Genomic DNA, 55,680 nt, shown 5'->3' with positions numbered 1-55,680 from the left:
AATCCAGAAATATTGGAAGATCATGGTTTGTCTCCTTTGCGGGACACATGAAGAGTGAGGCCGTCCCGGCGGCGGATGGTCACCGTTTCGCCCTCAAGGACCGCCTCGTCAGTGGTGGCGCGCCACAGTTCGCCGGCGGCGCGCACCTGGCCGTTGCCGTCCGGCCCGAAATCGTTTGCCGCCACGGCATCCTGGCCGATCAGCGTGTCGCCGCCGGTGACCACCGGGCGGCCGTGGGCCTTGAACGCCAGCCGCACCGTCAGGCCGGTGAGCGCCAGGCTGCCCACGCCCACCGCCGCGATCACCGGCACCGCGACCCGGAAGGCGGGCAGGTCCGTGTCCATCAGCATGATCGAGCCGATCACCAGGGCCACGGCGCCGCCCACGCCGAGGACGCCGAAGCTGGGCGACAACCCCTCCGCCACCATCAAGCCGATGCCGAGCAGGATCAATCCCAGGCCCACATAGCTCACCGGCAGCATCTGCAGCGCGTACAGCGCCAGCAACAGGCAGATGGCGCCGAGCACGCCGGGGATGCCGAAACCGGGGTTGGAGAATTCCAGAATCAGCCCGTAGATGCCCACCAGCATCAGAATGTAGGCGATGCTGGGGTTGGTGATCACCGCCAGGAAGCGGGTGCGCCAGTCCGGCTCCAGCTCCACCAGCCGGTAGTCGGTGAGCGCCAGGGTGCGCTCGGCGTCCCCGTCACGGACGGTAAAGCCGTCGAGACGGGCGAGCAGGGCGTCCAGATCCGGCGCCACCAGGTCGATCACCTGTTGCGCCTGGGCCTCGGTGGCGGTCAGGCTGACCGCCTCGCGCACCGCGCGCTCGGCCCAGTCCGCGTTGCGCCCGCGCAATTCCGCCAGGCCGCGAATATAGGCCACGGCGTCGTTGACCTGCTTGCGGCGCAGCGCGGAGGCATTGTCTTCGACTTTGTCATCGGCTTGCGGCTCGGCGCCGTCGCCGGCCGGGGAGGGCGCGCCGCCACCGCCCAGCTGCACCGGCGTGGCGGCCCCCAGGTTGGTGGCCGGGGCCATGGCGGCCACGTGGGAGGCGTAGAGCAGGTAGGTGCCGGCGCTGGCCGCGCGGCTGCCCGACGGTGACACATAGGTGGCCACCGGCACCCGGGAATCAAGAATCGCCTGGATCATAACGCGCATCGACTTATCCAGACCGCCCGGCGTGTCCAGGCGCACCACGAACAGCGCCGCCCCGGCGCGGTTGGCGTCCTCCAGGGCACGCACGAAACCGTCGCTGACCGCCGGGCCGATGGCGCCCCGGAGGTCCATGACCCGCACCTCAGGCCGGTCTTCGCTGGACGGCTGGGAAGGGGGTTGCGCCTGGCCGGTGGCGGCGAGCAGCCAGAGGGCGGCGAGGGCGATAAGGCCTCCGCCCAGGCGGTGCCCAAGGGGCCGCTTCCCGGGTGAAAGGTGTCGATCGCTGCCGGCTACAGAGGTCATGCGCGTCTCTTCGCTGCTTTCGCTGCTTGGTGGCTGCTGTTTCCATGAAAACGCAGTTCGCCGGTCCCGGCAATGGAAACCGGCGGTGCCCCCCTTTTCGCCCTGCGCGCCATGCTGCATAGTACGGCGGAGTTCCGCCCCGCCATGCATCGGCCCTGAAGTACCGCGATGACCGCCTCCAATATCCGCCAATATCTGATCCGGACCCTGATGCTGGCCGTGCTGGTCCAGCCGGCCGCCGCCGCGGGCCTGTTCCAGGGGCTCACCAGCGTGGAAGCCGGCCCCCGGCTGGACGACGACGGCGTGATCCGCCAGCAGGTGGAGCAGGACGAAATGTTTCTGGAGGCGGGCTCCGGCGCGCGTATCCAGCTGCCCACGCAGTGCGTGTCCTCGGCGCTGGTGGCGCGCAGCCACAGCCGCTTCAACGCCCTGTTTCCGGACACCGAGGGCATGGTGGGCAGCGGCACCATCACCAACGAAGCCGGCCTTACCGTGGAGCGTCTGTTCGGGGCGCCCGGCGGCGCCTACCGTCTGGAGACCGCGTTCAAGGCCCACCGCATCGACCTTTACAGCTACGAGCTCAGCCACCAGGAGACGTTCGGCTCGGCCTTCGACAGCCCGGTGACGGTGAGCGAGCAGCAGGGCTTTAACGTGGATACCCGGCTGAGCCGGTCGTTCGGCGAGCTGGACCTGGCCCTTCGGGTGGAGAACCTGTTCCCGGACCGGCGGCCGGGCATGGTGGCCAGCCCCTATACCATGAAGGCCCACGCGGAACTGGCCACCGGCTTTCAGTACGCCGGCCTGCCGACCCGCCTGAACCTCAACCTGGACCGCTTCGAGGCCCTGGAGCGCGACCTGGACGCCCGTTACGCCGGCGCCCGCCTGCAGTGGGGCGCCGCCGACCGCACCCGGTTACGGCTGGGCTACCGCCACGACCTGGTCGCCAATCTGGATTCGGTGGCCACCCTGGGGCTGGTGTTCCCGCTGTTCCATGTCTTCGATCTGGATATCTCGGGCACCAAGAACCCCGGCGACGCCTACGGCGTGCTGGCGCGGCTGGCCGCGCCGTTCCCGTTCTAGGCCTCGGGAATACGGAATGAAGTCACCAGCGACTTCAGATGGCTGGCCTGATCCTCCAGTGAGCCGGCCGCGCTGCTGGATTGCTGCACCAGCGCCGCGCTCTGCTGGGTGACCGCGTCCATCTGCGTCACGGCGGTGCTGATCTGCTGAATGCCGCCGATCTGCTCGGTGGTGGCGGACGCCACGCCGCGCATCAGTTCGGCCAGCTTTTTGATCGACTCCACGGTGCCGTTGAGCGTTTCACCACTGCGCTGGGTCTGATCCGCGCAGGTGGCGATCTGCGCGCCGGTGCTTTCCAGCAGGGCACGGATCTCGCCGGCGGAATCCCCGGCGCGGCTGGCCAGCAGCCGCACCTCGCTGGCCACCACCGCGAAACCGCGGCCTTTTTCGCCGGCCCGGGCCGCTTCCACGGAGGCGTTCAGCGCCAGGATATTGGTCTGGAAGGCGATATCGTCGATGGTGGCGATAATGCCGTTCATCTTCTTGGAACTGGCCACCACCTTTTCCATAAGGTCGATGTTGGCGCGCATCTCCTCACCGCCGTGCTGGGCACTGCGCGACGCCGCGTCGGCGAGCCGGTCGGCCTCGCGGGTGTTCTTTTCGTTGTGCTCCGAGGTGGCGCTGATCTCCTCCATGCTGGCGGCGGTCTCCTGCAGCGCGGCGGCCTGCTCCTCGGTGCGGGAGGAGAGGTCCTGGGCGCCCAGGGCGATCTCGTTGGCGCCGATATAGACGGTCTCACTGGCGCCGCGCAACGCGGACACCAGCTTGACCAGGGAATCGCTCATTTCCGCCATGGCGGCCAGCAATTGCGCCGGCTCGTCGCGCCCGCGGGCGACGATGCGCTCGCGCAGGTCCCCTTGAGCAATGCGGCGGGCCACGCCCAGAGCGTCGGCGAGGGGCAGGGTGATGCTGCGGGTGATCACCACCGCCAGTGCCTCGCCTTCATCAAGCACGCTTTTCAGCTGGGTGACGGTGTCGCTCCATTTGCCGAAATAGCCGTTCAGGGCCTGGAAATCCGCCAGATTGATAAAGACGTCCTTTTCATAACGGCGCAGCTCCAGTGCCAGACGCCGCACCACGCCGGCATTGGACGCCAGGGCGCCGTCGGTCTCCAGCGCCTCGCGGGTGGTGTCCGCGATCCGGGTGACCGAGAACAGGCCGGTGCCCGAGGCGGCCAGCAGAAGCAGCAAAATAACAGCGAAGGCGCCGCCGAGACGGGCGCCGATCTTGAATTGACTAAGCATGAGGGGATACCAGGAATGGCTGTGACAAGGTTTGGGGGTTGTCGGCCCGGCGGGGAAAATCTTTAGCCTTAAAAGAGCGACGTGACCCGGGCTTGAGTCCCGGCCCGGGAATTGGCATGGTTCGTCCACCTAACCGGCCCCGAGCACACTATGTCCATTGATCTCGATTTCGACCGTGACCACCTCTGGCACCCCTATACCTCCACCTCCAAGCCGCTGCCCACCTACCCGGTGGCGCGCGCCGACGGAGTCCGCCTGGAGCTGGAAGACGGCCGCACGCTGATCGACGGCATGTCGTCCTGGTGGGCGGCGATCCACGGCTACAACCATCCGCGTCTGAACCAGGCGGCCAAGGACCAGATCGACAAAATGGCCCACGTGATGTTCGGTGGCATCACCCACGAGCCGGCGGTGGAGCTGGGCAAGCGCCTGGTGCGGATGACGCCGGAACCGCTCAACAAGGTGTTCCTGGCCGACAGCGGCTCGGTGTCCGTGGAGGTGGCGATCAAGATGGCGCTGCAGTACTGGCTCAGCCAGGGGCAGCCCGAGAAGCACCGTCTGATCGCGCTGCGCAACGGCTACCACGGTGACACCTTCGGGGCCATGGCCACCTGCGACCCGGTCAACGGCATGCACCATCTGTTCAGCAAGGTGCTGCCCAAGCACCTGTTCGCCGACGCGCCGGCGGTGGGCTACCACGACGACTGGGACGAGCGGGATCTGGATTCCCTGCGCGGCCTGCTGGAACAGCACGGCCACGAAGTGGCGGCGGTGATTCTGGAACCGATCGTGCAGGGCGCCGGTGGCATGCGCTTTTACCACCCGGAATACCTGCGCGGCGCACGCCGTCTGTGCGACGAGCACGGCGTACTGCTGATTTTCGACGAAATCGCCACCGGCTTCGGCCGCTCCGGCGAACTGTTCGCCATGGACCACGCCGGTGTCTGCCCGGACATTCTCTGCCTGGGCAAGGCGCTCACCGGCGGCTACATGACCCTGGCGGCGACCCTGTGCAACGACCGCGTGGCCGCCGGCATCTGCGACGGCGAGGCCGGCGTGCTGATGCACGGGCCCACCTTCATGGGCAATCCGCTGGCCTGCGCGGTGGCCAACGCCAGCATCGATGAACTGCTGGAGAACGACTGGCGCGGCCGCGTGACGGCGATCCAGTCGCAGCTGCGCCGCGAGCTGGAACCGCTGCGCGGCGCCTCCGGCGTCGCCGACGTGCGTGCCCTGGGCGCCATCGGCGTGCTGGAGCTGGAAGAACCCTGCGACGTGGCCGCCACCCAGAAACTGCTGGTGGAGCAGGGCGTGTGGATCCGGCCGTTCGGCAAGCTGGTCTACATCATGCCGCCGTACGGCATGGAGCCGGACGACCTGAGCCAGCTGACCCGTGCCATGGCGGCGGTGGCCGAACTTTAGGCGTTGAGACTTTAAGGGGGGCAGGGCGATGACGTCCGTAACAGCGATCCAATTCCGATCCGCGGGTGTAACCTGTCGAGGCGACCTCTACCTGCCCGATACTGCCGGCCGCGCACCGATCATGGTCATGGCCCACGGCCTGGGCGGCACCCGCAACATGCGGCTGCCGGCCTTCGCCGAGCGGTTCGTGGCCGAGGGCTACGCCTGCCTGCTGTTCGACTATCGTCATTTCGGCGACAGCGACGGCGAACCCCGCCAATTGCTGGACATCAAAAAGCAGCTTCAGGACTGGAAGGCGGCCATCGAGCACGCCCGTGGCCTCGCGCAGGTGGACCCGGATCGGGTGATCCTGTGGGGCACGTCCTTTTCCGGTGGCCATGTGCTGGCCACCGCCGCCGACGATCCGCGCATCGCGGCGGTGATCTCCCAATGTCCGTTCACCGACGGGCTGGCGTCGACCCTGGCCACGGAACCGCTGGTCTCCGCGAAACTGACGGCCAAGGCACTGCGCGATCGCCTTAGCGCCTTGGTGGGCGCCGCCCCGGTGATGGTCGCCGTGGCCGGGCGCCCCGGCGACACCGCGCTGATGACGGCACCGGACGTCTGGGACGGGTACATGAACCTGGTTCCCGAGGGCGCCCGGATTCGCAATGAAGCCGCCGCGCGCTTCGCCCTGGACATTATCCGCTATTATCCGGGCCGCAAGGCCGCCGGCATAAGGGCGCCGGTGTTCTTCTGCGTGTGTGACAACGACACCGTGGCGCCGGCCAAACAGACGCTCCGCCACGCGAGCCGCGTGCCGCGCCATGAGATCAGGCGGTATCAGGCGGGGCATTTCGAGATCTATGTGGGCGAGGCGTTCGAGCAAGTGGTGGCGGACCAGATCGAGTTTCTGAAAGCGCATTGCCCGCCAAGGGGAACACCGGGAGCCTGAGCGAGCCCGACGAATGGAAGCCCCGGATGCAAAGGGAAGGCCCTGGGGCTTGGATTCATACCTGTTCGATTCGTTATCTTCTATTTAACATAATATACATTACACGTAGTCATGAATCTGGGCCGGTGGGACGAAGCGCTCTCAGAATCCCCGTCCTTTCGGCGGTTCCGGCTTGTCCCCGGGGCCGCCCCCAGGCCGGTGCCGGGTCTGCACTGCGAGCGTTCCGCTCGACAGGTTCGGACTTCATATGACGAAACTTAAGGTCGCACCATTAGGCGGCGACTCCATATAAATCATTGGCTTGGAAAGCATACCTGAGGTCGTTTCTATTTTATTAGCGGGTGACATTCGCCGGCCTTCGCGGGTCTTTCATGGGAAACCATTAGGCTTGGGCTGTCCGCTTGACCCGTTTCGGGCGAGCTGCGTTAATCCCGGCGCCGCCGATAAAGGGAATCATTGTCGTTTATGCAGGAACGGCAACGATTCTGACGAAATCCTCCAAAAAGCCCGTTAACCATCTGTTTTACAAACCCTAAACTATCGCAGCCTGCCAAAGATCACGGTAGACATCTAACTTCTCCTTGCGCGAGTGGCATTGCTTGCAACTCTCAGGGCTGATCGGGCCGTCAATCACCGGCTATTTAGCCAGGCTTGTTTGAAGTTGTTTCAATTGACCCTGGAGGACAGCTTTCTCCTGGAGTAATTCGCGGTTCTGATCGTTGAGGAACTGGTTTCGGTCGTCAGCCGCTGCCACGCGCTCTCTGAGGTCGGAGATCCGCTGCTGGCAGGCCGCGAGATGTTTTTCAGAATCCGTTAGGGCCGCACCAAGCTTCTCCCGGTGTTCGGCGTCGCTATCTCGCTCCAGCTGGAGGCGGTCGACTGTCGCTTCCAGCGTTTCTGTTCGCGTTGCCCATTGTGTTATGACGGCCTGGCTCGCGTGCAACTTTTCTTTCAAGTTTTCAGCGTGATCCTGACTGGCCTTATAGCGCTGGTTTATTTGGTCGCGATGTTGTCTCAGCGTGTCGCGATCCTGTTCGCTGGAACGGAGCTGCTGCGTCAGCTGATCCACCTGACCCTCCAGTCCTGACTGGGTCCTGTGAAACTGATCCCGTTCATGACGGCGATCCTCGGCAATCTCCTGCTGGTAGTGCTCGAAATGGCTGCGGATATCGCGGTTTTCCTGCTTCATCTCTTGGACGGTTGCAGTGGTCTCACTGAGTTTCTCCTGACTTGCCTCCAGTTTGGACGTGAGTGAGGCCGCCCGGTGCTGTTCCTGTTGCAGAGCGTGGGCCTGGGCATCGCTTTCGTTGCGAAGCGCTTCATTGGCCTTCTCCAGTCCGCAGCGTTGCTCTTCCAGTGACTCGCACCGCTGCCGCACCTCTTCCAGCTCGGTGCGCCATTGCTGTTCCAGCGTCTGGTGCGCTTCGCGCTCCTGCGTAATACGTTCATCGGCCGCGTATTGAGCTCGCTCATGCAGGGCTTTCACGGCGGCCACCAAGTCAGCCGGGAGTCCGTTCAGATGCGCTGCGGCTTCGCTGCCTGTTTTCCAACGTTTCAGCATTGGCCCAAGCGTGCTGCGACTGCCGGTACCGAGTTCCGATCGCACCCGGTCGACAGTAGGCTCGTCACCGCGTTGGCGGACGCGTTGCGCAGCGTTGGCGACATCCTGGTAGGTAATTCCGGCGCGGGCCATGACATGCCTCATTTTTTTCATATAACGTGATATGTAATATTACGTTATTTATGAGATAATTAACAAAGTTAATTTAAGAAACATAACGCACGTTAAAGAGCATTAACGTGCGTTAGTGTGTGGTCTGTTCTATCCTGCCCCTGTAACGCCGGTACATCAGCGGCTCTTGAAAGCACGCCTCGAATTGGAGCGGTCATGGATCCAAAACCCACCGCCAGGTCCCCATTACGTAATGCGGACAAGACCGTGTTGGCCGATTCGGCTAATCGGTACATCCACATGGCCACCACCGACAACACGCGCCGGACCTACCGTGCGGCCATTCGCAGCTTTGAGCGCTGGGGCGGACGCCTCCCGACACAGCCGGCGACCCTGGCGGCCTACCTGTCCGATCAGGCCGCCGCGCTTAATCCTCGCACGCTGGATGTCTACCTGACAGCCCTGGGGCGCTGGCACCAGACTCAGGGATTGCGTGATCCCGCTAGGGACCCTGGCGTGCGCAAAACATTGGAAGGGATTCGTCGCGCCCATGGCCGGCCGAAACGGCAAGCCCGGGCGCTGCGCCTCGAACACATTGCGGCCTTCCTGCAAACGCTCCAGCAGCAGCCTGACTCGCTCAAGAAGCATCGCGACTGGGCCCTGCTGCAGGTCGGTTTTTTTGGGGCGTTTCGCCGCAGTGAATTGGTGACGATTGAGGTGAAGCACTTGTCGTGGGAGCCGGAAGGACTGGTGGTGACTCTGCCACGCTCCAAAACAGACCCTCACGGTGAAGGCCTGAAGCGGGCCCTGCCTCGGGGCAACGGACCGGTCTGCCCGGTCAGTGCCCTCGAAAACTGGCTACAGCATGCCGATATTCATGAAGGCCCCGTCTTTCGAGCCGTCAACCGCTGGGATCGGTTGCAACCCCACGCCCTCTCAGGCGGGTCGGTGAACCGTATCCTGAAGGCGCTCGGGGGAACCTGCGGCCTGGACTTCGTGCCGACCCTGAGCAGTCACAGCTTCCGGCGCGGTCTATCCACCGCCGCCGCGCGGGAGAAGGTCGACTTTGCGCAGATCAAGCGCCAGGGCGGCTGGAAGCATGACGGAACGGTGCGGGGCTACATCGAGGAAGGGCAGCAATTTACGGACAACGCCGCAAGCACTCTACTGACCAAAGTCGCCAGGTTGATCCGGGACACCGACTAATGGTTAGCGTGGTCGCGGCTGGCTACGCTGCCCGGAAGCACTCAGAGCACGATGGACAGGTATCTGTAGTGGCTCACAAAGCTAATCTGTCGGGCCCGCAATTACCCCGAGCAGTGGGACCACATTGGGTGAGAACGGGCACCCGGTTGGGCCCAGATTAGCTGCGAACCGGCTCACCTCTGATGCCAATGAGCTCGCAAACATCGACTTCGGCCCACGCTTTGTGAGAATTAGGGTTGGATGGCATGTGGCGGATTTTCCACGTTTGTCTGCCAACCCTCGAAATCAACCAGATACTCCAGACACTCAACAACCGGATACCCAAAAATACTAATAGTCAGGTTCTCAGCAGGGTTTTTTGCAGGTTGGTGGTGATCATAGGCGCGAGGCGTCTGGCCCGATCGGCGATGGTTCCGCTGAAGCGCTCGTCCACGGTGTCGAGAAACAGCGCCAACCATCTTTGAAAGTGCTGATGCTGCAAGGAGTGCCGGCTATGGAGCGCCTGGTGCCGGGCGATCATATTACGTCGGTACGCGTCATGCTCGCCGAGCAACATCTTCCGCCAGTAGGCGTAAATCTTTGGTTTGTGGCGGGGCAGATCGATGCCCTGGAACACCGGCGCCAGTACGTCGTCAGCCAAGACTTTTCCATAGAAGGCATCGACGAGTTCGGTTATGGCATCGGGCGAGTTCAGTTCACGCATGCGGTGGGCACTCCAGCAATCAAGAGATGATCGCCACGGTTGTTGTGCACTTTACCCGTGATGACCATTGAAATAGCCCTGGGTGCCCTGTTGCGCCATGGCATCCACAATCCGCCCGACACCCTGGATATAGGCGGCTGTGCGCAAGGGTATGGCTTTCTCCTCCGCCAGGTTGAAACAGGCATTCGCTTCACGCTCAAGACGCCGCCTGAGTTGCTTTTCCACGGCTTCGCCTGACCAGTAATCGCCCATCCGGTTCTGAACCCACTCCAGATGGCTGACTATCACGCCGCCGGCATTAGCGATGATGTCAGGGATCACTGGGATATTACGATCCTGCAGAACGCGGTCACCGCCGGTGCTGACGGGGCCATTCGCGATCTCCACGATCGCCCCGGCCCGGACCCGGTCCGCGTTGGCGTCCGTTATCTGGTTTTCCAGCGCGGCCAACACCAGAACATCGACGTCCAGCTCCAGCAAGTCATCGCCACTAAGAGGCTGCGTCTGCGCGGCGTCACACACGGAATCGTCGCAATAGACCATGCCCTTGAGTTCGCGGGTACGGTTTTTGTGACGCAGGATGGGCGCAGGATCCAACCCCTCTTCACTGTAGATGGCACCCTGGGAGTCGGACAGCGCGACAATGTTGTAACCGGCATCGTGCGCCAGGCGCGCAAAATGCTGGCCAGCGTTACCGAACCCCTGGATAGCCACTCTCAGATCTCCCGGTTCCTGGTGCTGCCGTTTTACCCACATGTCCAACACCTGCAACGCACCGGCACCAGTGGCTTGCTCACGGCCGATGGAGCCCCCAAGTCCCAGGGGCTTACCAGTAATGACGCCGGGCACGTGCCGACGTTCGATCTGGGCGTATTCGTCCACCATCCAGCCCATGATAATGGCGTTAGTGTTGACGTCGGGGGCCGGAATATCGCGTTCGGGACCGATTACATCGTGAAAAGCACGGATATAGCTACGGGACAATCGCTCCAGCTCCATACGGGAGAGGGTCTTCGGATCGACACAGATACCCCCTTTGGCACCACCAAACGGCAGATCGACCGCAGCACACTTCAACGTCATCCAGAAACTCAGTGTCGCGACCTCATCCTCGGTGACATCGGGGTGGAAGCGAATGCCACCCTTGGTCGGTCCACGGGTATCGTCGTACTGCACGCGCCAGGCGGGAAAGACACGCAGCGAGCCATCATCCATGCGCACCGATAAACTGGCCTGATGGATGCGTTTAGGTTGCCCCAGGCGGTGGCGACTATCGTCAGCCACCTCCAGCCACTCGTAAATGTCAGCCATTCGGGATTGGGCATCTTCGAGTAAGTGATGGGTATTGCTGCTCATGGTTACCTCAATATCTCTATAGGGAAAGTAAGGTGTAGACAGCCGTGTCTTTTCTCACCGCCCGGTGTCGGCGTTGACTTATGGCCGGTCTGAATCACTTACCCCGGCTCCAGGTTCGGCCTTCGTCAGCACTAGAGTACACCGGAACAGCGCTTCCTTAGTAAGGTACATCGCATTGACGCTTTACCGGGCGCATCATGTTCCAGACAGAAGAGACAACCATCAACACAAGGCCGGAGTAAAAAACAAATTGCGCATAGGACGCGTATTGGCCTAACTTAAGCTGGAAAGGGAGGACACCGGCAAACACCAGAAGCGGCCCCAGCACCCCCAGAATCCCGCGGCCACGCTGCCGGTGGATGCGCCACGTCATGACATTGGCAACCAGAGCGATGAACGCAAAAATCGGGATCAGAGTCGTTATGAAAACCCGCTCCCATGACGCCAGGAAACCGAGGCCCAACGTCGCTCCGATGCCAGCCAATGCGGGAAAACAGACGGCGCAACCCATTCCGGACACAACGCTCCCGATGGAACCTGCTTTATCGGCAATTCGCGAGATCAAATCCATGTTTCTACTCCTCTGCTTTCAATTCTGACTTTATAAATGGTGCTCGTTTCGAAAACCGGAAAAACGGCTGTAGCATTCAGTTATCCGTTCAGATTCAGCCGCTTCATGCTGTCACGCAAGTCATTCCCGGCTGCCTTGCCTATCCCGCGCAGCAGGATAGTTTTTTGACATCCTTGGTAAAGGTTTGAGCACACAGCTTCAGATCCTCAACCACCGTCAGGTACGGAAACAGCTTATATTGCAACAGCACCTTTTATGAACTTGTTCGATAAGCCAACCTCAAAGCCGTAGTCAACTACGGAGTCAAGGCAAATGTCGGAGGAAGCGAATTCATTTACCATCGGGAGCCTGGCCAAGGCGGCTAACGTCCCAGTCGAAACCATCCGCATCTCTTGTCCTCTAATTCAGTCATTGCATGAAGGTGTTGGGCAAAAAGAGTCAAGAGGTAATCGAAGACTGACACGAACAGATACAGTGCGTGACGTTTAACTTATGCGCTGTGTCTTCAGTTCATCAAATGTGCTGAGCTACGCACCAATTAAAAACAATGCGTTAACTGGCGAGACTGCTTCTTCTGTTCTCTGCCTTTGTCAGCACTTGGGTACAGCGATTCAGCGCCGCCCTCTTAACGGCAATCGTATCCTGTATTTGCCGCTTGGCTGTGCGGCACTGCTGCTCATCCCCGTTGTCGAGCGCATGAACGAACTCGGTGATTTCCGGAAGCCCCAGGCCTGCCTCACGACAAGCCCCGATGACCTTCAGCCGTTCCAGACACCGGTCATCGAACAAGCGAAAGCCTCCCGAGGTTTTTCCGCAGGCCCGCACCAGTCGCATATCCAGGTACGTGCGAATCTGAGGCACCGACAGACCACAGCGACGGGCCGCCTCGGAAATGACATAGCCCTGGCTTTGTGTTTCCGGTCCGCGTTCAACGTCAGGTTCTGCTATTAGGGTATTCACTGTCATGTCAGTCACTCCCCGCTTTGTCGAGCAATTGCCGGGCAATGGCCTGGCCCAGTTCGAAACCTTCCTGAACAGTCACAATGCTCGCGTGCGGTTTGTCCCGGGACCACGCCTCCCCGGCAGATCGAGAAGCAAAAAAGTGGACATCGCAACAGAAGGCACTGCGAATGTCGCCCTCCGTGGCCACGGACACCAGCGAGAGGACCGTGTCCTCTGGCTGAAGCGAAAGCACCTCCCGTGGCGTGACCGTCAAGGTGACCGGCTTGTGGGTGCGGGGACAGTGCGACCGGACCTGTGCGGGTTCGCCAATGACAGCCGGAAACATCAAAGCGTCGAGTGCACACCAGGTGTAGAGCGGCTGATCGTTTACCACAAACGCATGCGGCGTTTCACGCAGGGTAATGCCGAAGCCGACCAGCCGTCCCTGACCGTCATACTCGACGGTTCCGCAAGGCAGCTGTTCCAGCATCTGCACCACCTGGTCCGTCGTCCAGTTGAGCGACGCTGCAAGCCGCTCAAGAGTGACCGGACGACCCTGAACCAGCTCACGCAATAGCGCCACATGAAGCGTGGCCTCCGCTTCTCCGGTCAGGCCCAGCCGATTCACGATTTCACGCATATCATTCACGGGGCCTTGCCTTATCCCGCGCAGCAGGATAGTTGTTTGACATCCTTGGTAAAGGTTTGAGCGCACAGCTTCAAACCTTCTACCATCGTCAGGTACGGGAACAGCTCATCGGCAATCTCGTTGACGGTCATGCGCGCACGCAGCGCCATCACCGCGGTCTGGATCAGTTCGCCGGCCTCGCCTGCCACGGATTGCACACCCAGCAACCGTCCGCTTTCACGTTCCGCGACCATTTTAATGAAGCCTCCGGTATCAAAGTTGACCAGGGCGCGCGGCACATTGTCGAGGGTCAGGGTACGGCTGTCGGTGAGGTAGCCTCTTGCCTTGGCGTCGGCTTCGGATAGACCGACAGTCGCAATCTGCGGATCGGTAAAGACCACCTCAGGCATGGCACTGAGATCCAGCCGCGCATCACCACCGGTCATATTGACCGCTGCCCGACTGCCGCCCGCGGCGGCGACATAAACGAACTGCGGCTGGTCGGTGCAGTCGCCAGCAGCATAGATGTCGGGCACGGTGGTACGCAGACAGTCATCGACTAAAATTGCCCCGCGGGCAGTCTCGACGCCAATGGCCTCCAGATTCAGTCTGTCTGTGTTCGGCCTGCGTCCCACGGCCACCAGCAGCCGATCGGCTCTTAGCTCCCCTGCGTTCGTGTCGAGCACGAACTCCTCATTGGCATAGCGGACATGGCTCGCCTGGGTCTCATTCAGAACCTTGATGCCCTCGGACCGGAACGCGGTTTCAATGGCTTCGCCCACGGCCGGATCCTCCCGGGAAAACAGCCGGCTGCGCGCCAGGATGGTCACTTCGCTGCCCAGCCGGGCAAACGCCTGGGCCAGCTCCACTGCCACGACGGACGCCCCGATGACAACCAGCCGGTCTGGAATGGTGTCGCTGGCCAGTGCCGTGGTGGACGTCCAGTACGGCGTATCGGACAGGCCCGCAACCGGGGGAATGGTTGGCCGCGCGCCGGTACCGATGAACGCTCTGTCAAAGCGTACTTCGCGTTCCGTGCCGTCGGCTCCCGTGACCTGCAATGTATTGGCATCGATAAAACGGGCCTCACCCCGCAAGACAGTGATTGCCGGATTGTCGTCGAGAATGCCCTCATACTTGGCGTGGCGAAGTTCATCGACCCGGGCCTGTTGCTGGGCCAGCAACCGGGGCCGGTCAATAGTCGGCTCGGTAGGCGCCATGCCCTCGTCGAACGGACTGGTGCGGCGCAGATGGGCCACGTGAGCGGCGCGGATCATGATCTTCGAGGGCACGCAGCCGACATTGACGCAGGTGCCACCGATGGTGCCACGCTCGATCAGCGTTACCCGGGCTCCACGTTCCGCGGACTTCAAAGCGGCGGCCATGGCACTGCCGCCACTGCCAATCACAGCAATATGCAGGTTGTCGTTACTCATTCATGTGACTCCTTGGTAGATGGGCTATTGCAGCAGGCGTCGTATTTCTTCTTGCGCCATAGGGCGTAGCAGGTCAGGCCGATAAAAATTGCGAGCGCGGGCAACAGCACGTAATCCAGGTAGCCGGTCAGAGCGGCCAGACCGACGTATCCGAGTAAAACCACCAGAACCGGCGTGAAGCAGCACAGCGCGACCACGACCGTGCCAATAGCACTCGCTCGCAACAGGGTCTTGGGCTCTTTCATGGTTACTCCTGCGTCGTCCCGGTTTATTTCAGGGTGGACGGATAACCCGCGTTGGTGGTGGCCTGAGTCAGCGCCTCAACGGAGGTTTTCTCATCGTCAAAGGTAACCGTCGCATCACGTTCCTCATATCGGACATCCACGGCGCTCACGCCGTCGACCCGCTTTAAGGCGGCTTTAACCGTAATCGGGCAGGCCGAACAGGTCATGCCTGGAACGGACAAGGTCACCGTTTGTTGCGCCGCCAAGGCAGGCAGGCTGAACAGCGTGAACAGTACGGCAGTGATCAGGGACTTTTTCATGGTGTAGTGCCTCTCAGTCAACATGGTGGATCAGGTTTCAGTAAAACAGCGGCAAGACGAAAGGGAACGCCAGCGCGGTCAGTATCAGCAGCGCAACGATCCAGAACACGACTTTATAAGCAGTGCGCACTTGCGGTACCGCGCAGACCTCGCCCGGTTCGCAGTCCTGCGCGGGCCGGTATATACGACGCCAGGCAAAAACCATGGCCACCAGCGCAGCACCAATGAACCACGGACGGTAGGGTTCCAGGGCGGCCAGGTTGCCGATCCAGGCACCGGAAACACCCAGGGCGATCAGGACCAGGGGGCCCAGACAGCAGGCCGACGCGAGCAGCGCTGCAACCCCGCCTGCGATTAACGACCCGCGACCGGATTTTGACTCTGAATTCAACTCTGACATTGCGATTGCACCTTTTATGGCCTTGATCGATAAGTTAAGCTTAAAGCCGTAGTCAACTACGGAGTCAAGGTGAATGTCGGATGAAATGAACTCATTGACCATCGGGGGGTTGGCTAAGGCGACGAACGTCTCAGTTGAGACCATCCGCTACTACCAGCGACGTGGGTTAATACCTGAGCCCCAGCGTCCTCTCGGGGGTATTCGGCGCTACGGTGCCAGCGATATTGGCAGGTTGAGCTTTGTGAAAACCTCGCAGCAGTTAGGCTTTAGTCTCGATGAGATACACGACTTGCTTCAATTGGATGATGGTACTCACTGCCTGGAAGCCAGCACTCTCGCGGAGCGTAAGTTGCACGACGTACGTGGGAAGCTCGAAAAGCTACAGCAAATTGAGGCTTTGCTGAGCGACATGGTTGATCGGTGCTGCGCCTACGAGGGCAATATCTCGTGCCCCTTAATTGCGTCATTACATGAAGGAGTTGGGCGAAAAGTTAGTACCTACCCTAGCCAGAGTGGGACCCCTGCCAAACCTCAGTGACAAAAGGGCGGAATAGCAACCACGCAGGCCCTCAGAATGTCCAGTGTGACCAGCAGAGTACGGCGGGGAAGTTTTTGGGTAACAGCCCCAAACAGAGGCGCTATTAGCACGTAGCGAGCGACGATCGGGACCGTGGCGTTCACGAAATAAGGGGCGGTTCCTTTGGTCTTGACGAATTGCTGCCTACTATAAGCAATGCCTCCTTCAAGAGCGAACGTACTGTGAGTTAACGCCTCTCACTGGAACCCCATAGCAAAGGACTGCGTATGAGTAGTCTCCATGAAACCGCCTATCCGCGATTGAAGGCGGAGGTCTCGGATCAAGAACTGGCAGAAATTTATACACCCTCTGCCCAGGAACGATCCTTTGCCCGAAAGCACGGTCGAACTCCGGCTGCTCGTGGCGCCCTGCTCATTCTCCTGAAAACAGTGCAGCGCCTGGGCTACTTTGTCCACCTCATAGCCGTTCCCCAATCCATTACAACGCACATTCTGGCGTGCGACGACCTTTCACATCTCGCAGCGAGCCAGCTCAGGGTCTACGACCGCAATGGCGGCGCCCGTCAGCGGATGTTGGACACGGTTCGTCAACAGGTGAACATCAAGGCGTTCACCGTTGAAGGCAAGGCAATTGTACGGGAACTGGCGCGTGAAGCGGCCACCACCAAGCAGGACCTGGCGGACATCATCAATGTGGTGATCGAAGAGCTGGTGCGCCAACGTTTTGAGCTACCGGGTTTTTCAACGCTGCAAAGGTCCGCGCGTCAGGCTCGCAGCACTGTTAATACCAGTTACTTCCGGACGCTCAATGCGGGTTTGACAGCGCATCAAAAAAACGAATTTGACCAGTTGCTGCACGTGCCGGACGATTCCCCTCACACCAGTTGGCATATGTTGAAACAAGAACCCAAAAAACCGACCAATACAGAAGTGAAGAAGTATCTTCAGCATCTGGAATGGCTTCAGGGCTGGTGTCAACGATTGCCCGCTGTTGATCACATTCCTGCCGGCAAGTATCACCACTTCATACTGGAAGCACGAGCGCTGGGCGCGGCCAACATCAAGGCCATGCAAAGCACCAAACGCTATGCCTTGATGGTTCTGCTGGTCCATGCCCAATTGCGTCGCGCGATGGACGATGCGGTCGACATCTTTGTCCGCAAGATGCGCAACATCAAGACCAAGGCAGAAGCCAACCTGAACCAATATCACCTGGATCATATGAAGCGCATGGACAAGCTGGTGGCTCAACTGCGTGACGTACTGACCGCCGTCCAGGAAGCGCCAACGGATTCTGAGCGAGGTGCCCGAGTGGCGGCTGCCATCCAGAGTGATCCTGATGAATTACTGGCCGAGTGTGAGGAACACATGGCCTATGCTGGCAATAACTTCATCCCGTTCATGCTGCAACCCTACCGCCCGTTACGCCCCCTGTTATTCAATTGCCTTGAACTACTGGATCTGGCGGCAACCAGCCACGATCAATCCTTGATTGAGGCGATTGCGACTCTGAAAAAGCACCGGCACAGCCGTAAGGAATGCCTTGTGCTCAGCACTCAACCCGTCGACGTGTCCTGGCTACCGGAGCGTTGGCGCCGTTTGGTATTGGGGGCGGGGCCAAGCCAGCTACCGCCCGGCATGGTCTACCGGAAGTATTTCGAGCTGGGCGTACTGACACAGGTGAAGCGTGAACTGATTTCCGGCGATCTCGCGGTCGCGAACAGCGACCAATACAGTGACTACCGCGATCAGCTGGTGGATTGGAGTGTCTATGATGCCCAGATAGCGGACTACAGCGCGATGATTGATATCGAATCCGACCCCGCCGCTTTTGTGGCACAAGCCCACTCCCGGTTGAGCGAAACGGCCGACCGCATTGACCGTGGCTTCCCGGAGAATGAATACGCCGTCTTCCATGGTGAAGAGCTGGTGATCCGGAAGCACCGTCGCCCAGCGCCTCCGGATGGGTTAGCTGAGATTGATAAACAGTTATCCCAGAATTTGCCCGAAAAGAATATTCTCGACATCCTGGTGGAAGCCGAAAACTGGCTGGGCCTCCACAAACGCTTTGGGCCACTTTCCGGATTTGAGGGCAAGCTGGACGACCCCCGTACCCGCTTTGTTTCGACCTTATTTTGCTATGGCTGCAATCTCGGGCCAACTCAGACCGCGCGATCCATCACGACGCTTAATCGCCGGCAGGTGTCCTGGCTCAACCTGCGGCACGTCACCGAAGAGCGCCTGGAGCAGGCGATTGTACAGGTTATCAATGCCTACAACCGCTACCGGCTGCCGCGACACTGGGGAACGGGCCAGCGGGCCGCCGCCGATGGCACAAAATGGAACCTGTACGAACAGAACCTGCTATCGGAATACCACATACGGTACGGTGGCTATGGCGGGGTGGGCTACTACCACGTCTCGGATAAATACATCGCGCTGTTCAGCCACTTCATTCCTTGCGGCGTTTATGAGGCCATTTACATCCTTGATGGGCTGATCAAAAACGATTCCGATATCCAGCCCGACACCTTGCATGGCGATACCCAGGCGCAAAGTGCGCCCGTCTTCGGGTTGGCTTATCTGCTGGGTATCAACCTCATGCCCCGAATCCGGAATCTGAAGCAACTGGTGTTCTACAAGCCCGATAAACGCCAGCGGTATGAGCACATCAATGCCTTATTCAGCGAAACCGTCAACTGGAAACTGATTGAAACACATGTACCCGACATGCTCCGGGTGGCGCTATCGATCAAGGCTGGCAAGATCGCACCCTCCACGATACTGCGGCGCTTGGGTACCGCAAGCCTCAAGAACAAACTCTACTTTGCTTTCCGGGAACTGGGGAGGGTTGTTCGGACGACCTTTCTTTTGGATTACATTGGCAACGTGGAGTTGCGGCGAACCATTCATGCGGAAACGAACAAAACGGAAGAATTCAACCAGTTCGTGAAATGGCTATTCTTCGGCGGCGAGGGGGTGATCGCCGAGAATATCCGCCACGAGCAACGGAAGGTGATCAAATATAACCATTTGGTGGCCAACCTGGTCATTCTTCACAATGTGGAGTCGATGACGTTGACTCTTAAAGCTCTCAAGGATCAAGGTCATCATATAGATCACGATATTCTCAAAGGGTTGGCCCCATACCGCACGGACCATATCAATCGATTCGGCGATTATACGCTTGATTTTGATCGGCAGGTTTCACCCATGAGCTACAATACAAAAATAATTTAAATCCAATAGGTTAGTGCACTTTCTGGAGGATTTCGTCAGAATCGTTGCCGACCCTCTACTACTACGTGCCGGTGCAGGCGCAGCGCCCGATCTACTCCTACCGGCTGTCGATCGTGCATTTCTGGGCGCTGATCGCCGTGTACATGTGGGCCGGCCCCCACCATCTGCACTACTCCAGCCTGCCCGACTGGGCGCAATCCGTGGGCATGGTGTTCTCCATCGTGCTGCTGGCGCCCAGCTGGGGCGGCATGATCAACGGTGTCATGACCCTCTCCGGCGCCTGGCACAAGCTGCGCACCGACCCGATCATCCGCTTCCTGATCGTCGCCCTGTCGTTCTACGGCATGAGCACCTTCGAAGGCCCGATGATGTCGATCAAGACCGTCAACGCGCTCAGCCACAACACCGACTGGACCATCGGCCATGTGCACTCCGGCGCGCTCGGCTGGGTGGCGATGATCACCTTCGGCGCCGTCTATGTGATGACGCCGCGGCTGTTCGACCGCCGCCGGATGTTCTCGGTGGGCTGGATCAACGTGCACTTCTGGCTCTCCACCATCGGCACGGTGCTCTACATCGCCGCCATGTGGGTATCCGGGATCATGCAGGGGCTGATGTGGCGGGCGGTCAACGACGACGGCACGCTCACCTACAACTTCATTCAGGAGCTCTCCGAACGCCAGCCGTTCTACATCGTGCGGTTGCTGGGCGGCGTCATCTTCCTCGCCGGCACCCTGCTGATGGCGGTGAACGTCTGGCGCACGGTGCGCGGCGACCGTGACGACAACGGCGACCTTAATGTCCTCCGGGAGGCGGCGTAACCATGGCCAATCACCACGCGGTTATTGAAAAGAACATCGGCCTGATGATCGTTCTGATCCTGGTGGCGGTGAGCTTCGGCGGCCTGGCGGAAATCGTGCCGCTGTTCTGGCAGAAAGCCACCACCGAACCGATCTCCACCCTGCGCCCCTACTCCGCCCTGGAGATGGCCGGCCGGGACGTGTACATCCGCGAAGGCTGCCACGTTTGCCATACGCAGATGGTACGGCCGCTGCGCGCGGAAACCGAACGCTTCGGCGATTACACCGTGGCCGGCGAGGACGTCTGGGAGCATCCGTTCCTGTGGGGCTCGAAACGCACCGGGCCGGACCTGGACCGGGTCGGCCTGCGGCCGATCACCGAACAGTGGCACCGCGAGCATCTGCGTGATCCGCGCGCGCTGGTGCCGGAATCCAACATGCCGGCTTACCCCTGGCTGCAGCACGCCACGGTGGACTGGTCGACCATGGCGCGCACGCTGACCGTGTTCCAGCGCCATTTCGGGGTGCCGTACAGCGACCAGGACATCGAAGAGCAGATGGCCAAGGTCAATGGCGAGTGGGCGGACGCCACCGAGGAAGACGCCCTGGTGGCCTACCTGCTGTCCCTGGGCCAGGCCCGGCGGGAGCAGCGCCAATGAACTACCACGCCGTGATCACCGTGATCTTCTTTATCGCCTTTATCGCCCTGGTGGCCTGGGTGTACCGGCCCGGCCGCAAGCGCGACTACCAGAAACTGGGGGAGATTCCGCTGCGCACCGACAGCCACGGTCGCCGGAACCCGAAAGGAGACCGCCCATGAGCGACTTCTGGAGCGTTTACATCATCGCCATCGTGGTGCTCAACCTGGTCGGTTGCGCCTTTCTGTTGTTCGCCAACCTGCGCATGACGCCGGAGGAAACCCGCAGCGACACCACCGGCCACAGCTTCGACGGCATCCAGGAACGCAACCAGCCGCTGCCGCGCTGGTGGCTTTACCTGTTCGTGCTGACCCTGCTGTTCTCGGTGGTCTATCTGGTGCTGTACCCGGGGCTGGGCCGGTTCGGCGGGCTGCTTAACTGGAGCAGCGTGGGCCAGTGGCAGGAAGAGGTGGACTGGGTGGAAAAACAGACCGCGCCGCTGTTCGAACAGTTCGCCAAGGTACCCATCGAGGAGCTGCACGCCTACCCGGAGACCCGCGACGTGGGCGGCCGCCTGTTCGCCAACAACTGCGCCCTGTGCCACGGCTCGGACGCCCGCGGCGCCAAGGGCTACCCGAACCTGACCGACGACGACTGGCTCTACGGCGGCAGCGCCGACGCCATTCTCACCAGCATCCGCGACGGCCGCCACGGGCAGATGCCGCCCATGGCCGCCGCCGTCGGCGGCACCGACCAGGCGGTGCGGGACATGGCGCTGTACGTGCAGAGCCTGAGCCGCCCGTCGATGACCGACCAGCCCGAGGTGGCCGCATCGGTGGCCCGCGCCGAGCCGCGCTTCGCGGTGTGCGCCGCCTGCCACGGGCAGGACGCGCGCGGCAACCAGGCCCTCGGCGCGCCCAATCTGACCGACGGCATCTGGCTGCACGGGGCGCGCCTGGAGGACATCGAAACCACCATCCGGGAAGGCCGCAGCGGGCGGATGCCGCCGCATGAGTCCGTGCTCAGCGAAGAGCGTCTGCATGTGCTGGCCGCCTACGTTTACGGGCTGTCGCAACCATGAATTCCGGCCGTATTCCCAGCCAGGATCTCAGCCCGGACGGCGGTTCCGGGCTGTACGCCAAGCGCCGGCGCATCCAGATCAAGGATGTGAAGGGCCATTACCAGCGCCTGCGCGACACCAGCGTGCGTCTGGTGGTGGCGCTCTATCTGGTGCTGCCCTGGCTGACCTGGAACGGGCGCCAGGCGATCCTGTTCGATCTGCCGGAACGCCGTTTCCATATCTTCGGCGTCACCTTCTGGCCGCAGGACTTTTTGTTCCTGGCCTGGGCGCTGATCATCGCCGCGCTGGGTCTGTTTTTCGTCACGGTGTTCGCCGGGCGGGTCTACTGCGGCTATGTCTGCCCGCAAACCGCCTGGACCCGACTGTTCATGGCCATCGAACAGCGCTGCGAAGGCGACCGCCACCAGCGTCTGAAATGGGACCGCGCGCCCTGGGGCGCGGAGAAACTCCTGCGGCGCGGCCTGAAACACGTGCTGTGGCTGGCCCTGGCGCTGGCCACCGGCGTCACCTTCGTCGGCTATTTCACCCCCATCCGCGAGCTACTGCCGGCCCTGGTCAGCGGCGAGGTGGGCGGCTGGACGCTATTCTGGTCCGGCTTTTTCACCGTCGCCACCTACGGCAACGCCGGCTTTATGCGCGAGCAGGTTTGTCTGTACATGTGCCCCTACGCCCGCTTCCAGAGCGTCATGTTCGACCGCGACACCCTGGTGGTGTCCTACGACCGGGCCCGGGGTGAACCGCGCCGGCGCGGCGCGCGCAAATCATCCGGCCAGGAGCCGGCCGGCGACTGCGTGGACTGCGGGCTGTGCGTGCAGGTCTGCCCCACCGGCATCGATATCCGCGACGGGCTGCAGTACGAGTGCATCACCTGCGCCGCCTGCGTGGACGCCTGCGACCAGGTGATGGCACGGATCGGCCGGCCCCGCGGGCTGATCGACTACACCACCGAAAACACCCTGAACGGCCGGCGCAGCCGGGTTCTGCGGCCGCGCCTGATCGGCTACGGGCTGGTGATGGTGCTGATGATGGGCTGGTTCGCCGCCGGCCTGGTCCAGCGGGTGCCGCTGCAGGTGGACGTGCTGCGTGACCGCAACCAACTCTACCGGCTCACCGCCGACGGGCGCATCGAGAACAGCTACCGGCTGGAGATTCTCAACAAGGACCAGCAGGCCCACGACTACCGGCTCAGCCTGGACGCGCCGGAGGGCCTCACCCTGGTGCAGGGCAACCCCACCTTTACCCTCGCCGGCGGCGAGCACCGCAGCCTGCCGGTCACCGTCAGCGGCGACCCCTACGCCGGCGAGGTGCGCTCCGCCACCGTTCGTTTCCGGGTACGCAGCAGCGAGCCCCGTTCCACTATGGAGACCACCCATGAGGCACGTTTCATCGCGCCCTGATCCCGAGCGCCCCTGGTACCGCCACGGGCTGGTATGGCTGGTGATCGCGCTGCCGGCGGCGTCGGTGGTGGGCGGCCTGGCCACCCTGGCGATCGCCATCACCCACGCCGACGCCACCGTGGCCGATCACTGGTACCAGGACGGCAAGGCGATCAACCGGTCGCTGGAAGAGGAGCGGCGCGCGGAATTTCTCGGCCTGCGGCTGGAAATCGACCGGGCCCGGGGTATCCGGTTGCGCAGCGAAACCGCCCTGCCCTGGCCGGACCAGTTGGACGTCACCCTGCGCCATCCAGTGTTCGCCGAGCGCGACCGGCAGCTGCGCCTGAGCCATCGCGGTGACGGCGGCTACGGCCCGGCGGACCCGATCCCCGCCGGCGGCGACTGGACGGTGACGGTGAGTCCGCCGGACGGCCGCTGGCGGCTGAGCCGGCGGGTGGACCTGGACACCGGGACTGTCCACATCGGCACCCGGGCGGGCTCCGGATGAGCAGCGCCTGCGCCCACTGCGGCGAACCGGCGGCGCCTGAGCTTTACGTGGAACAGGACGCGCAACGGCTGCCGGTCTGTTGCCCGGGGTGCGCCGGCGCGATGACGCTGGTCCATGAGCTGGGCCTCGACAACTACTACCGCCTGCGCACCGGCCGGGCCCGGCCCCACGGCGGGGACGAGCCGGGCGAACGGGAGCGCAATCTGGCGCTGTTCGGAATGCCGGAGCTGCTTGCCGAGCATGAAAGCGTGACGCCGGAGGGACGGCGCCTGACGCTCTCCCTGTCCGGCCTGAACTGCGCCGCCTGCTGCTGGTTGATCGAAAAAGCGGCGGCGGACATCCCCGGGGTGGTATCCGTGGGCACCGACCTGGCGGCCATGGAACTGACCCTGGTGTACCGGCGCGCGGATGCCCCCGCCGCCGTCGCCGAGCGCCTCGACCGGCTCGGCTACGGAGTGACTCTGCCGGGCGATCCCCGTGGCCGGGCGCTGCGCCGCCGCGAGCAACGCCGGCTGCTCGGCCGCCTGGCCCTGGCGGGCATCGGCGCCATGCAGGCGATGATGTACTCCGCCGCCCTCTACATCGGCGCGTTCGACGACGGCGACCAGGTCTATCAGTGGCTGTTCCGGCTGGTGGGCCTGCTGATCGCCACGCCGGTGGTGTTCTACGCCGGCTGGCCGTTCTTTCAGGGCGCCTGGCGCGGCCTGCGCGCGGGTAGCCCGGGCATGGACCTGCCGGTGGCACTGGCGTTGTCGCTGGCCTGGGGCGGTTCGGTGGTGAACATGGCGCTGGGCGGCGAGCACGTGTATTTCGATTCCGCCGCCATGTTCGTGTTCTTCCTGTTGCTGAGCCGCTGGTTGGAGCAACGCCAGCGCCACCGGGTCGGCGCCGCCTGGCAGCAGCTCAAGGACGCCCTGCCCCTGCTGGTGCGTCGAAGCACGGACGGCGACGAGCAGTGGGTGACGAGCCGGCGGGTGGTGGCCGGCGACCTGCTGCGGCTCGGCCAGGGGGAAGTGCTGCCGGTGGACGCGGTGGTGGTGGAAGGCCAGGGGCAGGTGGAGCAGGCCGCGCTCACCGGTGAACCGCTGCCCTGCCGCCGTGGCCCCGGCGACGCCGTCCAGGCGGGCGGGCGCCTGTTGGAGGGCACGCTGCTGGTGCGCGCCGCCGGGCCGGTGGGCGACAGCCTGGTGGCCCGGATCGCCGACCAGGTCGCCCGGGCCCGGTCCGAGCCGCCCCCGATGGTGCGCGACTGGCGCCGGGTGGCGCCGCTGTTCACGGTGGCGGTGCTGGCCCTGGCGGCGCTCACCTTCGGCCTGCACTGGGCCGCCGGGCCGGCGCGGGCGTTCGAGCACGCGCTGGCGGTGCTGGTGGTCACCTGCCCGTGCGCCCTGGCCCTGGCGGTGCCGCTCAGCGTTTCCGGCGGGCTGGGCGCGGCGCTGCGCCACGGCGTTCTGGTGGCGTCCCCGGGGCAGCTGCTGGCCGTCACCGGCCTGCGCGGCGTGCTCTTCGACAAGACCGGCACGCTCACCAGCGGTCACTTCCGGGTGATCCGGCATCAACCTCTCGGCGACGGCGGCCACAGTGAGGCGGTGTTGCTGTCGATCGCCGCCGCCCTGGAACGCCACCACCCCCACCCGCTGGCGCGCGCCTTTGACGCCTACCCCGACGACCCGGCGCTGGCGGATGCGGAGGTCCTGCATCAGGGCGCCCAGGGGCGCCGCCTCGGCGTACTCTGGCGCATCGGCCCGGACCCCTTCGACGACGCCGGCAACGCGGCCACGCGGGGCGCCACCCGCCTGCTTCTGTATGAAAACGAGCAGCCACGCCTGCGCCTGTGGCTCAGCGACGAACCGCGCCCGGAAGCGGCGGCGGTGACCCGCGCCCTGGGCGCGCAAGGATGGCACCTGCGCCTGGCCAGCGGCGACGGCGAAGGCGCCGTGGCCACGCTGGCCGACACCCTGGGCCTGGACGACTGGCGCGCCCGCCAGACCCCGGAGCAGAAAAAAGCCTGGTTGGAGCGGTTGGCCACCGAGGAAGGCCCGCAGATGATGGTCGGCGACGGCATCAATGACGCCCCCGCCCTGCTGGCGGCCTCGGTGTCGGTGGCCACGGCGGACGCCAGCGCCCTGGCCCGTAAAGCCGCCGGCCTCTATCTGCTCAAGCCGGGCCTGGCGCCGTTGGCTGCGTTGCCGGCCCTGGCCCGCCGCGTGCGCCGCGGCATCCGTCAGAACCTGACCTGGGCGCTGGCCTATAACCTCACCGCCGTGCCGCTGGCGGTGGCCGGGCTGGTGCCGCCCTGGGCCGCCGCGCTGGGCATGTCGGCCAGCTCGCTGCTGGTCACCGTCAACGCATCGAGGATCGCCCGATGGCAATCATCATCCTCCTGATCCCGCTCGCCTTGCTGTTCCTGGGCTTGGCGCTGTGGGCGCTGTTCTGGGCCATCAACCGGGGCCAGTTCGAGGATCTGGAGCACCAGGCCTGGCGCGTGGTGTTCGAGGACCGCGACCGTGATTGAACTGATGCTGCCGCACCTGAGCGCCGCCGCGCTGCTGGCGGTGGCCGGCGCCGCACACTGCGTGGGTATGTGCGGCGGCATCGGCACCGCCCTCACCTTCACCGTGCCCGCCGCCCGGCGCGAGGGCCTGCGTCTGTGGGGCTGGCAACTGCTGTTCGGCGTCGGGCGCATCGGCGCCTATGCGGCGTTGGGCGCGGTGGCCGGCGGGCTGGGCAACGGGCTGCTGCGCGCCCTGCCGTGGCAGGGCCCGGCCTGGCCGGCGCTGTTTTCCGGCGCCCTGATGCTGCTGCTGTCGATCCACTTTCTCACCGGCGGCGGGCTGCTGCGTCGGCTGGAACGGACCGGCGCCGTGGTCTGGCGCCGATTGCAGCCGCTGGTGCGGCGCCTGTTGCCGGTGGATCGCCCCGCCAAGGCGTTGATGCTGGGCGCGCTGTGGGGCTTTCTGCCCTGTGGTCTGGTCTATTCCGCGCTGCTGCTCGCGGCCAGCAGCGCCAGCGTGGTCGGCGGGCTGCTGGTGATGACGGTCTTCGGGGCCCTGACCCTGGCCCCGGTGGCCGCCGGCGGGGTGCTGGGCGGCCAGATGCGCCGGTTCCACGGGGTCCGGGGACGCCGGGTGGCCGCCGCCCTGGGCCTGCTGCTGGGGGCGGTGTTCCTGGCCCAGGGGCTGGCGCCGGGGTCGCTGCACCGCTGGGCGGTGTTCTGCGGCCTGGCCTGAATCACGCCGGGCGTTGATCCATATCAATATTGGCGGGCGGCAACACTGAGACCATACCCCGGTCTACGTTTGGAGCAGCCCCCATGACCGTCTGGAACCCGGACCTGATTCGCCAATACGGCGGCCCCGGCGCCCGCTATACCTCCTACCCGGCGGCTACCCGGTTCCATGAAGAAGTGAGCCTCGGCGACGTTCAGCGCTCCGTGGCGGCGGGCAACCGCGCCCACCGCAATCTGTCCCTGTATTGTCATATTCCGTTCTGCGCGTCGGTTTGCTACTACTGCGCCTGTAACCGGGTGATCACCGCCAACCGCGAGCGCGCCCTGCCCTACATCGCCCATCTGAAAACCGAGATCCGGCAGAAGGCGGCGCTGATCGACCGGCAAAGACCGGTGGTCCAGATGCATTGGGGCGGTGGCACGCCGACGTTTCTGAGCGACGCGCAAATCACCGAGCTGGTGTACGAGCTGGCGCGCTATTTTCACCTCCTCGAGGACGACCGCGGCGACTACGCCATCGAAATCGATCCGCGCACGGTCGACCGCGCGCGGCTGGGGCTGCTGCGCGGGCTGGGCTTCAACCGCCTAAGCCTGGGGGTGCAGGACCTCGACCCGCGGGTGCAGCAAGCGGTGAACCGGGTACAGCCGGTGGCGATGATCCGCCGGGTGTTCGAGGACGCACGGGCCTTCGATTTTCATTCCATCAACGCGGACCTGATCTACGGCCTGCCCTGGCAGAGTGAAACCAGCCTGGCCCATTCGCTGGAGCAGTTGATCGCGCTGCGGCCGGAGCGCATCTCCCTGTACAACTACGCCCACCTGCCGGCGCGCTTCAAAATCCAGCGCCAGATACCGGAGCGCACCCTGCCCAGCCCCGAAGAGAAGCTGGCGATGCTGGTGCGCGCCGGCGGCATGCTGCAGGAGGCGGGCTACGAACTGATCGGCATGGACCACTTCGCCCTGCCCGACGACGACCTGGCCCGCGCCCGCCGCGAAGGCACCCTGCACCGCAACTTTCAGGGCTACACCCTGCACGGCGATGCCGATCTGATCGGCTTCGGGGTGAGCGCGATCAGCGATCTGCACGACCTGTACGCCCAGGCGCCGAAACGCATCGAGGACTGGCAGGACAGCGTCACCAAAGGCGACTGGCCCCTGGAGCGCGGCTATCTGCTTAACCGCGACGACCGCCTGCGGCGCTGGGTGATCATCGGCTTTCTCTGCCAGCTGCGCCTGGATCTGGCCGAGTTCCGGCAGGTGTGGGGGGTCGATTTCGTCGATTACTTCAACGACGTCCTGCCGCAACTGGCGGTGTTCGAAAAGCAGGGGCTGATCGCCATGCAGGACAGCGCCCTGGTGATCACGGACGCGGGGCGTCTGGTCGCCCGGGCGTTGGTGATGCCCTTCGATAATCACCGGGACCCGACGGCCGGCGAGCGCTTCAGCCGGATTATCTAATAAATTTTATAGGCCCTATAATGAACCAAGCCGCTTCCTTGCTACGTAGCCCGCCCGAAGGGGGGATCATGACACGCAGTGTATCCTGCAACCAATGCAGCCTGAGCCCGATCTGCCTGCCGCTGGCCGTCGCGCCGGATCAGCTGGAAGAGCTCGATCGCATCATGCAACGCGGCCGCCCGCTGAAGCGCGGCGAGCACCTGTTCCGCGCCGCCGACGACTTCCACGCGGTCTACGCGGTGCGCTCCGGCGCCCTCAAGACCTACGCGGTGTCCGACGACGGCGACGAACAGGTGACCGGCTTCTATCTGCCCGGCGAGATCGTCGGCATGGACGGTATCAGCACCGCCCGCCATCTGAGCAACGCCAAGGCGCTGGAAACCGCCACCGTTTGCGAGATCCCCTTTCACCGGCTTGAAGACCTGTCGCAGCGCATCCCGTCTCTTCAGCACCACTTTTTCGGGCTGATGAGCAATGAGATCCGCGCCGACCGCGAGCTTCATATGCTGCTCAGCAAAAAGAGCGCGGACGACCGGGTGGCGTCGCTGCTGCTGTCCCTGGCGGCCCGGCAACAACGCCGGGGCCTGAGCGCCAAGCGTTTCCGCCTGCCCATGTCGCGCTACGACATCGCCAACTATCTGGGGCTGGCGGTGGAAACCGTGAGCCGGATTTTTACCCGTTTTCAGCAACAGAAAACCCTGTGGGTCGACGGCCGTGAAGTGGAAATTCTCGACCGCGAGACGCTGTGCGGCAGCGGCCGCCTGGGTGTGGAGGCGTGATCATGAGCAATGCTATGGACGGTAACGGTATTCTGGTTTTTCTCGACCGCGATCTGAAAGCGCCGCAGCCGGCGCTGACCAAGGGCCTGAAGCTGGCGCGCGCCGCCGGCCTGCCGTTGACGGTGATGGTCAACAGCGACTCGGCGGCGATGCGCCGGGCGGTGGGCCTGGACGAGGAACGGCGGCAGGCGGCGGAGAAACAGATTCGAAAGGCCTGGGACAAACGCATCGACGCGCTGTGCGGCGACCACCAGGTGGACAAGCGCATCGTCTCCTCCCGGGACAGCGAACAGGCGCTGCGGGACACGGTCCGCGACTGCCGCCCGGTGCTCAGCGTGGTGCACACCAGCGAGGAAGGCCGGCTGCGCCGCCACTTGTTCACGCCCCGCGACTGGCTGCTGATTCGCCATGCCCCCGGCGCGGTGCTGTGCGTGCATTCCGACCCCTGGAACGACACGCCCCGGTTCACCGCGGCGGTGGAGCCGGAACAGTATGAAGGCGGTCTGGACGACCGGGTGATCGGCGCCGCCGGTTATTGGTGCGAGCAGATGCACGGCGAGCTGGAGGCGGTGCATGTTCTGGAGCACCCGGACGAAACCCTGCTGCTGGTGGCCGGCGAAGCCCTGCCGGAATACGCCGCCAGCGCCGCCAACATTCGCGATTACCACCAGAAAGCGCTGGACGCGTTCGCCGAGCGCCACGCCCTGCCCAAGGACCGCGCCACCCTGCTGGAAGGGCCGGTATCACGGACCCTGGCGGGCTACTGCGAGGAACAGGGCAGCGACTGCCTGGTGGTGGGCACGGTGCGCCGCAACCCGGTGGAGCGGCTGCTGCTGGGCGCCACCGCCGAAGGGCTTCTTACCCGTGCCGGCTGTGACGTGATGGTGGTCAAGCCGGACGACTTCGAGTCCGACTGGTTGTAACCCTCCGGCGGCCAAGGGAGGGGCTCAGGCGGCCCCTTCCGCGCGCCGGAACACCGGCTTGGTGTCGGTGGAAGCCGCCTTGTCGTAGCGGTAGCCGGCGACCCGGGACTTGTTCAATTGCGCCGGCGTTTCAATCCCTTCCTGCAGAATCCAGGCGGCCATCAGCCCGCGCGCCTTCTTGGCGTAGAAACTGATCACCTTGTATTTGCCGTTCTTCTCGTCCTGAAACACCGGTTCGATCACCGGCCCGGGCAGCTGCTCGGTGCGCACTGATTTGAAGTACTCATTGGACGCCAGATTCACCAGCACCTCGGTGCCGGCCGCCTTCATGTCTTTTTTCAGCTGTGCGGTGATAATGTCGCCCCAGAACTGGTAGAGATCCTTGCCGCGCTCATTGTCCAGGCGGGTGCCCATTTCCAGCCGGTAGGGCTGCATCAGATCCAGGGGGCGCAGCACGCCGTACAGGCCGCTGAGGATGCGCAGGCGGCTTTGCGCGGCTTTCAAATCGTCGCCGTCGAAGCGGCTCACGTCGAGGCCGGTGTACACATCGCCCTTGAACGCGAACAATGCGGGCCGGGCGTTGTGTTTATCAAAGGGGCGCGACCATTGCGCGAACCGTTCCACGTTCAGGTGGGCGATCTTGTCGCTGACCTTCATCAGGCTGGCCAGATCCGCCGGTGACAGCTTGCGGGCACGCTCCACCAGTTCGGCGCTGTGTTCCAGAAGGCGCGGCTGGGTGGCGCGCAGCGACGGCAGCGGCGAGTCGTAATCCAGCGTTTTGGCCGGCGATACCACGATCAACATGCGGTTCTCCTTTACAAGATGCAGACCCGATTATAAGAACACCGTCGAGAGAAGAAACAGGCTTTATACTATGGGCCCCTTGGCGAGATGCTATCGTAACCTCAACCGAACCGGGGAGTGATCCAGTCCGATGCGCTTTTTGTTGGTGTTAACCGTGACCGTCGCCGTTGTCGTGCTGCTTTGGGGCAGCTGGCAAGCGGGCCGCAAGCCTTTTTACCTGGTCCTCGCCGGCGTCGCGCTGGCCGGCTCCATTTTCCTCGGCGCTATGCTGCTCACCGACCAGGAACGCCGGGTGCCCACCGACCCGGAGACCGTGGAGACCAGCATCTCCAGCGTGCACGAAACCGAAACCACCTATCGCCTGCGCGGTGAAATCATCAATCGCGGCGAGAACGCGGTGGCGCGTACCGAAATCATGGCGGAAGCGCTCAGCTGCCCGCCGGCCAAAGCCTGCGAGGTGTTGTACGGCGAGCGCATGACGCTTTCCATGCACATCCCCGCCGGCGGACGCTACCCGCTCAATCTGTCCGTGCCCCGCCCCGACCGGGAAATCCAGGCCGAACGCTGGCGCGCCCGGGTGTTGCGGGTGGAAGCCTACGACCGCTGATCACCGGGCCGTGGCATGGACCACTAGGCAATCGCCGACTAAATGGTCACAATGCCGGCTCCTCGAAGCACAGCAACGGCTGTAGGAGAGATAATGGCAGCGCTCATTCCTGGCCACCCTACCCCAATCGCACCCAACGCCTGGCGGGTACTCGGCCGCAACCCGGGAATGATGACCGGGCCCGGCACCAACTCCTATCTGGTCGGTGACCGCGCGCTCACGGTCATCGACCCGGGCCCGGTGGACCATGAACACACCCAGGCGCTGCTGCACGCGGCGGAAAAGATCGGCCGCCCGATCGAACAGATTCTGGTCACCCATACCCACCGCGACCACTCCCCCGGCGCCCGCGAACTGGCCGAGGCCAGCGGCGCGCGCCTGCTCGGCCCCGACGTGCCCGACGACGGCCTGCAGGACGAAACCTGGGCCCCGGAACGGCGCCTGCGTCACGGCGAACGGGTGGATTGCGGCGGCACCGAACTGGAAGTGATCGCCACGCCCGGGCATGTCGGCAATCACCTGTGTTATCTGATGGTGGACCAGAACCTGCTGTTCACCGGCGACCACCTGATTCAAGGCTCCACCGTGGTGATCGCCCCGCCGTCCGGCTCCATGGCGGCCTATATGGACTCCCTGGCCCTGCTGCGCGACTACCGCATCGACCTGATGGCGCCGGGCCACGGCGACGTGATCGACGACCCCATGGCCACCGTGGACAAGACCCTGGCCCACCGCCGCGACCGCGAACGCAAGGTCGTGGAAGCGCTGGACTCGGACCCGATCACCGTCCAGGAACTGGTCACCCGGGTCTACGAAGACGTCCCCGCCTTCCTGCACGGCGTCGCCTGCCTCTCCCTGGAAGCCCACCTGATCAAACTCCGCGACGAAGGCCGCGTCAGCCACACCAGCGGGAAATGGGCAGTCTGAAACTGCAGTTAAGAGTTAACAGTTAATAGTTAATAGTTAACAGCTAAAAGACGCGTCCCGGATCTTCTTGAGCGGCGAGGCCGTGCCCGCGAAGTGGTGACGCGGGCACGGCCTAGCCGTTTATCCGGACCCCCGATCGCGCAACTATTAACTGTTCACTATTAACTATTAACTGCTCCTCACAGCCATCCTTTGCGTTTGAAGTACCAGTACGGGGCGATGCCGGAGAGGATCATCAGGCCGAGTACCGCCGGGTAGCCGAACGCCCATTGCAGTTCGGGCATGACGTCGAAGTTCATGCCGTAGATGCTGGCGATCATGGTGGGCGGCAGGAACACCACCGCGGCGATGGAGAAGATCTTGATGATCTGGTTCTGTTCGATGTTGATGAAGCCCTGGGTGGAGTCCATCAGGAAGTTGATCTTCTCGAACAGGAAGGTGGCGTGGGACATCAGGGTGTCCAGGTCGTGCTGGATTTCCGAGCAGGTGCGGCGGCGGTCCTTGTCGGTGCGCACGTAGCGCTGGATAAAGGAGATCGAGCGCTGGGTGTCCATCAGGCAGAGCCGGATCTTGCCGTTGCTGTCCTCCAGGTGGGCCAGCTTTTCGATGCCGTCTTCCAGCTCCGCCTCTTCGTCTTCCAGCACCAGGTAGCTGACTTCCTCCAGGTTGCGGTGGATGTCCTCCAGGCTGTCCGCCATGTTTTCCACTTTCTGCTCGAGAATGCTGAGCAGAATGTCCAGCGGCGCCTGGGCCTGTACCCAGCCGCGGCGCACACGCAGGCGCATGAGGCGGAAATCCGGCAGCCGTGAATCGCGGAAGGTGAGCAGCCGGCCCGGCTGCAGCACGAACGCCACGGTCGAGGTGCGGTGGCGGCCTTCGGCCTGGTAGACGAACAGCGAGTGCACATGCAGGCCGTATTCGTCGTGGAAGAAGCGGGCCGAGGCCTCGATCTCCTCCACGTCGTCGGATTCGGGCAGGTTCTGGCGAAACAGGTGCTGCAGCTGCTCACGTTCCTCGTCGGACGCGTCGACCAGATCGATCCAGCTGGCCGCGTCCGAGGTGCCGGGCGTCAACTCGGCCACGTCCCTTTCGCGGAGCACTCCTTTTTCGATGTCGTAAACGTGCAGCATGCTAAGCTCCTCGCGAACAAGATGGGCCGGCGTCAGGTATCAACCCGGCTTAGATAGAGCAGCGCATGATGACTGTCAACTCCACGATAACACGGCTGAACCAGCGCACCGCGCCCATCGACCTGGGGCATGAGGCGCGCCTGTGGCTGATTCCGGGCATTCTCGGTGACGCGGCGACCGCTCTCTTTCACACGCTTTGTAACCAATTGCCCTGGGACCGGCCCCGGGTGCGGGTGTTCGGCCGGGAGCATCCGGTGCCCAGGCTGACCTGCTGGGTGGCGGACCAGGGTATCTCTTATCGGTATTCGGGGCTGACCCATGAGGGCCGGGGCTGGCCGCCGGCGCTCGACGCGCTGCGGCGGCGGGTCACCGAACTCACCGGCCGCACCCCCAACGGGGCCCTGGCCAACCTCTACCGCGACGGTGACGACAGCATGGGCTGGCACCGCGACAACGAGCCGGAGCTGGGCGCCCATCCCTGGGTGCTCTCCTATAATCTCGGCGCCGCCCGCGACTTCGCCTTCCGACCCTACGGCAGCGGCCGCCAGAGCCGGGTGATCGCGCTGGAACACGACAGCCTGCTGATCATGTCACCGGAGGTGCAGACCCACTTCGAGCACGCCCTGCCCCGCCGCCGGCGAATACAGGATGCCCGGCTGAATCTGACCTTCCGCGAGATTGTAGGAGCGGGCCCTGCCCGCGAAAGGGAGCGAAGCTTCCGGCAGGATCCCAGAGCGACTTCTTAACGGCAGCACAAACAACGTCTCTGGTATCCCGCCGGGTGGCTGATGCCACCCTTTCGCGGGCAAGGCCCGCTCCCACAGCCCGCTCCCACAAGTTCCCTCTAACCGAAGAAAACGTAGCTCAGGAGGATCGCCGCCAACAGCCCGGCGGCGTCGGCGGCCAGGCCGCACCAGAGCGCGTAGCGGAAGTCGCGGATGCCGACGCTGCCGAAATACACCGCGAGCACATAGAAGGTGGTTTCCGTGGAGCCCTGCATCACCGCCGCCATGCGCCCGGCCAGGGAATCCACCCCGTGGGTCTGCATTACGTCCAGCATGGCGGCGCGGGCGCCGGAGCCGCTCAGTGGTTTCAGGAAGGCCACCGGCAGGGCGTCCACGAAGCGGGTGTCCCAGCCCAGGGCGGCGGCGCCGAGGCGGATCGCCGACAGCACCGCTTCGAGCACGCCGCTGGCGCGCAGCATGGCGATGGCGGCGAGCATGGCCACCAGATAGGGAATCAGCTTCACCGCCAGGGTGAAGCCTTCCTTGGCGCCTTCCACGAAGCAGTCGTAGCTGTCGATGCGGGCGCGCCAGGCGGCGAAGAAGAACAGCCCGATCACCGCCAGAAGAATGCCGTTGCCGAACAACCCGGACAGGGTGTTGCCCAGGTCCGGCGGCGCCAGATAAACGCCCAGCGCCAGCACCGCCAGCAGCGCCAGCCAGCCCAGCGCCACCGTGATCAGCAGCGGGTCGCGCAGCGGAATGCGCTGCAGCCGGGCGGTGAGTATCACGCCGATAAAGGTGGAGATCGTGGTGGCCATCAGCATCGGCAGGTAGACCGCCGCCGGGTCGGCGGCGCCCTGCTGGGCCCGGTACAGCAGCACCGTCACCGGCACCAGGGTCACCGATGAGGTGTTCAGCACCAGGAACATGATCTGGCTGTCGGTGGCCCGGCGCGGCTCTGGATTGTGTTCCTGGAGCGATTCCATCGCCTTGATGCCCAGCGGCGTGGCGGCGTTGTCCAGGCCGAGCATATTGGCGGCCAGGTTCATGGACACCCCGGCGCCGGCGGCCGGGTCCCGCCGCAGCGACGGCATCAGCCGCGCCAGCACCGGGCGCACGCCGGCGGCCATGCGATCGGCCAGGCGGCTTTGCTCGGCGAGGCGGAACAGGCCGCTCCACAGCGCCAGCACGCCGATCAACCCGAGGCTCACTTCCACCGCCAGGTCCGCCGCCTCCCAGAGCGCCGACACCACACGGGCCGGGGCCTGCAGGTCGCCGCCCAGCAGCTGCACCAGGGCGCCGAGTATCCCGATCAGAAAAAAGGCGGTGAAAAGACGATGCACGGGGGCCTCATGAAGTCCGGCAAAGCGCTCAGTATGTCGATGATCGGCGCCTTTGCCTATCCATCCACGCTTGCCCCCGCCCGGTGATTTGGGCGACCCTGTTCCAGGCGGTGGTTTCCTTTATACTGCCCTGGAACCCTTTAAAAAATGCAGCCGAGTAAGTTCATGTCCGTATTCCGCAAGCTGTTTGGCGTGCTCCTGGCGGCCCTGTTGTTGGGCGGCGCCCTGAAAGTGGGCGGCGACCTGGGCAACGACCCCGCCATCGAAGGATCGCTCAAGCCCGAGAAGGTCCACCGTGAAGCCGCCGAGGAAATCGTCGAGCGCCTGGAGCTGCACTACCGGCGCCTGAAGTTCGACGACGCGCTTTCCGCGCAGGTGCTTGAGCAGTATTTGCAGGACCTCGACCCCAACCGGCTGTATTTCACCCAGCAGGACGTGGACGACTTCCAGCCCTACCGCGATCAGCTCGACAACCAGTTGCGCGACGGCGTCCTGGAGGCCGGTTACTCCATCTTCAACCGCTTCCAGAGCCGTCTGGAAGACCGCCTCACCGAAATCCTCGCCATCCTGGAAGGCGGCTTCCAGGATTGGGACTTCGACGGTGACGGCAAGGTGCTGGTGGACCGCAGCGAAGCGGACTGGGCCGAGGATCAGGACGCCCTGGACGCGATCTGGCGCGGCCAGCTCCGCAACGCGGTGTTGTCCATGCGTCTCAACGGCACCAGCGACGAGGAAATCAGCAAACGCCTGATCAACCGCTATGAAAGCCAGCTCAGCCGCGTTCGGCAGAATACCCCCGAGGACGTGTTCCAGACCTACATGAACGCCCTGGCACAGACCTTTGATCCGCACACCAATTATTTCACGCCGCATAATTCCGAGAACTTCGACATCAGCATGAGCCGTTCGCTGGAAGGCATCGGCGCGGTGCTGCAGTACGAGGACGGCTATACCAAGGTGGTGCGCCTGGTGCCGGGCGGCCCTGCCGCCAAGCAGGGCCAGTTGAGCCCCGCCGACCGGGTCGTCGCCGTGGCCCAGGGCGACGAGGACATGGTCAACGTGATCGGCATGCGCCTGGACGAGGTGGTGGACAAGATTCGCGGGCCCAAGGGCTCCAAGGTGCGCCTGGAGGTGATTCCCGCCGGCCGCGCCAGCGAGCACGACACCCGCACCATCGCCATTACCCGCAACAAGGTGGTGCTGGAAGAACAGGCCGCCAAAAAGGAAGTGATCGAGGTGGATCACGGCGGTGACACCCTGAAGCTGGGCATTATCGAAATCCCCGCTTTCTACATGGATTTCAACGCCTTCCATCGTGGCGATCCGGATTACACCAGTACCACCCGGGACGTGGCGGAGCTGCTGGTGGAACTGCGTAAAGAGAATGTCGACGGCCTGGTGGTGGACCTGCGCAACAACGGCGGCGGTTCCCTGCTGGAGGTGAACAAGCTGGTCAGCCTGTTCATCAACCGTGGTCCCACCGTGCAGGTGCGCGAGGCCGGCGGTCGCGTGAGCGTTGAAAACGATCAGTACCCGGGCATGCTGTATTCGGGCCCGCTGGCGGTGCTGGTCAACCGCTACAGCGCCTCGGCGTCGGAGATTTTCGCCGGCGCCATGCAGGACTACGGCCGCGCCCTGATCGTCGGCGATCAGACCTACGGCAAAGGCACCGTGCAGACCCTGCTGGACCTGAACCACGGCAAGCTCAAGATGACCAACGCCAAGTTCTACCGGGTGTCCGGTTCCAGCAACCAGAACATGGGCATCGTGCCGGACGTCACCATGCCGTCGCTGGTGGACAAGGAATCGATCGGCGAAAGCAGCCTGCCCAACGCCCTGCCCTGGGATGAGATCGACCCGGCCAAGTACCAGCGTTATCAGGACCTGGTGCCGCTGCTGCCGGGGCTGCGCGAGCGGCACGACGCGCGCATCGGCGACAATCCGGAATTCGTTTATGTGAACCAGTTGCGCGATCTGCTCAACCGCGCCAACGAACGCCAGGAACTGTCCCTTAACGCCAAGCAGCGCAAGGCCTGGCAGGAGGATTTCGACCAGCGCCGTCTGGACATCGAGAACGCCCTGCGCAAGCACCGTGGTGAAGAGCCGATTGAGAAAATGGAAGATCTGCGCGCCCTGGAAGAACAGCGTGCGCTGGACCCGGACAGCAACGACGAACCGCTGGACGAAGACCCCTACCTGCGGGAAACCGGGCACATCCTCGCCGACATGGTGTCGCTGCTCCGCGAGCAGCGGGTGGCCGACGAACGCGCCTCCTGAGCGCCCCGCCCGGCGCGGGGGTCAGGCCATCGCCTTGAACCCCCAGCGCGCCGGGTCCTTCCCCAGACCCAGTTTCAGGGTGCGACGCCCCAGGTCGTGGTTGAAGTCCTCCAACCGCCGCTTGGCGGCCTCCGGCAGCAGCCGCTGGCCGAGGCTGGCGGCGCCGAACCCGGCCCGGGCCAGGCGCACCGCCGCGGCGGACGATACCCGGCTGTGCAGGTTCAGGTCGTCGGCCATGGCGTCGCCGATCAGGAAACGGCTCACCGCCACCAGCACGTCATAGGAAAGATGGAACGGCGGCTTGCCCGCCATGCCGGCCAGCAGCGACTTGGCCAGCTTTTCGCTGTCCTCGGTGGGGTCGTAAAGATGGGAGGTGAGCTGCAGCGCCAGCACTTTCTGCTCTTCCACGGTGGCGGTGAGCAAGGCCTCGTCCACGCCCAGCAGGTAGCCGGCGTAGCGCCAGAAATAGTGCATCGCCTCGTGCTCTTGATGGCTGATATAGAGGCCCATCCGGCGCAGCCCCCGCACCACCATGTAATCGAACTCGAGCACCGTGCCGGCCATGTCCTCCTGATTGATCGGCAGGTCGAAACGGTCGCTGTCCCAGCGCCCGCTTTCGCTGAGAAAGCGGCGCACCGCCGCGTGCAGCAGCCGCACCTCCATCAGCGTCCGGTGGCCCAGGCCGCCGGGACGCAGGCCGTCGGTGGCGGCGATGTTGTGCAGCATCTGGCCGGTTTCATAAATACGCCGCGACACATCCTTCTGCAGGCGGCCGGTGGCGACCAGCACCTGGGACGGTTTGTTGTGGGCGTAGCCCTCCACCAGGCTGGAGCACATCAGCACCAGGCCCTGCAGCGCACCGTGCCGGCGGTACATGCGCCGCCCCAGTTCCATGCGCTCGAAGTCCACCCAGCCGGGCACCGTGTGGCAGTGGTCCAGGAACGCCTGGTACACCCCGCCCTCTTCGGCCGCGCGCCGCTCCACTTCGTCGAGCAGGCCGGAGGGCCGTTGAAACGCGATGTTTTCCAGACAGCGGTCGGCCAGCGGGTCCTGGACCCGGCGCCAGGCTTCAAGCCGGTGGTGGGCGTAGCGGTCGAACCAGATCTGCTCCCGCGGCGTGCGCGGGCCTTCGCGTAGCTGGTTTAATTCCTGCGGTGTGGCCATCAACGTCTCCAACATGGGCTCGACACAGAACCCGTGAGTTCTGCGTTCAAGCTAGAGCGTCGTGCCACGGGGGTCAATCGTCAAAAGCCGCGGTTTTATTTAGTCCCGGCCGGGGTCGGCCCGGCCCAGTCCGCCAGGGTGTCGGCGAGCCAGCCCGGGTCGTCCAGGGACAGATCGTGGCCGCCGTCCGGGTGGACCGCCCGTTGCGCCGACCACCGTCGGGCCAGCGCCGCGGAGCAGCGCGGGTCCACCAGTCGGTCGCCGGCGGCGCTGATCACCAACACCGGACGCCCTTCGGGCAGCGTCTTCGGCGCGCGAAACCGCGCCGCCGCCCATAACTGCCGCACGGTATTGGCGGCGGACACCGGGCGGGCCTCGTCGATCCGCTGGAATTGCCGGGCGATGCGGTCTTTATCGGCGTCCGACAGCCGGTTGGTGGTGATCTCCAGAATCATGCGCTCGCGCTTGAGGCGGTCGCGGCCAAGCAGGCCGTGGCGGACAATGGCGCCATAGTTGGCCGGTTTGAGGCGGTGCCAGAACGGGCTCACCGGCGCGGCGCTGGAATTGATCAAGGCGGCGGCGGCCACCTGCCGCGGATGACGTTGCAGCCAATCCATCGCCACCATGCCGCCCAGGGACAGCGCCACCAGGTGGATCGGCCCGTCCACGCCGCGCCGGGCCAGGTCTTCGCGGGCCGCGTCCACCATGGCGGCGATGCGGGTCGGGCTGCGGTCCCGGTGGCGGAGGCCGTTGCCGGGCAAATCCATGCACATCACCCGATGGTCCGCGCCCAGAGCCCCGGCCAGGCGGTCGGCGAAACCGTTCCAATGTGCTTGTTCACGAACCAGTCCGCGCAACAGGATCCAGGTCGTTGGCATATATCTGTGCTTCCTTAATCAGCTAGAATGCGAGGCTGCAGTTGGCCCGCGCGAGGAACTATGGCACGAAAAACCGTAAAACGGGTGAAAACAGGCTCCCTGGAACGCCGCTTCTCCATGGCCCGGGCCGGCTTCCTGGCCGGTGCCCGCTACGCCACGGCCAGCGCCGGCGGTCTGTTCGCGGCGCCGGACCAGCGCGAGGCGCGGCGCCGGCGCAACCTCTCGCAACGGGCGGAAGAGCTGGTCGAGGAACTCGGCCAGTTAAAGGGCTCGGTGGTGAAAATCGGCCAGATGATGGCGCTGTTCGGCGAGCATTTCCTCCCCGAGGAGGTCACCGAGGCGCTGCACACCCTGGAAAACAGCACCACCGCCCTGGAATGGCCGGCGGTGGAGAAGCACCTCCGGCAGCAGCTGGGCAGCGTCAAACTGGCCGAGCTGGAGGTGGACCCGCAGCCCCTGGGCGCGGCCAGCCTGGGCCAGGTGCACCGCGCCCGGCGCAAGAGCGACGGCGCCGAGCTGGCCCTCAAGATTCAGTACCCGGGCGTCGCCAACGCCATCGATTCGGACATGCGCGCGCTGGTGCGGCTGCTCAAGCTGAGCCGCCTGGTGCCGATCACCGAGCAGTTCAACCAATGGCTGGATGAAGTGCGCGACATGCTCGGCCGTGAGGTGGACTACGACCTGGAAGCGCACACCACCCGCCATTTCCGCGAAGCGCTGGCCGACGACCCGCGTTTCGTGGTGCCGGAAGTGTACGGCGACTACTCCACCCACAACATTCTTTGCCTGTCCTACGAGGAAGGCGTGCACATCAGCGATCCGTCGGTGGTGTCGCTGAGCCAGGAGCGCCGCAACTTTCTGGGCCGCGCCATCATGGAGCTGTGCTGCCGGGAAGTGTTTCAGTGGAACAAGATGCAGACCGACCCGAACTTCGGCAACTATCTGATGCGCGTCGGCGACGACGGCAAGGATAAGATCGTGTTGCTGGATTTCGGCGCCATCCGCGATTTCGACGATGAGGTGCTGGGCCCCGGCCGCGAGATGATCCGCGCCGCCTGGCTGCACGACAGCGAGCGTCTGTTCGGCGCCATGCGCGCGCTGGAATTTCTCGACGGCGAGGTGCCGCGCCGGCTGCTGGATGATTTCGCCGCGCTGTGCTTTGAGGCCATCGAGGCGCTGCAGGACCCGGACCGCTTTCCGCCGCCCAAGTCCGTGGTCAACGACAAGGGTGAATACCTGTGGGGCGAGAGCAACCTGCCCAACCGGGTGATGAACCGTGCCAGCCGCACCGCCCTGTCGGTGCATTTCGACGTGCCGCCCAAGGAATTCATCTTCCTGTTCCGCAAGCTGCTCGGGGCTTACACTTTTTTACACGTGATCAAGGCCCAGGTGCGCGGAAATACCATTCTCGAGCCGTTTATCCACATGCGTGAAGACGAGGATCGCGAGCGTGTTGCTCAAAAAATAAACGGGCAGGCGGCGGATAGTTGACCTTTCCGGTCAATTATTGACCGTTTATGGGCGCAATAACCATTTCTTATTTGCCAAGCTGTCGACTGCACAATAAGGTTAGCAGCCTGCTCAGCGGCCGGTTTGAATAAACCGGCCGTTTTTCGAGGTTCCCCTGAAAACCCGTCATCCCGACCGGCTTTCAGATGGACCTGTTTTTACGAACCATAAAATGGGGGTAACGCAGGTGATTATCGGTGTACCCAAGGAAATTTGCCCCGGCGAAGAGCGCGTCGCACTGACGCCCGCCAACGTCGGTGCATTGCTCAAGAAAAACGGTGTCGAGATCCGCATCGAACGCGGCGCTGGCGAGGCGGCCGGGTTTACCGACGGCGATTATGAAAACGCCGGCGCGAAACTCACCGACCGGGACGACATCTTTTCCAACGCTCAGGCAATCCTGCAAGTTCAGACTCCGGGCAGCAATACGACCAATGGCCAGGAAGATCTGGACAAGCTGAAAGCCGGTCAGTTCCTTATCGGCATGACCGACCCGCTGGCCAACGCGCAGTTCGCGCAGGCTCTCGCGGAGCGCAAGGTCACCGGCCTGGCCCTGGAACTGATTCCGCGCATCACCCGGGCTCAGTCCATGGATGTGCTCTCTTCCATGGCCATGATCGCCGGCTATAAATGTGTACTGCTGGCGGCGAACGCCTCTCACCGCATGTTCCCCATGAACATGACCGCGGCGGGCACCATGAACGCGTCGCGCGTGTTCGTTATGGGCGCCGGCGTGGCGGGCCTGCAGGCCTGTGCCACCGCCAAGCGGCTCGGTGCCATCGTGGAAGCCTACGACGTGCGCCCCGCCGCCCGTGAACAGATTCTGTCCGTTGGCGCCAAGCCGGTGGAACTGGACCTGGACACCGGCGAAGCGGAAGGCTCCGGCGGTTACGCCAAGGCCCAGGGCGAGGACTTCCTCAAGCGTCAGCGCGAGCTGATGAAGGAAGTGATCAAGGAAATGGACGTGGTGATCACCACCGCCGCGGTCCCCGGCGCCAAGAGCCCGATCCTGGTCACCGAGGAGATGGTCAAGGCGATGAAGCCCGGCTCCGTGATCGTGGACCTGGCGGCGGAACGCGGTGGTAACTGCGACCTCACCAAGGCCGGCGAAACGGTGGTGGAAAACGGTGTGCTGATCATCGGCCCCACCAACGTGCCCTCCTCCGTGCCGTTCCATGCCAGCCAGATGTTCGGCAAGAACATTGAGAACCTTCTTAACCTGCTGCTCGACGACAACGGCGACCTGCAGTTGGATTTCGAAGACCAGATCGTCACCGACACCGTGATCAGTCACGACGGTGATGTGCCCCACGCTCGCCTGCGCGAGATGCTGGGCCTGCCGGAACTGAAGAAAGCCGAACCCGAAGCGCCCGCCGATAACGGCGACGACAACGGGCAGGAGGAAAAGTAATGGACTTCGTATCTCAGCTTACCCTCTTCGTGTTGGCGATTTTCCTGGGTGTGGAACTGATCACCAAGGTACCGCCGACGCTGCACACCCCTTTGATGTCCGGCTCCAACGCGATTTCCGGCATTACCCTGGTGGGCGCGCTGATCGCCGCCGGCTCCGACGCCGGTCTGCTGATCAATGTCCTCGGCTTTATCGCCGTGGTACTGGCGACCATCAACGTGATTGGCGGCTTCATGGTCACCAATCGAATGCTGGCGATGTTCAAGAGGAAGTAACCCATGCAGATTTCCGATAACTGGATTGATATCGCCTATCTGATCTCGGCCGTACTCTTCGTCCTGGGCATCAAGGGTCTGACCAAGCCGAAGACCGCCGTGCGGGGCAACCTGCTGGCCGCCTCCGGTATGGGCGTGGCCTGTGTGGTGACCCTGCTGCACCGCGATATCGTGACCTACGAGATCATCATCGGCGGCGTGATCGTCGGTGGCATCATTGGCGCCATCCTGGCCAAGAAAGTACAAATGACCGCCATGCCGCAGCTGGTGGCCCTGCTCAACGGTTTCGGTGGCGGCGCCTCCTTCGCCGTGGCCGGCGCGGAGTTTTTCCGTGGCGGGCACCCGGACACCGTGGGCATCATCGCCACCGGTATCGCGGTTCTGATTGGCGCGGTGACCCTGACCGGTTCCTTCGTGGCGTTCGCCAAGCTGCAGGAACTGATCGACGGCAAGCCGATGGGCTTCCCGGGCATGAAGCTGGTCAACGCCATCCTGCTGCTCGGTTCCGTGGCCGCCATCGCCTACCTGGTGATGAACCCCGGCGTGGAGCCGGTGTTCTGGGGCCTGGCCATCGCCGCCGCGATTCTCGGTATTCTGCTGGTGTCCCCCATTGGTGGCGCCGACATGCCGGTGGTGATCGCGCTGCTGAACTCCTACTCCGGTATCGCCGCCTCCGCCGCCGGCTTCGTGATGGGCAACAGCGCCCTGATCGTCACCGGTTCCCTGGTGGGTGCTTCCGGTCTGATTCTGACGCAGATCATGTGTAAGGCGATGAACCGCTCCCTCACCAACGTGCTGTTCGGTGTGATGGCGGAAGCCGGCGAAGCGATGGATCAGGACGAGGTCTACGAAGGCAAGATCAAGTCCACCTCCGCCGAGGAAGTGGCGATGGTGCTGGAAACCGCGCAGCGCGTGGTGATCGTGCCCGGCTTCGGTCTCGCCATGGCGCAGGCGCAGCACGCCGTGCGTGAAATGGCCGACACCCTGGAAGGCATGGGCGTCGAGGTGGAGTACGCGATCCACCCGGTCGCCGGCCGTATGCCCGGCCACATGAACGTGCTGCTGGCCGAGGCGGAAGTGTCCTACGACAAGCTCAAGGACATGGACACCATCAACCCGACCTTCGAGCAGACCGACGTGGCCATCGTGCTGGGCGCCAACGACGTGACCAACCCGATGGCGCGCGAGGACAAGGGCAGCCCGATCTACGGCATGCCGATCCTCAACGTGGACAAGGCCAAGACCGTGGTGGTGGTGAAGCGTTCGCTGAGCCCCGGTTTCGCCGGCCTGCCCAACCCGCTGTTCGCCAAGGACAACACCCTGATGTTGTTTGGCGACGGCAAGGGCGCGGTGGTGGACATCACCACCGCTCTCAAGGAAGGCTGATCGCCCGCGATCACCGACCCATAAAAAAGCCCGGCTTCGTGCCGGGCTTTTTTGTTGCGGGTCTGCTTAACCCGAACGGCGTTACTCGGAGTAGCCGCCGCCCTCGCCGGGCGAGGATTGCTCCTGCTGCATGGAGCCGCCGCCCTGTTGCATGGAGTCCTGCATGCCGCCCGGCTGCTGACCGTCGCCGCCCTCGGGCGGTTCGACCGGATCACAGGCGGCCAGGGCCGCGCCGCCGGCGACCAGAGACACCAGGCCGGTGGCCAGTAACAAGCCTTTGCGTACGTCCTCTACAGACATTCGATCCTCCTGTTTCGTACCGTTTCGAAAGTCAGCGGGCCTCGCCCGCTATCCCACCAACAGCCCGCGCTCCGGATTGGTTCCAAAAAAAATCCGGAACCAAACCGCCCTGTGTCTTGTTGGTACTGGTAACACCGCCGCTGACAGGGCCATTGAACAGGATGAGTTTCGAGCAGCAGATCTGCGACCAGATACCCCACCTGAGACGTTATGCCACGGCGCTGTGCGGCGATCCGGGCGCCGCCGACGACCTGGTCCAGGACTGCCTTGAGCGGGCGCTGCGCAAGCGCCACCTGTGGCGGCCGTCCGGCCGTTTGCGCTCCTGGCTGTTTCGGATGCTGTACCGGCTGTACATCAACCAGCGCACCTCGGCGCCGGTGCGCAAGGAGCAACCGCGCGCGGACGCCGGGCTGGATCAGACCGTGGCCGCGGACCAGGAGGATCACGTCGAGTGCCAGCAGGCACTGGAGGCGCTCGACCAGTTGCCCACCGAGCAACGCGCCGCCCTGCTGCTGGTGGCCCTTGAGAATCCGGGTTACCGTGAGGCGGCACGGATTCTCGGCGTCCGTGTCGGCACGCTGCGTTCACGCCTGTCACGGGCACGGGAAACGTTGCGCCAGGAACGGGACAGGCCCGCGGTCCGGCGACGGACAACGGCGTTGAAACGGGTCAAGTGAGGAGGGACCGATGATCTCGCTCGGCAATCGCAACGCGAAACATGCGGTCACCGATGAAGAGCTGAGCGCCTTCGCGGACGGCCAGCTGCCGCCGCACCGCGCCCGCCGGGTGGCCGCGGAAATCCGTGCCCACCCCCGGTTCGCCGACCGCATCTACGCCTACTGGCGCCGCGAAGCGGCCCTGTGGCGGGCGCTCGACCCGGTGTTCCAGGAGTCGGTCCCACAGATCGAGGCGCCCCGCGCCCGGCGCTGGCCCGCGGCGGCGGCGCTGATCGTGGCGGCGCTGCTGGTGACCGGCGGCGCCCTGCACATGGCGGGCTCCGGCCCGGCGCCGGCGCGCTTCGCGGACATGGTGCTGCAAGCCTACATGCAGCCCGCCCGCGCCTCCGGCGAGGTGAGCGGACCACGGCTGTTCAGCGGCCTGGGCCTGCAGCCGCTCTCGCAGAAGCAGCTGAAGCTCGCCGGCCGGGAAATCACCGAGTATCGCTACCACGATGCCGGCTCCAACCGTCTGGCGCTGTATGAAATGGACCACCACACCGCCATCCAGGACGGCTGGTTTCATGTGATGTCCGATAAAAGCGTGCCGCTGGTGCGTTGGCAGCAAGGCGGCAAAAGCTATCTGCTGGTGGGCGATATGGAGCTTGCCGAGCTCACCCGGACCGCCATGGCCATGCAGCAAAAAATGGGCAGCCCGCGGGTGGCGCCGGAAAAAACCGTGCCGGGCCCTACTGGCTCGCCCTCCTCCACCCCGGCCAACGGCGCCCCGGCGCCCCAGGGCGCCGGCACCGCCCGGTCCACCCGCCCGGCCCCGGCGGGCAATAATTTCTAGATGCGGCCTTGGTGGGAGCGGGCCCCGCTCGCACAAAAAGTGCTCCGTAGCTGAAGTGGTGGTAGAGCTCGCTAATCTTTTAGTCGCCAGTCCTGTAACACCCGATAGTAGCCGTCCGGGGGGCTCTCATAGAGCATCACCGAATTTACCGGGAGGACCCAGGGCCCGGGCGCAGGCTCCGCCTGCAGGGGAGCGGCGGCGCGGGCCAGGGTTACGTGGGGAAGGAATTGGCGGGGCTCGGCGTCGATGCCGGCCTGGCCGAGCAGGTCCCAAATCTGGCGGTGCAGGTCGAGCAGCGCCGGTTCCCGGCGCGCGTGGGCGGCCCAGATGCGCGCCCCGGGTTCGGGAAAGACGTCCAGGGTGCTGAGCGTGACGGTAAAGGCCGGCAACCGCGCCAGGGCGTTCTTCAGCGGCGGCAGCAACGGCTCCAGTTGCGATCGCGAGCGCTCGCCGAGAAACGCCAGCGTCAGATGCAGATTGGCCGCCGGCACCGGCCGCGCCGTCGGCGGGACCGGGTTGGCGGTGAGTGTCGCCGCCAGCGCCGGCGGCACCGGAATACCGATAAAACAACGCATGCGTCCTCCCTTCAAAAATGGCCAGGACGAGGCGCCGACGTTAGAATGCCGCCCCCACCCACGGCGTTGGACGCCCTCTATGATGACGCTCCCATGGCGATGATCAACGTTAGCCGCCACCGCGCCTGTCGTGGTAGCCGGCGGTGAAGCCGGACCAGCCTTTTAAAGGCGCGCTTCTGCTGGTGCTGGGCGAAGGTCTGCTGGCGGTCATGGCGGCGATGATCAAGCATCTCGCCGACACTCTGCCGGTAGAAATGATCGTGTTCGGTCGTAATCTGATCGGCCTGGCGGTGCTGTTGCCGGTGCTGGTGGCCAGTGGCGGTATCCGCGATTTGCGCACCAGCCACCTGCGGCTGCACTTTATCCGCGGCTTCACCGGCGTCACCGCCATGTTCTGCTTCTTTTTCACCATCGCCCATATTCCGCTGGCGGAAGCGGTGCTGGTGAAGATGACGGTGCCCTTCTTTCTGCCGCTGGTGGCCTGGCTGTGGCTGAACGACCGTATCAGCGGGCACACCTGGGCGGCGATTGTACTCGGCTTTGTCGGCGTCGGCGTCATCCTGCGCGCCGATGAGGGCGTGGTGGATCCGGTGATGCTGGTGGCTCTGGCCGGCGCCGCGATCATGAGCGTGGCCAAGGTGAGCATCCGGCGCATGGCGGCCAGCGAACCCCCGCACCGGGTGGTGTTCTACTTCTCCCTGTTCGCCACCCTGCTGTCGGCGCTATTGCTGCTGCGCGTGCAGCAGATGCCCACCGGCACCGAAATGCTCTGGTTGCTGGCGATCGGCAGCGTGGCGATCGCCGGGCAGTTCGCCATGACCACCGCCTACCAGCTGGCCCGCCCCGGCCAGGTGGGCGTGTACAACTACTCCGCGGTGGTGTGGGCGGCCTTTCTGGGCTGGCTGTTCTGGGGCGAGACCCTGGTGCTGTCCACGGTGCTCGGCACCCTGTTGATCATTGGCGCCGGCATCTGGAATCTGAAGTCGCGCTAACAATATTTGACCTTCACGGTGGTGCCAAACGGAAACCGAGCAACTAAGCTGACTTTCCGTCTTGAACGGAACAATAACAACCCGGAGGAAACGGAATGGCCATCCGACTGTTAATGCTGGCGGCGACGCTGGTGCTGCTGGCCGGCTGCGAAAGCAGCCAGCGGTGGGTTTACCACCAGGGAATGGATTTTGAAAAATGGCGCGCCGGGCTCGAAGAGCACACCGTCTCCACCGACGACGGCCTGCGCTGGCGGGTGCTGCAATCCAGCGACGCCGACCAGGCCCCGGCGGTGCTGCTGATCCACGGCTTCGGCGCCGATTCGCGCAACTGGGTGCGCTTCGCCAACGAACTGGAAGGCGACTACCGTTTCGTGATTCCCGACCTGCCCGGCCACGGCAACACCGAGCCGCGCACCACCAACATGGATTACGGTATCAGTGAGCAGGCCGAGCGCCTGTTCCGCCTGCTCGACGCCCTGCAGGTGGAGCGCGCCCACGTGGCCGGCAACTCCATGGGCGGCGCCATCGCCATCGAGATGGCCCGGGGCCAGCCGGACCGGCTCCGCTCCCTGGGCCTGGTGGATGCCGCCGGCATCACCCTGCAGACACCGGAATTTCTCAATGTGCTGGAGCAGTCGGACAGCAACCCGCTGATTCCGCACAGCGCCGAGGATTTCCGCACCACCCTGGACTGGGCCAGCGAACGCTCCGTGGGCATTCCCGATTTCGCCATCACGCTGATGGGCGAGGAGAAAGCCGCCAACGCGGACGTGGCGGAAAAGGTGTGGCAGGACATCAATCTGGACCCGGCCATGCGCCTGCAGGGGCGCGGCGTGCTGCCGGAAATCAAAACCTCGACGCTGATTCTGTGGGGCCGCGAGGACGCCCTGCTGGGCGTCGACAATGTGGAGGTGTTCCAGCGCGAGCTGCCTAACAGCCGCGCGGTGATCCTCGAAGGCGTCGGCCATGTGCCGATGGCGGAAGCCCCGGAAGAGAGCGCCGAAGCGTTCCGCGCCTTCTGGCAGGACATCGACGGCTGAACCGGAGGCGGCGCGCCGGCCTTGAACCGCCGGCCGCGCCGCCGTAGTGTTTGCGCTTCCCCTTTCGGCGCCGGAAAACTCCATGCCCCTTGATACACCCCAGCCCCCGCGTATCAAACGCGGTGAAGCACACACGGTTCACACCCGCGGCCTGACGTTGCTGCGCAGCGGCCACCGTGAAATCAGAAAGCTGAAACGCGCCAACCACGTGCCCACCATCCACGGCAACAAGGTGTGGAACTCCAGCTTTCTGATCATGGACCAGCTGACCCGGGAAAAAGGCCCGCTCCGGCTCACCGCCGACAGCCACCTGATGGACATCGGCTGTGGCTGGGGGCCGCTGGCGATTTTCGCCGCCAAGCGTTTCCGTTGCCGGGTCACCGCCGTGGACGCGGACGCGGACGTGTTCCCCTACCTGGATCTGCACGCCGCCATCAACCGGGTTCAGGTGGACACCCTGCGTTGCCGCTTCGAGCGCCTTACCAAGCAGCGCCTCGCCGACGTGGATATGATCACCGGCGCGGACATCTGTTTCTGGGATGAGCTCACACCGGTGCTGTTCAATCTGATCCGGCGCGCCCTGGACCAGGACGTGAAGCGGGTCATCATCGCCGACCCCGGGCGGTCGCCGTTCTATGATCTGGCCGAGCGCTGCCAGGCCCGTTTCAACGCCCGCGTGGTGGAGCGCCGCACCCAGACGCCGCGCGCGTTGAGCGCCGATCTTCTGATCGTCGACCGGGATTGAAAAGCGGCTCACTGGCGCCACCTTAGAGTCAGGTTGTTTTCAGCTTTGCAGTGAGTCGAGCCCATGAGTCAGGAAGAACATCAAACCACGGTTGACGAAGGAACTCCGCAGGGCGCCCTGGCGCTGCCCGATCAGAATCTGCCGCAACGGGTGTATTTGATCCCGGTCCGGGACCGTCCGTTCATGCCCGGTCTGGTGCAGCCGCTGCTGCTGGACCAGGAGCAGTGGCGCGCCACCCTGGAGCGCGTCGGGCAAACCCCGCACCACGCGCTCGGCCTGATCTACATCGGCGACCGGGACCCGGATGACGTGAGCGTGGAGGATTTCCCCGAGTACGGCTGCCTGGTCAAGGTGCACGCGGTCAATCATGAAGACCAGCAGCTGCAGGTGGTGGCCCAGGGCCTGGCCCGTTTCCGCGTGCAGGGCTATCTGAGCCGCAAGCGCCCGTTCATGGCGGAAGTGACCTACCCCACTTCCCGCGATGAGCTGGACGACAGCCTGCGCGCCTACGGCATGGCGATCATCAACACCATCAAGGAACTGCTGCCCCTCAACCCCTTGTACAACGAAGGGCTCAAGCACTACCTGCAGAACTTTTCGCCCCGTGATCCCTCGCCGCTGACCGATTTCGCCGCCTCCTTGACCAGCGCCAGCGGCGACGAGTTGCAGGGCATTCTGGAAACCGTGTCCTTGAAAACACGTATGGAGCGCGTGCTGACACTGGTCAAGAAAGAAGTGGAAGTGGCGCGCCTGCAGAACCAGATTCGCGAGGAAGTGAACGAAAAGATCAGCAAGCACCAGCGCGAATTCTTCCTCAAGGAGCAGCTCAAGGTGATCCAGCGGGAGCTGGGCCTGGAGAAAGACGACCGCACCGCCGACGCCGACGAATTCCGCGAGCGGCTTGAGGCGTTGAACCCGCCCGAGGCGGTGACCCGGCGCTTCGAAGAGGAGCTGCGCAAGTTCAACGTGCTGGAATCCGGCTCGCCGGAATACGCGGTGACCCGCAATTATCTGGACTGGCTGACCAGCGTGCCCTGGGGCCAGTACTCCGAGGACAACCTCGACCTGGGCCACGCGCGCCGGACGCTGGAGGAGCACCACAGCGGCCTCAACGACGTGAAGGACCGCATTGTCGAGTTCCTGGCCGTGGGCGCCATGCGCGGCGAGGTGAAAGGCTCGATTCTGCTGCTGGTGGGGCCACCCGGCGTGGGCAAGACCAGCATCGGAAAGTCCATCGGTGAAGCCCTGGGGCGGGAGTTCTACCGTCTCAGCCTGGGCGGCATGCGCGACGAGGCGGAGATCAAAGGCCACCGCCGCACCTACATCGGCGCCATGCCGGGCAAGCTCACCCAGGCGCTCAAGGACGCCGGCACCAGCAACCCGGTGATCATGCTGGATGAGATCGACAAACTGGGCCAGTCCTTCCAGGGCGACCCGGCGTCGGCTCTGCTGGAAGTGCTGGACCCGGAACAGAACCAGGATTTCCTGGATCACTATCTGGACCAGCGGCTCGATCTGAGCCACTGCCTGTTCGTGTGCACCGCCAACACGCTGGATTCGATTCCCGGCCCGCTGCTGGACCGCATGGAAACCATCCGGCTGAGCGGCTACATCACCGAAGAGAAAGTGGAGATCGCCCGCGACCATCTGTGGCCGCGCGCCCTGGAGCGGGCCGGCGTGAAACCGTCGCAGCTGAAGATCAGCGACAGCGTGCTGCGCCAGATCGCCGACGGCTACGCCCGCGAGGCCGGCGTCCGCAACCTGGAAAAGCAGCTGAACAAGATCATCCGCAAGGCGGCGGTGCGGCTGCTCTCAGGCGAGAAGAAGATCAGCATCACCGGTAAGAATCTGGAGGATTTCCTCGGCCAGCCCTACTTCCAGAAAGAGAAAGCCCAGCGCGGCGTGGGCGTGGTCACCGGTCTGGCCTGGACCGCCATGGGCGGCGCCACCCTGTCGGTGGAAGCAAGCCGGGTGCACAGCCAACGGCGCGGCTTCAAGCAGACCGGCCAGCTCGGCGATGTGATGAAGGAATCCGCCGAGATCGCCTACAGCTATGTGGCCGGGCATCTCAAGACGTTCGGCGTCGACGAGGATTGGTTCGACGAGTCCTTCGTGCATCTGCACGTGCCCGAGGGCGCCACGCCCAAGGACGGCCCCAGCGCCGGCGTCACCATGGCCACCGCGCTGGTGTCCCTGGCCACCGGCAAGCGGCTGCCGCGCAAGCTGGCGATGACCGGCGAGCTGACGCTGACCGGCCAGGTTCTGGCGGTGGGCGGCATCCGCGAAAAGGTGATCGCCGCCCGGCGCGCCGGTATCCGCGAGCTGATTCTGCCCAAGGCCTGCGAGCGGGATTACCAGGAGCTGCCCGACTACATCAAGGACGGCATGACGGTGCACTTCGCGCAGCGCTACCAGGACGTGCATGACGTGGTCTGGGGTTGAACCGGGCCGGCGGCGGCTGACCCGCGCGGAGCAACCGCCGCGCTACCTGGTGCCCGAATGCCGGGAAGCGATCGGCGTGATCCACCGGGACGACGACATCCTGGTGATCAACAAGCCGGCGTTCCTGCTCAGCGTGCCCGGCCGCGCGCCGGAGAACAGCGACTGCGTCACCCGCCGTTTGAAGCAGGATTACCCGGATCTGCGTCTGGTGCACCGGCTCGACCTGGATACCTCCGGCCTGATGGTGCTGGCCCTGCACCGGCGGGCGCAAAGCAATCTCAGCCGCGCGTTTCAGAAGCGTCAGGTGGAAAAGCGGTATCAGGCGGTGGTCGCCGGGCAGGTGGCCGAGGACAGCGGCGAGGTGACGTTACCGTTGATCGCCGACTGGCCCAACCGCCCGCTGCAAAAGGTGTGCTTCGACACCGGCAAGCCCGCCCTCACCCACTGGCGGGTGCTGGCGCGCTACCCGGACCGCGACGCCACCCGGCTGGCCCTGCGTCCGGTCACCGGCCGCACCCACCAGCTGCGCATTCATTGCCGTGAGATAGGCCATCCGATTCTCGGCTGCGACCTGTACGCGCCTTCGGAGATTCTCAACCGCAGCGACCGTTTATTACTGCACGCCGAACGTCTGGCGTTCAACCATCCGTGTACCGGTCTGTGGCGGGAGTTCTATTCCCCGGCGCCGTTCTAGTGTGAACCGGCGCTAGGCCCAGTCGTCGCCGTAGTCGTGCAGCAACTCCTGGCCGGCCTTGATGTTCTTCAGCGCCACCACGGTCAGGTCGTCGTAGTAAGCCACATTGGGTTTCTTGGCGTGGTTGATGAAACGCAGATCGCAAAGCACGCGGTAGCGTTCCTTGCCTTCGTCGTCGAGCCACAGCACGTAGGGGCCGTCGCCCTTGGCGGCTTGTGTCTTCAATACACCCAGCACGGTGTCGCGGGAAATCGGCGCCCGCGCGAACAGGCCGCGGCCGTGCACCGGGCTTTCCTTCACTTCCACCAGATCCTTGCGCACAAAGGGTTTATCCATACCGTTCACGCTTGCAGTAGTCATCGGGGCCGTGGCATCTTGCCAGAAAAGCCGCCCGGACGCATGGCATGGGATTCGCCGATTACCCCTTCACTTCGCGCTACCTGACCGTCGACGGTCACCGCCTTCACTACATCGACGAGGGCCAGGGCCCGACCCTGCTGTTCCTGCACGGCAACCCCACCAGCAGCTACCTGTGGCGCAACGTGATCAAGCCGCTGACGGCCCACTACCGTTGCGTGGCGCTGGACCTGATCGGTTTCGGCAAAAGCGACAAACCGGATCTCGACTACCGCTTTCTTACCCATTATCACTTCCTGCACGAATTCGTCGGCGCGCTCGAGCTCAGCGACATCACCCTGGTGCTGCACGACTGGGGCGGGCCGCTCGGCTTTCGTCTCGCCCAGCACCAGCCGGAGCGGGTCAGCGCGCTCTGTTTCATGGAAACCTTCCCCTTCACCTTCGACTGGCACGAGTTTCCGCCGGCGGCGCGACCGCTGTTCTTCGCGTTCCGGCAGCGGCGGCTGAGCTACTGGCTGCTGCAGCGCCAGAACCTGTTCGTCGACGTGGTGCTGCGCTTCAGCACCCGGCGCCGGCTGCCGCGCAGTGTGCTGGCCGCCTACCGGGCGCCGTTTCCGGACGCGCGCAGCCGCTACCCGATCCGGGTGTTCCCCGGCGAGCTGCCGATCAACGACCGGCGCACCGAGACCTGGGCCGCCATCCAGGACATCGAGCAGCGCCTGGAGCGCATGCCGCAGCCCATGCTGCTGCTGCAGTTCCACCCCGGCGCGGTGCTCAGCCGCACCCGAGTGGCCTGGCTCAGCCAGCGCATCCCCCATCTGGACGTGGTCGATTGCGGTCGCGGCCTGCACTATGTGCAGGAAGACAACCCGGACGCCATCGCCAGCGCGCTGGCGGACTGGTGCCGCCAACGGACACCGTCGGCGGCCACCGGCGCGCCGGTGGTGGCGGCGGAGGACAAAACCTTCAGCGGCACGCTGCACTGGGCCTTCGCCCGGGCCCGTCCGGCCGACCGCGACGAAGGCCTGGTGGCGGCCTGGTCCGACCGGGGCCTGGTGATGCTGAGCTTCGCCGACGACGCGGACGACGGACAACGCCAGGTGTCGGAACGCTTTCCCGCCTGCCGGCTGGAGCGCACCGACGACGCCCGCATCGCCGGCCTGTTCACGGCTTCCGGTCACACCCCGCTGCATTTGATCGGCACCGATTTCCAGCGCCGCGTGTGGCGCGCCCTGCTCGAGGTGCCCGCCGGCACCACCAGTGACTACGCCGCCCTCGCCGCCCGCGTGGGCAGCCAGGCGCGGGCGGTGGGCGGCGCCGTGGCCGCCAACCGGATCGCCGTGCTGGTGCCCTGCCACCGGGTGGTGCCGCGCGCCGGCGGCGCCGGCGCCTATCACTGGGGCCAGGACCGTAAACGGGCGCTGCTGGCCGCCGAAGGCGCGGCGCCATAACCGCGTGCCCGGGTCGGGAATCCTGATATTATTGGCTGGCGGCGCCCCTTACACGGGGTTACCCTGGGCCGCCCGGTGCCCCCGCATCAGTGGGCGAACGCCGTGAACGGATTTTCGAGCAGTTTTACTAAGGAGTAGCTCCAGCATGAAACGCCTGTCTCTGCCCGTGGTGGCGGCCCTGGTCCTCACCGCCTGCGCCACCTCCCCCCTGGGACGCCAGCAATTTCTGTTTTTGCCGGCCGCGGAAATGGATCAAATGGGCGCCACGGCCTACAACGAAATGAAAGAGCAGCAGCCCACGGTCACCGGCACCGCCGAATCCCGCTATGTGGAATGCGTGGCCGAAGCCATCGTCGCCGTGGTGGATTCCGACCAGCAGTGGGAAGTGACCGTATTCGAGGACGACAGCGCCAACGCCTTCGCCCTGCCCGGCGGCAAGATCGGCGTGCACACCGGCTTGCTGAAAGTGGCCGATAACCAGGACCAGCTCGCCGCCGTGATCGGCCACGAAGTGGGCCATGTGCTCGCCCAGCACTCCAACGAGCGCATGTCGATCCAGTACGCCACCCAGACCGGCACCCAGCTGGTGGCCGCCCTGGCCGGCGGCGACAGCGCCGAGAAGCAGACGCTGATGGGCCTGCTCGGTGTCGGCGCCCAGTACGGCGTGCAGTTGCCGTTCAGCCGCAAGCACGAAGCCGAGGCCGACGTGATCGGCCTGGATCTGATGGCGGAAGCGGGCTTCGACCCGCGCCAGAGCGTCAACCTGTGGCAGAACATGGCCGCCAACAGCGGCGGTTCACCGCCGGAGTTCCTGTCCACCCACCCCAGCAACCAGACCCGCATCGAGGGCCTGCAGGCGCGCATCCCCGAAGCCATGCCGCTGTACCAGCAGGCGCAGTCCGCCGGCCGCACGCCCAACTGCGGTTGACGCCGGTCTTACAGGCATAAAAAAAGGTTCATCGCGGATTACCG

Annotated in this window: 55 protein-coding genes and 1 pseudogene (1 of these 56 only partly in view); 35 read left to right on the top strand and 21 right to left on the bottom strand. The window is 64.3% G+C overall.

All coding sequences use genetic code 11. The features are described from left to right. Positions 1-24: the start of a slipin family protein gene (locus ISO4_RS08605; RefSeq protein WP_142949726.1), read on the bottom strand. The gene continues 726 nt to the left of window position 1, outside the view; only the first 24 of its 750 coding nucleotides appear in the window; the start codon lies at positions 22-24; its stop codon lies beyond the left edge, outside the window. Continuing rightward, positions 21-1,460: an NfeD family protein gene (locus ISO4_RS08600; protein ID WP_194855922.1), complete on the bottom strand. Its 1,440-nt coding sequence runs from the start codon at positions 1,458-1,460 to the stop codon at positions 21-23. The genes ISO4_RS08605 and ISO4_RS08600 overlap by 4 nt, the downstream gene beginning before the upstream one ends. A gap of 168 nt (positions 1,461-1,628) precedes the next feature. Between ISO4_RS08600 and ISO4_RS08595 the strand changes: the two genes are divergently transcribed. Next, complete coding sequence (locus ISO4_RS08595; protein WP_194855921.1) at positions 1,629-2,540, top strand: hypothetical protein; 912 nt, start codon at positions 1,629-1,631, stop codon at positions 2,538-2,540. Here the strand turns inward: ISO4_RS08595 and ISO4_RS08590 are convergent. Then, positions 2,537-3,784, bottom strand: coding sequence for a methyl-accepting chemotaxis protein (locus ISO4_RS08590; RefSeq protein WP_194855920.1), 1,248 nt, complete (start codon positions 3,782-3,784; stop codon positions 2,537-2,539). The genes ISO4_RS08595 and ISO4_RS08590 overlap by 4 nt on opposite strands. A 150-nt stretch (positions 3,785-3,934) precedes the next feature. On the opposite strand from ISO4_RS08590, the gene bioA reads away from it, so the two are divergent. Both bioA and ISO4_RS08580 read left to right on the top strand, forming a co-directional pair. After that, the gene (gene bioA / locus ISO4_RS08585; RefSeq protein ID WP_194855919.1) at positions 3,935-5,206 is read left to right on the top strand and encodes an adenosylmethionine--8-amino-7-oxononanoate transaminase; all 1,272 of its coding nucleotides are present in this window, start codon (positions 3,935-3,937) and stop codon (positions 5,204-5,206) included. A 28-nt stretch (positions 5,207-5,234) separates the two neighbouring features. Next, positions 5,235-6,140, top strand: a complete 906-nt coding sequence (locus ISO4_RS08580) for an alpha/beta hydrolase (protein ID WP_194855918.1) — start codon at positions 5,235-5,237, stop codon at positions 6,138-6,140. Between the two features lie 637 nt (positions 6,141-6,777). Here the strand turns inward: ISO4_RS08580 and ISO4_RS08575 are convergent. After that, positions 6,778-7,833 (bottom strand): DNA-binding protein, encoded by a 1,056-nt coding sequence (locus ISO4_RS08575; protein ID WP_075195079.1) that lies wholly within the window; start codon positions 7,831-7,833, stop codon positions 6,778-6,780. A 195-nt stretch (positions 7,834-8,028) separates the two neighbouring features. On the opposite strand from ISO4_RS08575, the gene ISO4_RS08570 reads away from it, so the two are divergent. Then, complete coding sequence (locus ISO4_RS08570; protein WP_194855917.1) at positions 8,029-9,018, top strand: site-specific integrase; 990 nt, start codon at positions 8,029-8,031, stop codon at positions 9,016-9,018. A 337-nt stretch (positions 9,019-9,355) separates the two neighbouring features. Here ISO4_RS08570 and ISO4_RS08565 read toward each other — a convergent pair whose 3' ends face one another. From ISO4_RS08565 to merT, 9 genes are all read right to left on the bottom strand, one after another. Next, positions 9,356-9,721 (bottom strand): group III truncated hemoglobin, encoded by a 366-nt coding sequence (locus tag ISO4_RS08565; protein ID WP_194855916.1) that lies wholly within the window; start codon positions 9,719-9,721, stop codon positions 9,356-9,358. A gap of 51 nt (positions 9,722-9,772) precedes the next feature. Beyond that, entirely contained in the window at positions 9,773-11,077 is a 1,305-nt protein-coding gene (locus ISO4_RS08560; protein WP_194855915.1) for a Glu/Leu/Phe/Val family dehydrogenase, read from the bottom strand. 157 nt (positions 11,078-11,234) lie between these two features. Next, complete coding sequence (gene merC / locus ISO4_RS08555; protein ID WP_194855914.1) at positions 11,235-11,648, bottom strand: organomercurial transporter MerC; 414 nt, start codon at positions 11,646-11,648, stop codon at positions 11,235-11,237. A gap of 552 nt (positions 11,649-12,200) precedes the next feature. Further along, complete coding sequence (locus ISO4_RS08550) at positions 12,201-12,614, bottom strand: MerR family transcriptional regulator (protein ID WP_194855913.1); 414 nt, start codon at positions 12,612-12,614, stop codon at positions 12,201-12,203. 1 nt (position 12,615) lies between these two features. Continuing rightward, positions 12,616-13,230 carry an organomercurial lyase MerB gene (gene merB, locus ISO4_RS08545; RefSeq protein ID WP_228548014.1) on the bottom strand — a complete coding sequence of 205 codons (615 nt, stop codon included), beginning with the start codon at positions 13,228-13,230 and terminating at the stop codon, positions 12,616-12,618. 20 nt (positions 13,231-13,250) lie between these two features. Further along, complete coding sequence (gene merA / locus ISO4_RS08540) at positions 13,251-14,654, bottom strand: mercury(II) reductase (protein WP_194855911.1); 1,404 nt, start codon at positions 14,652-14,654, stop codon at positions 13,251-13,253. Beyond that, positions 14,651-14,899 (bottom strand): mercury resistance system transport protein MerF, encoded by a 249-nt coding sequence (gene merF / locus ISO4_RS08535; protein ID WP_194855910.1) that lies wholly within the window; start codon positions 14,897-14,899, stop codon positions 14,651-14,653. Before merF ends, merA begins: the two co-directional genes overlap by 4 nt. 23 nt (positions 14,900-14,922) lie before the next feature. After that, positions 14,923-15,198 carry a mercury resistance system periplasmic binding protein MerP gene (merP, locus tag ISO4_RS08530; RefSeq protein ID WP_194855909.1) on the bottom strand — a complete coding sequence of 92 codons (276 nt, stop codon included), beginning with the start codon at positions 15,196-15,198 and terminating at the stop codon, positions 14,923-14,925. A gap of 37 nt (positions 15,199-15,235) precedes the next feature. Further along, a complete protein-coding gene (gene merT / locus ISO4_RS08525; RefSeq protein ID WP_448127299.1) occupies positions 15,236-15,742 on the bottom strand; it encodes a mercuric ion transporter MerT in 507 nt (168 codons plus the stop codon). Between merT and merR the strand changes: the two genes are divergently transcribed. From merR to ISO4_RS08455, 14 genes and pseudogenes are all read left to right on the top strand, one after another. Continuing rightward, on the top strand, positions 15,672-16,136 hold the full coding sequence (merR, locus tag ISO4_RS08520) for an Hg(II)-responsive transcriptional regulator (RefSeq protein WP_194855907.1): 465 nt from the start codon (positions 15,672-15,674) through the stop codon (positions 16,134-16,136). The genes merT and merR overlap by 71 nt on opposite strands. 266 nt (positions 16,137-16,402) lie before the next feature. Next, a complete protein-coding gene (locus ISO4_RS08515) occupies positions 16,403-19,375 on the top strand; it encodes a Tn3 family transposase (protein ID WP_194855906.1) in 2,973 nt (990 codons plus the stop codon). Between the two features lie 44 nt (positions 19,376-19,419). Further along, positions 19,420-20,196: pseudogene (locus ISO4_RS08510) on the top strand (cbb3-type cytochrome c oxidase subunit I); the annotation flags it as partial. A gap of 2 nt (positions 20,197-20,198) precedes the next feature. Next, positions 20,199-20,834, top strand: a complete 636-nt coding sequence (gene ccoO, locus ISO4_RS08505; RefSeq protein ID WP_194855905.1) for a cytochrome-c oxidase, cbb3-type subunit II — start codon at positions 20,199-20,201, stop codon at positions 20,832-20,834. After that, positions 20,831-20,995 (top strand): cbb3-type cytochrome oxidase subunit 3, encoded by a 165-nt coding sequence (locus ISO4_RS08500; protein ID WP_194855904.1) that lies wholly within the window; start codon positions 20,831-20,833, stop codon positions 20,993-20,995. Before ccoO ends, ISO4_RS08500 begins: the two co-directional genes overlap by 4 nt. Beyond that, positions 20,992-21,894: a cytochrome-c oxidase, cbb3-type subunit III gene (gene ccoP / locus ISO4_RS08495; RefSeq protein WP_194855903.1), complete on the top strand. Its 903-nt coding sequence runs from the start codon at positions 20,992-20,994 to the stop codon at positions 21,892-21,894. Before ISO4_RS08500 ends, ccoP begins: the two co-directional genes overlap by 4 nt. Continuing rightward, positions 21,891-23,291 (top strand): cytochrome c oxidase accessory protein CcoG, encoded by a 1,401-nt coding sequence (gene ccoG, locus ISO4_RS08490; protein ID WP_194855902.1) that lies wholly within the window; start codon positions 21,891-21,893, stop codon positions 23,289-23,291. Before ccoP ends, ccoG begins: the two co-directional genes overlap by 4 nt. After that, positions 23,266-23,778 (top strand): FixH family protein, encoded by a 513-nt coding sequence (locus ISO4_RS08485; RefSeq protein WP_194855901.1) that lies wholly within the window; start codon positions 23,266-23,268, stop codon positions 23,776-23,778. The genes ccoG and ISO4_RS08485 overlap by 26 nt, the downstream gene beginning before the upstream one ends. After that, positions 23,775-26,165: a heavy metal translocating P-type ATPase gene (locus tag ISO4_RS08480; RefSeq protein ID WP_194855900.1), complete on the top strand. Its 2,391-nt coding sequence runs from the start codon at positions 23,775-23,777 to the stop codon at positions 26,163-26,165. Before ISO4_RS08485 ends, ISO4_RS08480 begins: the two co-directional genes overlap by 4 nt. Continuing rightward, positions 26,144-26,293, top strand: a complete 150-nt coding sequence (ccoS, locus tag ISO4_RS08475; RefSeq protein WP_142950204.1) for a cbb3-type cytochrome oxidase assembly protein CcoS — start codon at positions 26,144-26,146, stop codon at positions 26,291-26,293. The genes ISO4_RS08480 and ccoS overlap by 22 nt, the downstream gene beginning before the upstream one ends. Next, positions 26,286-27,008, top strand: coding sequence for a sulfite exporter TauE/SafE family protein (locus ISO4_RS08470; RefSeq protein WP_323745359.1), 723 nt, complete (start codon positions 26,286-26,288; stop codon positions 27,006-27,008). The genes ccoS and ISO4_RS08470 overlap by 8 nt, the downstream gene beginning before the upstream one ends. An 83-nt stretch (positions 27,009-27,091) precedes the next feature. Next, positions 27,092-28,465 (top strand): oxygen-independent coproporphyrinogen III oxidase, encoded by a 1,374-nt coding sequence (gene hemN / locus ISO4_RS08465; RefSeq protein WP_194855899.1) that lies wholly within the window; start codon positions 27,092-27,094, stop codon positions 28,463-28,465. 68 nt (positions 28,466-28,533) lie between these two features. Beyond that, complete coding sequence (gene fnr, locus ISO4_RS08460) at positions 28,534-29,244, top strand: fumarate/nitrate reduction transcriptional regulator Fnr (protein WP_194855898.1); 711 nt, start codon at positions 28,534-28,536, stop codon at positions 29,242-29,244. Positions 29,245-29,246: 2 nt separating this feature from the next. Next, entirely contained in the window at positions 29,247-30,167 is a 921-nt protein-coding gene (locus ISO4_RS08455) for a universal stress protein (RefSeq protein ID WP_194855897.1), read from the top strand. A 24-nt stretch (positions 30,168-30,191) separates the two neighbouring features. Here ISO4_RS08455 and yaaA read toward each other — a convergent pair whose 3' ends face one another. Next, on the bottom strand, positions 30,192-30,971 hold the full coding sequence (yaaA, locus tag ISO4_RS08450; RefSeq protein ID WP_194855896.1) for a peroxide stress protein YaaA: 780 nt from the start codon (positions 30,969-30,971) through the stop codon (positions 30,192-30,194). A 154-nt stretch (positions 30,972-31,125) separates the two neighbouring features. On the opposite strand from yaaA, the gene ISO4_RS08445 reads away from it, so the two are divergent. After that, positions 31,126-31,578, top strand: a complete 453-nt coding sequence (locus ISO4_RS08445; RefSeq protein WP_142950198.1) for a hypothetical protein — start codon at positions 31,126-31,128, stop codon at positions 31,576-31,578. Between the two features lie 93 nt (positions 31,579-31,671). Beyond that, complete coding sequence (locus ISO4_RS08440) at positions 31,672-32,505, top strand: MBL fold metallo-hydrolase (protein WP_194855895.1); 834 nt, start codon at positions 31,672-31,674, stop codon at positions 32,503-32,505. Between the two features lie 179 nt (positions 32,506-32,684). On the opposite strand, the gene corA is transcribed toward ISO4_RS08440, so the two are convergent. Continuing rightward, the gene (gene corA, locus ISO4_RS08435; RefSeq protein WP_142950196.1) at positions 32,685-33,635 is read right to left on the bottom strand and encodes a magnesium/cobalt transporter CorA; all 951 of its coding nucleotides are present in this window, start codon (positions 33,633-33,635) and stop codon (positions 32,685-32,687) included. Positions 33,636-33,700: 65 nt separating this feature from the next. Between corA and ISO4_RS08430 the strand changes: the two genes are divergently transcribed. Beyond that, positions 33,701-34,381 carry an alpha-ketoglutarate-dependent dioxygenase AlkB family protein gene (locus ISO4_RS08430; RefSeq protein WP_228548013.1) on the top strand — a complete coding sequence of 227 codons (681 nt, stop codon included), beginning with the start codon at positions 33,701-33,703 and terminating at the stop codon, positions 34,379-34,381. A gap of 98 nt (positions 34,382-34,479) precedes the next feature. On the opposite strand, the gene ISO4_RS08425 is transcribed toward ISO4_RS08430, so the two are convergent. Then, complete coding sequence (locus tag ISO4_RS08425) at positions 34,480-35,703, bottom strand: nucleoside recognition domain-containing protein (RefSeq protein WP_194855894.1); 1,224 nt, start codon at positions 35,701-35,703, stop codon at positions 34,480-34,482. Positions 35,704-35,868: 165 nt separating this feature from the next. On the opposite strand from ISO4_RS08425, the gene ISO4_RS08420 reads away from it, so the two are divergent. Then, on the top strand, positions 35,869-37,980 hold the full coding sequence (locus ISO4_RS08420; RefSeq protein WP_194855893.1) for a carboxy terminal-processing peptidase: 2,112 nt from the start codon (positions 35,869-35,871) through the stop codon (positions 37,978-37,980). 21 nt (positions 37,981-38,001) lie between these two features. Here ISO4_RS08420 and ISO4_RS08415 read toward each other — a convergent pair whose 3' ends face one another. Both ISO4_RS08415 and ISO4_RS08410 read right to left on the bottom strand, forming a co-directional pair. After that, a complete protein-coding gene (locus ISO4_RS08415; protein ID WP_194855892.1) occupies positions 38,002-39,144 on the bottom strand; it encodes an oxygenase MpaB family protein in 1,143 nt (380 codons plus the stop codon). 95 nt (positions 39,145-39,239) lie between these two features. Next, entirely contained in the window at positions 39,240-40,022 is a 783-nt protein-coding gene (locus ISO4_RS08410; protein WP_194855891.1) for an alpha/beta fold hydrolase, read from the bottom strand. A 60-nt stretch (positions 40,023-40,082) separates the two neighbouring features. Here ISO4_RS08410 and ISO4_RS08405 point away from each other — a divergent pair, with 60 nt between their 5' ends. From ISO4_RS08405 to ISO4_RS08390, 4 genes are all read left to right on the top strand, one after another. Beyond that, a complete protein-coding gene (locus tag ISO4_RS08405) occupies positions 40,083-41,513 on the top strand; it encodes an ABC1 kinase family protein (protein ID WP_194855890.1) in 1,431 nt (476 codons plus the stop codon). Between the two features lie 205 nt (positions 41,514-41,718). Next, positions 41,719-42,942 (top strand): Re/Si-specific NAD(P)(+) transhydrogenase subunit alpha, encoded by a 1,224-nt coding sequence (locus ISO4_RS08400; RefSeq protein WP_142949889.1) that lies wholly within the window; start codon positions 41,719-41,721, stop codon positions 42,940-42,942. Then, entirely contained in the window at positions 42,942-43,217 is a 276-nt protein-coding gene (locus ISO4_RS08395) for an NAD(P) transhydrogenase subunit alpha (RefSeq protein ID WP_067611132.1), read from the top strand. The genes ISO4_RS08400 and ISO4_RS08395 overlap by 1 nt, the downstream gene beginning before the upstream one ends. 3 nt (positions 43,218-43,220) lie before the next feature. After that, positions 43,221-44,603 (top strand): NAD(P)(+) transhydrogenase (Re/Si-specific) subunit beta, encoded by a 1,383-nt coding sequence (locus tag ISO4_RS08390; protein WP_194855889.1) that lies wholly within the window; start codon positions 43,221-43,223, stop codon positions 44,601-44,603. 81 nt (positions 44,604-44,684) lie between these two features. Here the strand turns inward: ISO4_RS08390 and ISO4_RS08385 are convergent, their stop codons facing one another. Then, entirely contained in the window at positions 44,685-44,903 is a 219-nt protein-coding gene (locus tag ISO4_RS08385) for a hypothetical protein (protein WP_194855888.1), read from the bottom strand. Positions 44,904-45,064: 161 nt separating this feature from the next. Here ISO4_RS08385 and ISO4_RS08380 point away from each other — a divergent pair, with 161 nt between their 5' ends. Together ISO4_RS08380 and ISO4_RS08375 are read left to right on the top strand one after the other, a co-directional pair. After that, entirely contained in the window at positions 45,065-45,580 is a 516-nt protein-coding gene (locus ISO4_RS08380; RefSeq protein ID WP_194855887.1) for a sigma-70 family RNA polymerase sigma factor, read from the top strand. Between the two features lie 10 nt (positions 45,581-45,590). Further along, positions 45,591-46,412, top strand: a complete 822-nt coding sequence (locus tag ISO4_RS08375; RefSeq protein WP_194855886.1) for an anti-sigma factor family protein — start codon at positions 45,591-45,593, stop codon at positions 46,410-46,412. A gap of 71 nt (positions 46,413-46,483) precedes the next feature. Here the strand turns inward: ISO4_RS08375 and thpR are convergent, their stop codons facing one another. After that, positions 46,484-46,987 (bottom strand): RNA 2',3'-cyclic phosphodiesterase, encoded by a 504-nt coding sequence (gene thpR / locus ISO4_RS08370; protein WP_194855885.1) that lies wholly within the window; start codon positions 46,985-46,987, stop codon positions 46,484-46,486. Positions 46,988-47,130: 143 nt separating this feature from the next. Here thpR and ISO4_RS08365 point away from each other — a divergent pair, with 143 nt between their 5' ends. From ISO4_RS08365 to ISO4_RS08345, 5 genes are all read left to right on the top strand, one after another. After that, positions 47,131-47,979 (top strand): DMT family transporter, encoded by an 849-nt coding sequence (locus ISO4_RS08365; RefSeq protein WP_142949859.1) that lies wholly within the window; start codon positions 47,131-47,133, stop codon positions 47,977-47,979. 95 nt (positions 47,980-48,074) lie between these two features. Next, positions 48,075-49,019, top strand: coding sequence for an alpha/beta fold hydrolase (locus ISO4_RS08360; RefSeq protein ID WP_194855884.1), 945 nt, complete (start codon positions 48,075-48,077; stop codon positions 49,017-49,019). 82 nt (positions 49,020-49,101) lie between these two features. After that, the gene (locus ISO4_RS08355) at positions 49,102-49,764 is read left to right on the top strand and encodes a class I SAM-dependent methyltransferase (RefSeq protein ID WP_194855883.1); all 663 of its coding nucleotides are present in this window, start codon (positions 49,102-49,104) and stop codon (positions 49,762-49,764) included. Between the two features lie 63 nt (positions 49,765-49,827). After that, complete coding sequence (gene lon, locus ISO4_RS08350) at positions 49,828-52,206, top strand: endopeptidase La (protein ID WP_142949862.1); 2,379 nt, start codon at positions 49,828-49,830, stop codon at positions 52,204-52,206. Next, positions 52,187-52,900 carry an RluA family pseudouridine synthase gene (locus ISO4_RS08345; RefSeq protein WP_194855882.1) on the top strand — a complete coding sequence of 238 codons (714 nt, stop codon included), beginning with the start codon at positions 52,187-52,189 and terminating at the stop codon, positions 52,898-52,900. The genes lon and ISO4_RS08345 overlap by 20 nt, the downstream gene beginning before the upstream one ends. A gap of 12 nt (positions 52,901-52,912) precedes the next feature. On the opposite strand, the gene ISO4_RS08340 is transcribed toward ISO4_RS08345, so the two are convergent. Continuing rightward, positions 52,913-53,236, bottom strand: a complete 324-nt coding sequence (locus ISO4_RS08340) for an SET domain-containing protein (protein ID WP_142949864.1) — start codon at positions 53,234-53,236, stop codon at positions 52,913-52,915. A 68-nt stretch (positions 53,237-53,304) separates the two neighbouring features. Between ISO4_RS08340 and ISO4_RS08335 the strand changes: the two genes are divergently transcribed. Continuing rightward, positions 53,305-54,708 carry a haloalkane dehalogenase gene (locus ISO4_RS08335; protein WP_194855881.1) on the top strand — a complete coding sequence of 468 codons (1,404 nt, stop codon included), beginning with the start codon at positions 53,305-53,307 and terminating at the stop codon, positions 54,706-54,708. Between the two features lie 145 nt (positions 54,709-54,853). Next, entirely contained in the window at positions 54,854-55,636 is a 783-nt protein-coding gene (locus ISO4_RS08330) for a M48 family metallopeptidase (RefSeq protein ID WP_142949866.1), read from the top strand. Positions 55,637-55,680 lie beyond the last annotated feature (44 nt).

Origin of the sequence: Alloalcanivorax venustensis ISO4 (assembly GCF_015356855.1) — a bacterium.
In the GTDB taxonomy this organism is placed as follows: Bacteria; Pseudomonadota; Gammaproteobacteria; order Pseudomonadales; family Alcanivoracaceae; genus Alloalcanivorax; species Alloalcanivorax venustensis.
Note: the sequence above shows the minus strand (reverse complement) of the source record. Positions and strands in the feature narration are given on the sequence as shown.

What these genes read in the sequence shown, in the direction of transcription:
- ISO4_RS08600 (WP_194855922.1), bottom strand. Translation starts at nt 1,460, where the DNA reads ATGACCTCTGTAGCCGGCAGCGATCGACACCTTTCACCCGGGAAGCGG.
- ISO4_RS08595 (WP_194855921.1), top strand. Translation starts at nt 1,629, where the DNA reads ATGACCGCCTCCAATATCCGCCAATATCTGATCCGGACCCTGATGCTG.
- ISO4_RS08590 (WP_194855920.1), bottom strand. Translation starts at nt 3,784, where the DNA reads ATGCTTAGTCAATTCAAGATCGGCGCCCGTCTCGGCGGCGCCTTCGCT.
- bioA (WP_194855919.1), top strand. Translation starts at nt 3,935, where the DNA reads ATGTCCATTGATCTCGATTTCGACCGTGACCACCTCTGGCACCCCTAT.
- ISO4_RS08580 (WP_194855918.1), top strand. Translation starts at nt 5,235, where the DNA reads ATGACGTCCGTAACAGCGATCCAATTCCGATCCGCGGGTGTAACCTGT.
- ISO4_RS08575 (WP_075195079.1), bottom strand. Translation starts at nt 7,833, where the DNA reads ATGGCCCGCGCCGGAATTACCTACCAGGATGTCGCCAACGCTGCGCAA.
- ISO4_RS08570 (WP_194855917.1), top strand. Translation starts at nt 8,029, where the DNA reads ATGGATCCAAAACCCACCGCCAGGTCCCCATTACGTAATGCGGACAAG.
- ISO4_RS08565 (WP_194855916.1), bottom strand. Translation starts at nt 9,721, where the DNA reads ATGCGTGAACTGAACTCGCCCGATGCCATAACCGAACTCGTCGATGCC.
- ISO4_RS08560 (WP_194855915.1), bottom strand. Translation starts at nt 11,077, where the DNA reads ATGAGCAGCAATACCCATCACTTACTCGAAGATGCCCAATCCCGAATG.
- merC (WP_194855914.1), bottom strand. Translation starts at nt 11,648, where the DNA reads ATGGATTTGATCTCGCGAATTGCCGATAAAGCAGGTTCCATCGGGAGC.
- ISO4_RS08550 (WP_194855913.1), bottom strand. Translation starts at nt 12,614, where the DNA reads ATGACAGTGAATACCCTAATAGCAGAACCTGACGTTGAACGCGGACCG.
- merB (WP_228548014.1), bottom strand. Translation starts at nt 13,230, where the DNA reads ATGCGTGAAATCGTGAATCGGCTGGGCCTGACCGGAGAAGCGGAGGCC.
- merA (WP_194855911.1), bottom strand. Translation starts at nt 14,654, where the DNA reads ATGAGTAACGACAACCTGCATATTGCTGTGATTGGCAGTGGCGGCAGT.
- merF (WP_194855910.1), bottom strand. Translation starts at nt 14,899, where the DNA reads ATGAAAGAGCCCAAGACCCTGTTGCGAGCGAGTGCTATTGGCACGGTC.
- merP (WP_194855909.1), bottom strand. Translation starts at nt 15,198, where the DNA reads ATGAAAAAGTCCCTGATCACTGCCGTACTGTTCACGCTGTTCAGCCTG.
- merR (WP_194855907.1), top strand. Translation starts at nt 15,672, where the DNA reads ATGTCGGATGAAATGAACTCATTGACCATCGGGGGGTTGGCTAAGGCG.
- merT (WP_448127299.1), bottom strand. Translation starts at nt 15,742, where the DNA reads ATGGTCTCAACTGAGACGTTCGTCGCCTTAGCCAACCCCCCGATGGTC.
- ISO4_RS08515 (WP_194855906.1), top strand. Translation starts at nt 16,403, where the DNA reads ATGAGTAGTCTCCATGAAACCGCCTATCCGCGATTGAAGGCGGAGGTC.
- ccoO (WP_194855905.1), top strand. Translation starts at nt 20,199, where the DNA reads ATGGCCAATCACCACGCGGTTATTGAAAAGAACATCGGCCTGATGATC.
- ISO4_RS08500 (WP_194855904.1), top strand. Translation starts at nt 20,831, where the DNA reads ATGAACTACCACGCCGTGATCACCGTGATCTTCTTTATCGCCTTTATC.
- ccoP (WP_194855903.1), top strand. Translation starts at nt 20,992, where the DNA reads ATGAGCGACTTCTGGAGCGTTTACATCATCGCCATCGTGGTGCTCAAC.
- ccoG (WP_194855902.1), top strand. Translation starts at nt 21,891, where the DNA reads ATGAATTCCGGCCGTATTCCCAGCCAGGATCTCAGCCCGGACGGCGGT.
- ISO4_RS08485 (WP_194855901.1), top strand. Translation starts at nt 23,266, where the DNA reads ATGAGGCACGTTTCATCGCGCCCTGATCCCGAGCGCCCCTGGTACCGC.
- ISO4_RS08480 (WP_194855900.1), top strand. Translation starts at nt 23,775, where the DNA reads ATGAGCAGCGCCTGCGCCCACTGCGGCGAACCGGCGGCGCCTGAGCTT.
- ccoS (WP_142950204.1), top strand. Translation starts at nt 26,144, where the DNA reads ATGGCAATCATCATCCTCCTGATCCCGCTCGCCTTGCTGTTCCTGGGC.
- hemN (WP_194855899.1), top strand. Translation starts at nt 27,092, where the DNA reads ATGACCGTCTGGAACCCGGACCTGATTCGCCAATACGGCGGCCCCGGC.
- fnr (WP_194855898.1), top strand. Translation starts at nt 28,534, where the DNA reads ATGACACGCAGTGTATCCTGCAACCAATGCAGCCTGAGCCCGATCTGC.
- ISO4_RS08455 (WP_194855897.1), top strand. Translation starts at nt 29,247, where the DNA reads ATGAGCAATGCTATGGACGGTAACGGTATTCTGGTTTTTCTCGACCGC.
- yaaA (WP_194855896.1), bottom strand. Translation starts at nt 30,971, where the DNA reads ATGTTGATCGTGGTATCGCCGGCCAAAACGCTGGATTACGACTCGCCG.
- ISO4_RS08440 (WP_194855895.1), top strand. Translation starts at nt 31,672, where the DNA reads ATGGCAGCGCTCATTCCTGGCCACCCTACCCCAATCGCACCCAACGCC.
- corA (WP_142950196.1), bottom strand. Translation starts at nt 33,635, where the DNA reads ATGCTGCACGTTTACGACATCGAAAAAGGAGTGCTCCGCGAAAGGGAC.
- ISO4_RS08430 (WP_228548013.1), top strand. Translation starts at nt 33,701, where the DNA reads ATGATGACTGTCAACTCCACGATAACACGGCTGAACCAGCGCACCGCG.
- ISO4_RS08420 (WP_194855893.1), top strand. Translation starts at nt 35,869, where the DNA reads ATGTCCGTATTCCGCAAGCTGTTTGGCGTGCTCCTGGCGGCCCTGTTG.
- ISO4_RS08415 (WP_194855892.1), bottom strand. Translation starts at nt 39,144, where the DNA reads ATGGCCACACCGCAGGAATTAAACCAGCTACGCGAAGGCCCGCGCACG.
- ISO4_RS08410 (WP_194855891.1), bottom strand. Translation starts at nt 40,022, where the DNA reads ATGCCAACGACCTGGATCCTGTTGCGCGGACTGGTTCGTGAACAAGCA.
- ISO4_RS08405 (WP_194855890.1), top strand. Translation starts at nt 40,083, where the DNA reads ATGGCACGAAAAACCGTAAAACGGGTGAAAACAGGCTCCCTGGAACGC.
- ISO4_RS08395 (WP_067611132.1), top strand. Translation starts at nt 42,942, where the DNA reads ATGGACTTCGTATCTCAGCTTACCCTCTTCGTGTTGGCGATTTTCCTG.
- ISO4_RS08390 (WP_194855889.1), top strand. Translation starts at nt 43,221, where the DNA reads ATGCAGATTTCCGATAACTGGATTGATATCGCCTATCTGATCTCGGCC.
- ISO4_RS08385 (WP_194855888.1), bottom strand. Translation starts at nt 44,903, where the DNA reads ATGTCTGTAGAGGACGTACGCAAAGGCTTGTTACTGGCCACCGGCCTG.
- ISO4_RS08380 (WP_194855887.1), top strand. Translation starts at nt 45,065, where the DNA reads ATGAGTTTCGAGCAGCAGATCTGCGACCAGATACCCCACCTGAGACGT.
- ISO4_RS08375 (WP_194855886.1), top strand. Translation starts at nt 45,591, where the DNA reads ATGATCTCGCTCGGCAATCGCAACGCGAAACATGCGGTCACCGATGAA.
- thpR (WP_194855885.1), bottom strand. Translation starts at nt 46,987, where the DNA reads ATGCGTTGTTTTATCGGTATTCCGGTGCCGCCGGCGCTGGCGGCGACA.
- ISO4_RS08360 (WP_194855884.1), top strand. Translation starts at nt 48,075, where the DNA reads ATGGCCATCCGACTGTTAATGCTGGCGGCGACGCTGGTGCTGCTGGCC.
- ISO4_RS08355 (WP_194855883.1), top strand. Translation starts at nt 49,102, where the DNA reads ATGCCCCTTGATACACCCCAGCCCCCGCGTATCAAACGCGGTGAAGCA.
- lon (WP_142949862.1), top strand. Translation starts at nt 49,828, where the DNA reads ATGAGTCAGGAAGAACATCAAACCACGGTTGACGAAGGAACTCCGCAG.
- ISO4_RS08345 (WP_194855882.1), top strand. Translation starts at nt 52,187, where the DNA reads ATGACGTGGTCTGGGGTTGAACCGGGCCGGCGGCGGCTGACCCGCGCG.
- ISO4_RS08340 (WP_142949864.1), bottom strand. Translation starts at nt 53,236, where the DNA reads ATGGATAAACCCTTTGTGCGCAAGGATCTGGTGGAAGTGAAGGAAAGC.
- ISO4_RS08335 (WP_194855881.1), top strand. Translation starts at nt 53,305, where the DNA reads ATGGGATTCGCCGATTACCCCTTCACTTCGCGCTACCTGACCGTCGAC.
- ISO4_RS08330 (WP_142949866.1), top strand. Translation starts at nt 54,854, where the DNA reads ATGAAACGCCTGTCTCTGCCCGTGGTGGCGGCCCTGGTCCTCACCGCC.